Origin of the sequence: Streptomyces sp. NPDC046859, assembly GCF_040645135.1 — a bacterium.
In the GTDB taxonomy this organism is placed as follows: Bacteria; Actinomycetota; Actinomycetes; order Streptomycetales; family Streptomycetaceae; genus Streptomyces.
The window spans coordinates 54,294-109,151 of record NZ_JBEYXR010000018.1; the positions used below are offsets into that span (position 1 = coordinate 54,294).

Genomic DNA, 54,858 nt, shown 5'->3' on the forward strand with positions numbered 1-54,858 from the left:
GGACGACCTGCTGAGCTGACGACGGGGCGGACGTCGTAGGGACGGGAGCGCGAGAGCGCGAATAAATTTTCGAGACACGTTCCGCGCTCCCGCCTACCGTGGCCCCATGAGCCGTTCCGCATCCCCCGTCGACATCGACATCCGTCCCCTGACCGCCGGCGAGGTCCCGGAGTGGAGCCGGGCCCTGAAGACCGGGTTCCTGCGGTCGCCCGGCGTCACCGAGGCGGAGGTCGCGGACCGGGAGTCGTACATCGACCCGGCCCGCACGCTCGGTGCCTTCGACGACGGCCGCTGTGTGGCCACCTTCCGGTCGTTCGCGCAGGAGGTCACCGCGGTCGGCGGTGCCGCGGTCCCCGCGGACGCCGTCACCAACGTCACCGTCAGTCCCACCCACCGCCGCCGCGGCCTGCTCACCGGCATGATGGCCCACGACCTGACGGCGGCCCGGGAGCGCGGCGACGTCGTCGCGACGCTGATCGCCGCCGAGTACCCGATCTACGGCCGCTACGGCTTCGGGCCCGCCGCGTGGACGGCCGAGTGGACCATCGACGTGCCGCGCGCCGGTATCGACCCCCGGTGGTCGGGGCCGGAGGACGGCGGCCGTATCGAGCTCGTGGACGGAGGCGACGTCCGCAAGGTGGGCCCCGAGCTGTTCGAGCGGGTGCGCCGCGCGCAGCCGGGTGCCGTCGACCGCGACGAGCGGTGGTGGCAGGTGAGCACCGGCGGGCTGCGTCCGGAGGGGTCCCCGTGGACCGAGCCCTTCTTCGCCGTGTACCGCTCGGCGGACGGCACGGTCGACGGACTGGTGTCGTACAAGGCGGACGACCACTGGGGCGACGGCAAGCAGCCCCTCAACACGGCGACCGTGAACTGGTTGATCGCGGCGACCCCGCGGGCCGAGCGCTCCCTGTGGCTCTACCTGTGCTCCATCGACTGGATCACCACGGTGAAGAGCGGCTGGCGGGCCCCGGACGACCTGCTGCCGCTGTACCTGCCCGATCCGCGAGCCGCCCGTGTCACGACGCTGGCGGACTGGCTGTGGGTGCGGATCCTGGACGTCGAGCGGGCCCTGGAGGCGCGCACCTACGCCGGGCGGGGCGCGCTGGTGCTGGAGGTCGTCGACGGCTCCGGGCTGTCGGGCGGGCGGTTCCGGCTGGAGGCGGCCGCGGACGGCGCGTCCTGCGCGCCGACCACGGCCACCGCGGACCTGACCCTCGACATCGCCGACCTGAGCCGGCTGTGGCTCGGCGACGAGTCCGTCGTACGGCTCGCCGCGCTGGGGCGGGTGCGGGAAGAGCGAGCGGGCGCCGCCCTGACGGCCGACGCCCTGCTGCGTACGTCCAGGCGTCCTTGGTGCCCGGACATGTTCTGAACCTCCTTGCGACGAGGTGACGGGTCCGCTCATCCGTAGCGAGCTGTTCAGTTGTGCCGGCGGGCGCTGTGCGCCCTTCTTCAGTTGTGGCTGTGCGTCCGTATGCGGTTGTGGCTGTGCTGTCGGTGTGCGGTTGTCGATGTGAAGTTGTGGCGGTGCGCCGGCCGTCCGGGCTCCCGGCTCCCCTCCGGAAGGGAGCCCGGTCGGCTGAACCTGCGGCGACTCGTGGCCAACTCCTTGAAGCTTGACCATGTCGTTGAAGTTGGCGACCAACTTCACTGTAGTTATGACCGTCTCGACGCGTCCTATAACCACCATCCGGTGAACTGCCCAAAGATGGCGGGAAGTTGTAATGTTCGGTCGTGGAGCCGAAACACGCCTCCGCCACTGGGCGGAAGAGGTCGCAGCGGCCACAGACATCACACCGAGAGGTGGCCGCCGCGCTGCGCGCCCGGATCACCTCGGGCGAACTGCGGCCCGGCCAGCGCATGCCCACCCAGGCCAAGCTGGCCGACGAGTTCGGCGTCGAGCGCGGAGCCGTACGGCAGGCCCTGCGCATCCTGCAGTCCGAGCACCTGCTCACCAACGCCTCCAAGGGCGCCCCGGCCACCGTCGCCCCCGAGCCGGGCAGGGCCGCCACCGGCCCCGGAGCCGTCCCGCAGCCCACGATGGTGACCCTCGGCCCGCGCGTCGCGGCCGCCTTCGCCGCCCCGCACGTCGAGATCGACGCGCTGTGCCTCACCTCGGTCTCCCTCACCCTCGCCATCGGCGAACCGCTCCGCCAGATCCACGCGGGCCGTATGAAACCGGCCAAGGTCGTCGTGCGGGTGCTGCTGCCCAGCCGGGACATCCCGCTCGCCTTCCCGACGCCGGTGGACGACGCGTCCGACGACCTCGACGTCCAGCTGCGCCGGCGCTGGCTCGACCAGCGCAACGCCCAGGGCCAGGTGCTCCGGCACAACCTGCTGGCGCTGCGCTCCACGCACGACGTCGACGTCCAGGTCACCTTCCGCGCGCTGCCGTTCACCCCGCCGGTGAAGCTGTACCTGCTCAACGGCACGGAGGCCCTGTTCGCCTACTACACGCTGACCCGCAGCGAGGTGGAGATCGGGCAGCGGCACCTGGAGATGTACGACGCCCCGGGCATCCAGTCGACGCTGTTCGCCTTCGAGCAGGGGGCCGGGCTGCGGGACACGACGTTCGTGGAGCAGTCGCACGTGTGGTTCAACGCACTGTGGGAGACGATCAGTTCGGAGCTGACGCTCACGACCTGACGGTCTCCCACGGCGTTCGATCTGCGCTTTCGCCGGTCCCTCGCGCGCTTGACTCACAGGGCGGGGCCCGAGAAGAGGACGGCGAGGACGGCGGCACCGATGGAGCTGACGGCCGGGTTCCTGGCCTTGATGCCTATGGTGAGGAGCAGCAGGCCGATGAGGCCCGTGGCGCCGTACTTCCACTGGAGGAGCTGCTCGACGCCGACGACGAAGACGGCGGAGAGGAGTGCGAGGACGGGCATCGGTGTTTCCCCCTTCGATCTTCCGGGGATGGAAGGATTACTTCCGCCAACTCAACCAACTTGGTGCCAACTCTGAATAGGTTGTCCCCACTTGGTCCCTACTTTGAAACGAGCTACATACAACTGCCGCCAGATGGGCACAAGTTGTAGCGTTTGGTCGTGACTCAGGAGAACGTGGCCGTGAACGGCAGCAGGAGACTCTCGCCGCAGGAGATCGCCGACATCCTGCGGGAACGCATCCGCGTCGGAGAACTCAAGGCCGGCGACCGCCTGCCCACCCAGGCCGAGCTCGCCGAGGAGTTCGGCGTCGAACGCGGCACCGTACGCCAGGCCCTGCGCGCCCTCCAGGAGGACGGTCTCCTCACCAACGTCAGCAAGGGCAGCCCGCCGCGGATCGCCCTGCCGTCACCCACGCGGGGCGCGCCGCAGCCGACGATGGTCGGCCTCGCCCCCCGGCTGACGGAGGCGTTCTCCGCGCCCCACGTGCGCGTGGACGTCGTCTGCCACACCTCCGAGACACTGATGCTCGCCCTCGGTGAACCGCTCCGCCTGATCCACGAGGGCTCGATACGCCCCGAGTCCGTCGACGTCCGCGTCCTCCTGCCGTCCCGCACCATCCACCTCGCCTTCCCGGTCTCCGTGGCCGGCGGAGAGGACGACGACCCCGTGCACAAGCGGTGGCTGGAGATGCGCAACGCCCAGGCGCGCGTGCTGCGGCACAACCTCCAGGCCCTGCGCTCCACCGTCGGCGTCGAGGCCCGGGTCACCTTCCGGGCGCTGCCGTTCACCCCGCCGGTGAAGCTGTATCTCCTCAACGGGCATGAGGCGCTGATCGGCTACTACGTCCTCACGGAACGGCAGGAGGAGTACGAGAGCCGGACCCTGGAGATGTACGACGCCCTCGGCTCGACGTCCCTGCTCTTCTCCTTCGTGGAGCAGGCGGGACAGCGGGACGCCGCGTTCGTGCAGGAATCGCAGAAGTGGTTCGACGCCCTCTGGGAAACCATCACGACTGACCTGACACTCTCCTAGTGACTCCTGATACGACGCACTCAGAAGCGGTGGCGGCACACCGGGACGGCGGGACCGACGGCCTGGCGGCCCTGGTCGCGCGCGCACGTGTGGTGGTGTGGGACTTCGACGGCCCGATCTGCCGGCTCTTCGCCGGGCACAAGGCGGAAGGAATCGCGCGGGACCTGGTGCGATGGCTGGAGGACCGCGGACTGCACAGCCTGCTGGACGAGGCCGAACGGGAGTCCCTCGACCCGCACGTCGTCCTGCGCGCCGTGAACCGCCGCCACCCGGGCAGCGACCTGGTCGCCGAGCTGGAGGAGCGCCTCACCCAGGAGGAACTGCGCGCCGCCGCCTCGGCGATGCCCACCGCTTACGCGGACATACTGATCCACACCTGGGCGGAGGTCGGCGCCCGCCTGGCCGTCGCGACGAACAACTCCCCCCGCGCCGTCCGCGCCTACCTCACCGGCCGCCGCCTCCTGCACCGCTTCCAGCCCCACATATACGGCCGCACCCAGGACCTCCAGTACCTCAAACCCCACCCGCACTACCTGAACCGCGCCCTGAGCGCGATGGGGGCGGCCCCCGGCAGTGCCCTGTTCATCGGCGACACGCCCACCGACTGGCAGGCCGCCGCGGAAGCGGGGGTGCCGTTCCTGGGCTACGCGCGCGACGAGGACAAGGAGAAGCGACTGCGCCGGGCGGGGGTCGACCACGTCGTCACGGACCTGCACGAGGTGCTGCGGGCGGTGCGGGCCGTCGGGTCGCCGGGGTAGCCGAGGGGGGGAACCGTCCCCCCTTCTGAGAGGTTCTCCCTGAACTCGCCCGTCACTTCTGGCACGATGCCCCCTCACAGGGGGGATGCCGTGCCATTCCCGCCACCGGTGCGGGGTCAGTCGAGAGAGCGTGTGCCATGTCAGCCCAGCGGGTGTCCCAGACACGGGAGCAGGCCGTCGAGTTGAGCGGCGGTGACGCGAGGGCGGTCGAGGGTCCGCTCAAGGGCTACCACCACGAGACGTATGTGATCTCCCTGCCCGGCGCCGCCGGTGACGGCGAGGACGACGAGGAGGCCGAACCAGGCCGGGTCAAGTGCCGGGCCCCGCGTGAGCGGCTGCTGTGGTTCGACCGGCGGTGCTTCCTCTCGGAGGAGCAGTTGCTGGAGACGCTGCAGGGACGTATCTCCCGGATTCCGGGCCTCGTCGACGTGGGGGGCATCCCGCTCCAGAGGTTCATCGAGGGGCGCACGCTCGGGTCCGTGCACGGTCCCGGCCGGCCGGTCCCGGACCGCGTACTCGACCAGATCCTCGACCTCTTCGGGGAGTTGACGGCCGTCGCCCCCGCCACGGTGCGGGCCGGACGCCGCTGCTCGGGCGAGGACCGGGCCGAGGACCGGGACTCCGCCGGGTTCCTGGACGGGCTGATCCGGTTCGCGGAGGAGCGGGTGTACCAGGCCAACCGGGACGCCTTCGAGGGCCTCTTCGCCGCGCTCGGGGTGGACGACGACTCGTTCCGGTCCCTGCGCAAGCACGTCCTCGTCCCCGGTCTGACGCGACGGCCCTTCACCCTCCTCCACGCCGACCTGCACCGGGAGAACTTCGTCCTCGACCCCGACGGCCGGCTGTGGACCATCGACTGGGAACTGGCCATGCTGGGCGACCCGCTGTACGACCTCGCCACGCATCTGCACCTCATGCGCTACCCGGCCGAGCAGGAGACCCGGGTGGTCGAGCGCTGGCGCGCGGTCGCGGAACGGTCCGCACCCGGCAGCACCGAGGGCTGGCGGGAGGACCTGCCACGGCTGCGGGACTTCAAGCGGGCGCAGAGCGTCTTCACCGACGTGATCCGGGCGACCCAGGTCCTCGGCGGGGGCGGATCGTTCCACTGGCGGCGCTGGCTCGGCGAGTCGGTGAAGGTCCGGCGCGTGCTGGAAAGGGCCGCCGTCCCGCTGGGCCTGGACGAGGTGCCGACCCTGCCGGCCGTGGCCCGCTCGCTGCGCGACTGGCACCGCCGGCACGGCGGCTGACGCCCGCTGGACGGCTGCGGCCCGCGCGCACCCGGCGCGTAGGCTCGCGTCCATGAGCGACGACGGCACCCCCGCCCCCGGCCTGCGGGAACGCAAGAAGCGGCGGATGTACGAGACCGTGTCCGAGACGGCCATCCGGCTCTTCCTGGAGAAGGGCTTCGACGCCGTGTCCGTCGCCGAGGTGGCCGCCGCCGCCGAGATCTCCAAGCCGACCCTCTTCCGGTACTTCCCGGCCAAGGAGGACCTCGTGCTGCACCGGATCGCCGATCACGAGGAGGAGGCGGCGCGCGTCGTGGCCGCGGCGGAGGGGCCGCCCGTCGAGGCGCTGCGGCGGGACTTCCTCGACGCGATCGAGCGTGGGGACCCCATCACCGGGCTCAGCGACCACCCGCAGGTGCTCGCCTTCCACTCGCTCGTCTACGGCACACCGGCCCTCGTCGCCCGGATGTACGCCTACCTGGAGCGCTCCGAGGCCGCGCTCGCCGAGGCGCTGGGCGGAGGGCTGGAGGCACGGCTCGCGGCCGGGCAGATCGTGGCCGTACGGCGGATCCTCGCGGAGGAGAACTGGCGTCGGATCAAGGCCGGGGAACCGCTGGCGGAGGTCAGGAGGGACGCCATCGCGGCGGCTGAGCGGGCGTTCGGACGGCTGGCGGCCGGATTGCCGGAGCTGACCGAGTCGAGGGTGACTGAGTCACGGTAAATAATGTGACCGAGTTGCTTTTTCCCGGTAGGGTGGCGGGCATGACGCCTGCCGACCCCTCCGCCGACCTGCGCACCGCGCTCCTGGACGAGCGCGCCCATCACGACCGCTGCCGCCGCGCGCTCGCCGCGATGGCCGACGGGGCGGACCACCAGGTGGTCATCGGCGAGCACGCCTCCGCGTCCGGCGCCGACGCCGAGGTGCTGGGCCGCCGGCTGCGCAGCCAGGCCAAGGCGCTGCGTGAACTGCCCGAGGGCCCCCTGTTCTTCGGCCGGCTGGACTTCACGGGCGGCGAGCGGCAGGCCGCCCTGCACATCGGGCGGTTGCGGATCAGCGAGCACCCCGCCGACCCGCCCCTCGTCGTCGACTGGCGTGCGCCCGTGGCCCGTGCCTTCTACCAGGCGTCCGCGCACGACCCGCAGGGCGTGGCCGTACGGCGCCGGTTCGGCTGGGCGCCGGGCAGCCGGGGCGACTCCGGCGACCTCACCGGGCTGGAGGACGAGCACCTCGACCGGGACGAGACCCGGGTCAGCGAGATCGTCGCCCGGGAGATCGAGCGGCCGCGCGTCGGGCCGATGCGGGACATCGCCGCCACCATCCAGCCCGAGCAGGACGACCTCGTACGGGGCGACCTCGCCGTCTCGCTGTGTGTGCAGGGCGCACCGGGCACCGGCAAGACCGCCGTCGGGCTGCACCGGGCCGCGTATCTGCTCTACACCCACCCGCAGCGCATCCGGCGCGGCGGCCTGCTGATCCTCGGGCCGAACCCGACCTTCCTCTCCTACATCTCCGAGGTGCTGCCCGCGCTGGGCGAGACCGGGGTGCGCCAGTCCACGCCGGCCGGGGAGATCGCCCGGCACCCGGTGCGGGGGACCGACGACGAGCGGGCCGCCCGGCTGAAGCACGACGTCCGGATGGCGGAGGTGCTGCGGCGGGCGCTGTACGCGCGCGTGGCACGCGCCGAGGACCTGGCGCCGCTCGTGGTGGCCGACGGCTCCTACCGGTGGCGGGTCCCGGTGGACGCGCTGCGGCGGATCGTCGAGGACGTCCGCGCCGAGGAGCCGCCGTACGCCGTGGGGCGGGAGCGGGTGCGGTCCCGGGCCGTACGTCTCCTGCGGGAGCAGGCCGAGCGGGGCGCCGGACCGCAGACCGCCGGCTGGGCGCAGCGGGTGTCGCGGGGGCGCGCGGTCGGCGCGTACGTGGAGGCGGTCTGGCCGAAGGCGCGGCCCGAGGAGGTCGTCGCCGCGCTGTTCACGGACCCGGAGGCGCTGGCGGACGCCTCCGAGGGGGTGCTCGACGACGAGGAGCGGAAGGCACTGCTCTGGGCGAGACCGCCGCGCTCGTGGAAGTCGGCGCGCTGGTCGGCCGCCGACCTGGTCCTCCTGGACGAGGTCGCCGGGCTGATCGAACGCCCGCAGGGGTACGGCCATGTCGTCGTCGACGAGGCGCAGGACCTGTCGCCGATGGAGTGCCGGGCGATCGCGCGCCGCTGCCCGTTCGGCTCGCTGACCGTCCTCGGGGACCTGGCGCAGGGCACGACCCCGTGGGCCGCGCGGGACTGGGCGTCGGCGATGGCGCACCTGGGCAAGCCGGACGCGGCGGTCGTCGCGCTGACCACCGGGTTCCGGGTACCGCGCGCGGTCCTGGAGCTGGCCGACGGGCTGCTGGCGCGGCTGGCGGTACCGGTGCCCGCGGCCCGCTCGCTGCGCGGCGACGGGGAGGTGCGGTTCCGGACGGCGGGGGACGACCTGCCGGGTGCCGTCGTCGAGGCCGTCCGGGACGCGCTGGGGCGCGAGGGGTCCGTGGGCGTGATCGCGGCCGACGCGGACGTCGCCCGGGTGCGGGAGGCGCTGGCGGCTGCCGGGATCGCGGCGGGGCGGGCCGAGGAGCCCGGGGAGCGGGTGGTCGTCGTACCGGCGCGTGTGGTGAAGGGGCTGGAGTACGACCATGTCGTAGCGGTGGAGCCGGCGGCGATCGCGGAGTCGGAGGAGCGCGGGCTGCACCGGCTGTACGTGGTGCTGACGCGGGCGGTGGCGGGGCTGGAGGTCGTGCACGGGAGGCCGCTGCCCTTCTGAGCGGCGGCCTCCCGATAAGCCGTCCGTCAGCCGGTGGCGTCCAGAAGGGGGATCAACTGCTCCTCCTCGTACGTCAGATGGGCCTCCAGCTCCGCCGTCAGCCGGGCCACCTCCTCGCGCGCGGCCTCCGGATCGCCCGTCGCCCCGTCCTCCCCGACGGCCCGGCGCAGCCGCTCGACGAGGCCCGCGATGCGCTCGTGCTCCTCGCGCAGACGGTCCAGCACGGGGGCGTGGGCGGGGTGGCGGTCGGCGAGGAACGGGAACAGCGCGGTGTCCTCGCCGGTGTGGTGGTTGTGCAGGCCCTGACAGAACGTGAGGCAGTTGACGCGCAGCTGGGCGCCCAGGGTGGAGCCGCCCTTCGCCATCTCGTCGCGGATGAGCGCCAGTTCGCGGCGGAAGGCGTCGTGCACGACCCTGATGGCCTCGCCCATGGAGGAGGCGTTGATGTGCGGCGGGCCCTGCGTGATCTCGTACAGGGCGATCACGGGGATCACCCGTTCCGTCCGCTCCTGGTAGGCGGCCCAGCCGGGATCGGCCTCCACGGCCCGCGCGAACGCCCGGTCCCGTTCCTCGCCCTCCAGGACGACCGCCCGCGCCGGGTAGGTGAACGCCCCGGCCTCCACGGTGACCTCGGGATGGGCGACGAGGTTGTGGAACCACGCCGGGTGTCGCGGGGAGCCGGCGGCCGAGGCGATGACCAGGACGCGGTCGCCGCCGTCCGGCAGATAGGCGACCGGGGTGGTGTGGGGACGCCCGGTGCGGGCGCCGGTGGTGGTGAGGAGGAGCAGCCGGCCGCCTTCAAAGGGGCCGCCGACGCGGCCCTTGTTGGCGCGGAACTCCTCGATGACCTGCTGATTGAAGTCATGGGGCATGCGGGGTGTCTGGTCTCTTTCTCTTCGTCTTCTCTTCGTCGGTCTCCGTCTGGGAGGGAAGCGAAGAGAAAAGGCGGGCCCCTGGCCCGCGCCCATGGCCTCACTCAGAGGCCGGGCAACACCCAACTCGCTCACGGCACAAGGCCGACCCGGCAGTCATGCGGTCGACGGTAGCGCAGGGCCCGCCCGAGGGCGATGCTGTTTTCGATGCTCCTGTTCCTCGACGTCGACGGCACGCTCATCCCCTTTGGGTCGCAGCGGCCGTACCCCCTGTTCGAAGCGCCCCTCACCCTGCCCGGACCTCCCGCCCACCCCCTCCTCTCCCGGGTGGACCCCACCCTCGGCGCCCGGCTGCGGCGGCTCGCGCGGCTCGGGTGCGAGCTCGTGTGGGCCACGACCTGGCTGGACGACGCGAACGTCGCCCTCGCGCCCTGGCTCGGCCTGCCCCCGCTGCGACTGGTCGACTGGCCGGACGAGGACGCCGAACCCTGGCTCGGGTCCCGGGCGCCGCACTGGAAGACGCGGCCGCTGGTGGCGTGGGCGGCGGGCCGGGCGTTCGTCTGGGTCGACGACGAGATCACCGATGTGGACCGCGCGTATGTGGCCGCGCACCATCCCTCCCCGGCCCTCCTGCACCGCGTCGACCACCGCCACGGCCTCACCGACCACGACTTCGCCGTCCTGGAGGAGTGGATCGGGTGCGGAGGCCGGGCGAGCGGGCAGGCCGTGCCGTGACGGCCGTCCTTCTCCGACGCCGGCCGTTCCGCGACGCCGTGCGGGTGGTGTGGCGCACTTTTGCAAGCGGGTGCTTGCAAGAGTTAGCGAGAGTGCGGCACAGTGGAGCCATGGCATCGCTCAACGTCGGCAATCTCGGCGAGTACCTGCGCGAGCAGCGGCGCACCGCGCAGCTGTCGCTGCGGCAGCTCGCCGACGCCGCCGGGGTGTCCAATCCGTACCTGAGCCAGATCGAGCGCGGGCTGCGCAAGCCGTCCGCGGAGGTGCTGCAGCAGGTCGCCAAGGCCCTGCGGATCTCCGCGGAGACGCTGTACGTCCGCGCCGGCATCCTCGACGCCGAGCGGGACCGGGACGAGGTGGAGACGCGCGCCGTCATCCTGGCCGACCCGACCCTGAACGAGCGCCAGAAGCAGGTGCTGCTCCAGATCTACGAGTCCTTCCGCAAGGAGAACGGCTTCGGGATATCCCGCGAGGCCACGGAGGCGGAAGCGGAGGCGGCGGCCCAGCGGCTCGCCGACGCCGTGGAGGATCTGGCCGGCGGTCCGCAGGACGGCGGAGACCCTGACGGCGAGACCGACGGTGACAGCGGCCGCGAGGAGACCGCGCGCCGCCCCCGAGCCACCCGCACGACCCGTTCGACCCGTACGTCCGACGGCAGCGACGCCGACCCGGAGAACCCGACCGGCCCGCAGCGGTCGGCCGGCTGACCTCGAACCGCCAGACGCACCCCGTGCGTCGGCCGCCCCTCGGGTGTCAGCCGTCCGACGGTCGCGGGTACCCAGAACCCTCATCTGATAGCGACCCGGGAGGACCATCACCATGGCCATCACCGACGACCTGCGCAAGACCCTCAGCGACCCGACCCCGCTCTACTTCGCCGCCGGCACCGCCGACCTCGCCATCCAGCAGGCGAAGAAGGTGCCCGGGCTGGTGGAGCAGCTGCGCACCGAGGCGCCTTCGCGGTTCGAGGCCGTGCGCAACACCGACCCCAAGGCCGTCCAGGAGAAGGCCGCCGCCCGCGCCAAGGAGGCCGGTGCCAAGGCGAAGGAGGCCCAGGAGGCCCTGCAGGCCAAGGTCACCGAGTTCGTCGCCAGCCTGGACACCGACCTCAAGAAGCTGGGCAGCAGCCTGGACGCCGACTTCAAGAAGTTCGGCAGCAACCTCGACGCCGACCTGAAGAAGTTCGGCGAAAGCGCGCAGGACCTCGCGCTGCGCACCATCGGCGTCGCCGCCGAGTACGCCGTGAAGGCCCGCGAGGCCTACGAGAAGGTCGCCGAGCACGGCGAGCAGACCGTGCGGACCTGGCGCGGCGAGGCGGCCGAGGAGATCGAGGAGTTCGCGATCGCCGTCGAGCCGAACGCCAAGCCGGCCGAGGACAAGGAGGAGAAGCCCGCGCCCGCCGCTGCCACGCCCGCGCCCACCGCTGCCAAGCCCGCGCCCGCCCCTGCCAAGCCCGCGCCCGTGAGGCCGGAGCCGGTGAAGACCGAGCCGGCCGCCGCCGCGCAGGCGAAGAAGGACCCGGCCAAGCCGGCCCCGGTGCGCAAGCCCACCGCCAAGAAGACGACCCCGCCGGCCAAGTAGCGCCGATCGGGCCCGCCGGGTTGCCCGGACGGGTGAAAGACGCGCACGGAGAGCGGGCCGGGCACTTACCGAGTGCGCGGCCCGTTCTCCGGGTAACGGTCCTGCGGATGCGGGTACGGTGACCGCGTAGACACAAGCTGATTCAGGTGGTGGACGTTGTGCTGATGCAGGGCTTCGCTGGATTCATGTGGCTGCTGAGCGTGGCCCTGATCCTCTTCAGCGGTTTCGCGCTGATCGACGCCGCCGTCCGCCGGGAGGACGCCTACCGGGCGGTCGACAAGCAGAGCAAGGCCTTCTGGCTGATCATCCTCGGGCTCGCCTTCGTGGTGAACCTGATCTTCAACATCCTGTCGTTCCTGCCGATCATCGGCCTCATCGCGACGATCGTCTACATGGTCGACGTCCGCCCCGCCCTACGGGGCCTGTCGGGCGGCGGACGCCCGCGCAGGGGCGGCTCCAGCAGCGACGGCCCCTACGGGCCGTACAACGGGGGGCGCTGACCGGTACTGACGAGCGGAGGGCGCCGGCCGGGACCGGTGGCCCTCACACCGACCGGTCGAGCAGCAGCACCGCCACGTCGTCCGTCAGCTCGCCGCCGTTGAGGTCCCGGACCTCGTTGACGGCCGCCCTCAGCAGTTCCTCGCCGCGCAGTCCCTCGCCGAGCTGCCGCCGGACCATCTCGACCATGCCGTCCTGCCCCAGCCGCTCGCGGCCCTCGCCGACGCGGCCCTCGATCAGGCCGTCGGTGTAGAGCATCAGACTCCACTCGGCCCCGAGCTCCACCTGCATCCGCGGCCAGCGGGCGCCGGGCACCAGCCCGAGCGCGGGTCCGTTGTTGTCGTAGGGGAGCAGCCGCGCCGCCCGCCCCGGGCGGGCCAGCAGCGGGGACGGATGCCCGGCCAGGCAGAGCCCGGCGCGGCGCCCGTCCGGGGCTATGTCGACCGTGCACAGCGTCGCGAAGATCTCGTCGTCGCTCCGCTCGTGCTCCAGCACCTGCTGGAGCGTGTTCAGCAACTGGTCGCCGCAGAGCCCGGCCAGCGTCAGCGCCCGCCACGCGATGCGCAGCTCCACGCCGAGCGCGGCCTCGTCGGGCCCGTGCCCGCACACATCGCCGATCATGGCGTGCACGGTGCCGTCCGCGGTACGCACGACATCGTAGAAGTCGCCGCCGAGCAGGGCGCGCGAGCGGCCCGGGCGGTAGCGGGCGGCGAACCGCAGCGAGGAGCCCTCCAGCAGGGGGGTCGGCAGCAGACCGCGTTCCAGGCGCCGGTTCTCCTGCGCCCGCAGCCGTCCCTCGGCCAGCCTTCGCTCGGCCGTGTCGGAACGTTTCCTCTCCACGGCGTATCGGATCGCCCGGCTCAGCAGCCGGCCGTCCAGCTCGTCCCGGAACAGATAGTCCTGCGCGCCGACGCGCACGGCCTCGGCGCCGCGCTCGGCGTCTCCGGAGGCGGTGAGGGCCAGCACGGCGTGCCGGGGCGCGAGCTCCAGGACGTGCTTGAGCACCCCGAGCTCGTCGTCATCGCTCGACCGGCCGGGCGCGGGCAGCGCCAGGTCCAGCAGGATGCAGTGGACGTCGTCGGTGAGCAGCCGCGCGGCCTCGGTGAGGTTGCGGGCGGTGCGCACCCGGATGGGCTTGCCGGCCGAGTCGAGCATCTCGGGCACGACCGTCGAGCCGCCGGGATCGTCCTCGATCAGCAGCAGCGTCAGATTGGTGTGCGAGGTGTTCTCGACCGTCTGTTCCTTACGTGGGGCCTCATCCCTGAAGATGCCGCCGCCTGGGGACGCGGCCTGCGCCTGACCTGTCTCCACGGCCGGGATCGCTCTCTGCCGCGGTACGGGTACGGGCATTGTCGTGAGTTCCTTCCCTCCCCCCGAGGGCAGGTGGAACGAGGGTCCTCTATCCACCGACGGGGACCATAGCGGTGTCGGCGCCGCAGCGGAATGGCGCGGGGCACGTCCGGTGGACCCGCGCCGCTGTCATATGCCCCGTTTACCAGCGCACTTGGACAGGCCGACGGTGGCCCGGGGATGACGAACGTCACGTCCGTGGCGGAGGCGTGGGAAAGGTGACGTGGAGTGGGTCACGTGGTGGCGGTCACGGAGAGAACGTCACAAGGCCCCCGCACCCTCACGCATCGGGCCGGACCACTCCGAGGATCCGCATCGAACCGGCGCCCGCCACGGTCACCGTACGGCCGGGCCGGGGGGCGTGGATGATGGCGCCGTCACCGACGTACATCGCCACATGGCTGGCGTCGGCGTTGTAGATGATGAGGTCGCCGGGGCGCATGTCCTCGACCGGGATGTGCTCGAGCCGCTTCCACTGCTCCTGGGACGTGCGGGGGATCGGGCGTCCCGCGCTCGCCCACGCCTGGGAGGTCAGCCCCGAGCAGTCGTACGTCTTCGGTCCCTCGGCGCCCCACTCGTACGGCTTGCCCAGCTGTGCGGTGGCGTAGGCGACGGCCTTGCGGCCCCGCTCGGACGCCTTCGTCTTCAGGTCCTCGAGGATGCCGGAGTCCAGCCAGGCGGTCTGCGCCTTGCGCGCGGCCGCCTCCTCCAGCTCGGCCAGCCGCTCCCGCTCCTCCTTCTCGAGCTGCGACTCGAGCTCCTCGGCCGCCTCGATCTGCTTCTCGATCTTCTTCTGGGCGGCCGCCTTGGCCTTGCGGCCCTCCTCCAGCCGCCGCCACTGCGTGGAGGCGTCCTTCGCGTACTGCTCCAAGTCCTGCTGGGTGCGCGTCAGTTCGGCCAGCAGGCCCTTGGTGGCGCGCTGTCCCTGGAGCACCCTGCGGGTGTTGTCGAGGAAGTGCTGCGGGTTGTCGCTGAGCATCAGGTGCGCCTCGTCCGGCAGCCCGCCGGAGCGGTACTGGGCGGCGGCCGCCGCACCGGCGCGCTTCTTCAGCTCCGCGAGCCGCTCCTTGCCCTTGACGATCTTCTTCGCCAGCTCGACGATCTCGGCCGACTGCTTCTCGGCGGCCTCCTCGGCGGCGTTGTACTCGTCGGTGGCGACGGACGCGGCGTGATAAAGCTTCTCCAGCTTCGCGCGGACGGCTTCGAGCTCCTCGTTGGTCACCGGAGCCGTGCCGGCGGAGGCCGAGGCGCTGGGGGAGGGGGACGGGGAGGGTGCCGCGAACGCGGTGCCCGGTGCCGCCAGGACGGTGACCGCGCAGACGACGGTCACGGCCGCCGTGATCAGGCCGCGCTTGCCCGTGCCCATACCTGTACCCCCAAACTGATGTCCCGTCAGTAACTTAAGGCGTCCGGGGGATCGTGCCATGTCGGCGCGCGAAGTGACAGAGGTCTGCTTTCCCCCGTCACCTCCCGGTCATGACGATCACCCGACCTGTGTGACGAACGACTCAGGGAGATCGTTCCCCGCAGGTCAGCGGGGCGGGGTGAGGAACGGGTCGCCTCCCGTGACCGGAGGGGTCAGCTCCGGGGCGCCAACGCCGCCCAGTCCACGCTGACTTCGCCCTGGCGCCAGCGGGCCGGGCCGTCCGTCACCGGCCAGTCCGCCGTCAGCTGACGCACAGTCCGGATCCAGCGCTGGCGAGCGCCGTAGGAGGCGTAGGGCGCGGCGGCGGCCCAGGCGCGGTCGAAGTCCCGCAGGAAGGCGTGCACGGGCTCGCCGGGGACATTGCGGTGGATCAGCGCCTTCGGGAGCCGTTCGGCGAGGTCCGACGGCCGCTCCAGCGAGCCCAGCCGGGTCGCGAAGGTGACCGTGCGCGGCCCCTCCGGGCCGAGCGCCACCCACACGTGCCGGCGCCCGATCTCGTCACAGGTCCCCTCGACCAGCAGCCCGCCCCGCGAGCCGGTCGCCGGATCGGCCGGGGCGAGCCGGGCGCACAGCCGCTCCCACACCTCGGCGACCTGGTCCTCGTCGTACTGGCGCAGCACGTTCGCGGCGCGGACGAGATGCGGGCGCTGGGGGAGGGGGATCTCGAAGCCGCCGTGCCGGAAGACGAGCCCGTCGCGTTCGTACGGCTTCGCGGCGGCCACCCGGGCCGGTTCGATCTCGACGCCGACGACCCGCACCCGGGGCGCGACGGCCCGCAGCCGGCCGAGCAGTTCCACGGCGGTCCAGGGGGCGGCGCCGTACCCGAGGTCGACCGCCACGGGGTCGGCGGCCCGGCGCAGCTCGGCCCCGTGGGCGTGGGCGATCCAGCGGTCCATGCGCCGCAGGCGGTTGGGGTTGGTGGTGCCGCGCGTCACCGATCCCACGGGGCGGTGGGCTGCGCGGGCTGTCATGGATACGAGGGTAAGGGCCGAACGGGACCCCTTTGCGGCCGCCGCATGGGGACCCACCCGCGGGGAACCCGGTGCGGGTGACGCACCCCGACGTCGAACGGTTGAGCGACAGCCGGTAACGCCTCGGCAAAAACTGCCCGGCCAGGAATGGGAACCCCGTCTTCCGGCGTTGCACCGCGTTGGAGGGGGCCACACCCCTCTGTCCGGCATGCCCGCAGGCCAAGGAGGAACGCCACGTGAGCCAGTACGTCAGCAGGCTCGGGCGTCGCTCCCCGGCGGCCCCCTCCCGGCTCAGGCTGCACCGCCGCCCCCGCCGGGTCGCCATGCTCTCCGTACACACCTCACCGCTGCACCAGCCCGGCACGGGTGACGCCGGCGGCATGAACGTCTACATCGTCGAACTCGCGCAGTGCCTGGCCGCGATCAACATCGAAGTCGAGATCTTCACGCGGACGACCGCCGCGGACCTCCCCCCGGTCGTGGAGCTCGCGCCCGGCGTCCTCGTCCGGCACATCGACGCGGGCCCCTACGAGGGCCTCAACAAGGAGGACCTGCCCGCCCAGCTGTGCGCCTTCACCCACGGCGTCATGCAGGCCTGGGCCGGCCACCGCCCCGGCCACTACGACCTGGTCCACTCGCACTACTGGCTCTCCGGCCACGTCGGCTGGCTCGCCGCCCAGCGCTGGGGCGTCCCCCTGGTGCACGCCATGCACACCATGGCCAAGGTCAAGAACGCCAACCTGGCCGACGGCGACACGCCCGAACCGGCCGCCCGCGTCATCGGCGAGACCCAGATCGTCGACGCCGCCGACCGCCTCATCGCCAACACCGAGGAGGAGGCCCACGAGCTCGTACGGCACTACGCCGCCGACCCGGCCAAGGTCGCCGTCGTCCACCCCGGGGTGAACCTCTCCCGCTTCTCGCCGGCCGACGGCCGGGCCGCCGCCCGCGCCCGTCTCGGGCTCCCGCAGGACGCCCTGATCCCGCTCTTCGCGGGCCGCATCCAGCCGCTGAAGGCGCCGGACATCCTGCTGCGCGCGGTCGCCGTCCTGCTGGACGAGCGCCCCGATCTGCGCTCCCGCATCCTGGTGCCGGTCGTCGGCGGCCCGAGCGGCAGCGGCATGGCCAAGCCGGAGGGGCTGCAGAAGCTCGCCGCCCGCCTCGGCATCGCGGACGTCGTACGGTTCCACCCGCCGGTCGGGCAGGAGCAGCTCGCCGACTGGTTCCGGGCGGCGTCGGTGCTGGTCATGCCGTCGTACAGCGAGTCCTTCGGGCTGGTGGCCGTCGAGGCGCAGGCGGCGGGCACCCCCGTGCTGGCGGCCGCGGTGGGCGGGCTTCCGGTGGCCGTGGCCGACGGCCGGACGGGCTTCCTGGTCCAGGGCCACGACCCGGCCGCCTACGCGCGCGTGCTGCGCGCCTTCGCCGACGACCCCCGGCTGAGCTTCCGGATGGGCGAGGCGGCGGCGCGGCACGCCCAGTCGTTCGGCTGGGACACGGCGGCGGCCGCCACGGCGGAGGTCTACGCGGCCGCGGCCCAGGCCCACCGCCGTCGCGTACGCTCCCACCATGGCTGACGCACAGAAGGCGGCGCAGGTCGTCGAGGGAGCACTGAAGGACGCCGAACTGGAGTGGGAGAGCCCCGAGCCGGGCACCTACGTCATCACGCTCCCCGGCACGCGGAAGCTGTCCACGACGGTCTCCCTGATCGCCGGCCGCCACTCCCTGTCCCTGAACGCCTTCGTCATCCGCCACCCCGACGAGAACGAGGCCGGGGTCCACCGCTGGCTCCTGGAGCGCAACCTCAAGCTGTACGGCGTCAGTTACGCCGTGGACCGGCTCGGCGACGTGTACGTCACCGCCCGGCTCCCGCTCGCCGCGATCACCCCCGACGAGATCGACCGTCTCCTCGGCCAGGTCCTGGAGGCGGCCGACGGCGCCTTCAACACCCTTCTGGAGCTCGGGTTCGCCTCCGCGATCCGCAAGGAGTACGAGTGGCGGGTCGCGCGCGGCGAGTCCACGCGCAACCTGGACGCGTTCAGCCACCTGACCCAGAAGTCCAAGGGCTGACGGCAGCTCCCTCCACCCGGCACGCCAACTCGCCGCTGCGCACCCTCTTCCGGTCGCGGGGGGTCTCGTGGCATGCTCACCGCCCGACGCACTTCTGAACATCGTTCACATCCATGAAAAAGCGGCATGGAGGGCGTACGGACATGGGCGACGCGCATCTCACCAGACGGGCCCTGCTCGGCGGGGCCACGGCCGTGGCGCTCGGCGCGACGGCCGGCACGACGGCCCGGGCGGACGCCCTTCCCGCCCCGGCACCCGGCACCCCGCACGTCCCCGCCCTCTGGCACGAGTTCACCCGCACACCCTTCACCCACCCGCAGATCCCCTACGTCGGCCGGGCCGGCCGGCGCGGCGGGGACCCCCGCCGGCCCCGCCCCCGCGTCGTGGCCGACGTCCGCGCCTTCGGCGCCGTGCCGGACGGCACGACCGACTGCGCCCCCGCGATCAACCGTGCCATCGCCGCCGCCGGACGGGCCGGCGGTGGCACGGTCACCATCCCGCCCGGCACCTTCCGCATCGACGACGTGATCCGCGTCGGCCACTCGAACGTCGTCCTGCGCGGCGCCGGCAGCGGCCGTACGACCCTCCTCGCCACGAAGAACCTCACCGAGCTCATCGGCGTCTACGGCTCCCGCTACGGCGGCGACAAGTCGTCCTGGTCCTGGGCCGGCGGCCTGATCTGGCTGGCCCCCGAGGCGCGCTGGCGGTCCCTGGTCGACGCCGTCCGCGCGAAGGACTGGCCGTTCGAGGGCTGGACCGGCAACCGGCGCGACGAATGGCGCACCCTCACCACCGTCGCCCCCGCCCGCCGCGGTTCCTGGACGGTACGGGTGGCCGACCCGTCGGCGCTGCGCCCCGGCGCCCTCGTGCTGCTGCGCCTCGCCGACGACGCCGGGCACACGCTCCTGGAGCACATGAGCGGCGACGGACCGGGCGCCGCGGCGTACACCTGGGACGACAAGACGAAGCTGACCTCGTACGTGCCCTACGAGTGGCCGGTGCGCCTCACCCGGGTCCGCGGCCGCGAGGTCACGCTCGAACGTCCGCTGCCGCTCGACGTGCGCCCCGAGTGGGACCCCCGGCTGACCACGCATGTGGACGAGCTGACCGGGGCGGGCGTGGAGGGCCTGACCCTGGAGGCTGTGGAGACCCCGCAGCAGCCGCACCTCCTCGACAAGGGCTACAACGGCGTCGTCCTCCAGTGCGCCTACGACTGCTGGGTGCACGACGTGACGGTGCGGCACGTCGACAACGGCTTCGGCCTGGTGGCCGCCTCCGCCTGCACACTCACGCACACGCGTGTGGCGGGCCGCGGAGTGCACCACCCGTACTTCTGCCGGGAAGGCTCGCACGACAACCTCGTGGAGGACTTCACGATCGAGGCCCGCACCACCCCCGCCCCCGCGAACACCCAGCTGCACGGCATCAACGTCGAGGGCCTGTCCTCCCACAACGTCTGGTCGCGCGGCGACATGCGCACGGGCACCTTCGACAGCCATCGCGGACTGCCCTTCGCCAACGTCCGCACCGACATCACCGTCGTCAACGACGGCCGCCACGGAGGCGACGCGAGCGCGGGCCCGCTGTTCGGGGCGCGCTTCACCCACTGGAACGTCCGGGTGGCCAACGGCCGCGCCGGCATGGTCCGCCTCGACGGCCTCGCGCCGTACTCCGCCACCGTCGGCCTCAACGAGGTCGGCGAGTTCGGCCAGATCGACGTGCCCGACTTCACCGGCGACCTGCACACCCGCCTGGAGCTGTACGGCACCACGGACGTCGTACGGCCCCGCAATCTCTACGACGCCCAGCGCGCGCTGCCGCGGTAGCGGCCCGGGGTGACGCCCACCATCCGGCGGAAGTGCCGGGTGAGGTGCGACTGGTCGTAGAAGCCGGTCGCGGTGGCCACCTCGGCCGGCGCCCGGCCCTCCAGCAGCAGCCGGCGGGCGCGGTCGACCCGGCGGGACATCAGGTACTGGTGCGGGGCGATGCCGTACGCGGCGCCGAACGCCCGGACCAGATGGGCGGGATGGGCCCGCACCAGCGCCGCGGCCTCGTCCAGGGCGATGCCCCGTACCACCCGCTCGTCGAGGAGCTCGCGCAATCGGCGGGCGAGCACGGGGTCGCGGCGGTCGGCCCCGGTCGCCGTACCCGGCCGCAGGCACGCGCGCAGCCGGTCGCCGATGAGGGTCAGCCGGCTGTCGGCCTCCAGCTCGTCGCCGGGGTGGGCGAGCGCCGCGTGCAGCTGCCCGACGCGCCGCCGCAGCACCGGGTCACGCAGGTCGGGCGAGTCCACGGCCGGGCCGATCAGGTCGTCGCCGAGCCGGGTGCCGTCCAGGTACAGGACGCGTTTGCGGAAGCCGTGCGGGGTCGCGGGGGAGCCGTTGTGCGGGACGTGCGGCGGCAGCAGGGACACGGTGTCGTGCGGGGTGCCGTGCTCGTGCCGGTCCAGGTCGTAGCGCACGGCGCCGTCGTCCACGATGAGCAGCGTCCACGCCTCGTGGACGTGCATCGGGTACGCGTAGTCGGTGAAACGGGCGTGGAAGACCTCGGTGACGCCGGGGACGCGGGGACGCCACGCGGTGACCTCTGCGGCGGTGCCCATGCAAAGAACGTACAAGACCGGACCGCACGGCGTCGGCGAGTCTCGCCGTATGAACGCCGAAGCACCCGCCCCCGTCCGTTTCGACACCAAGATCGCCGTGCTGCTGCGCGAGGACCTGGAGACCTGGCAGCGGCTGAACGTCACCGCATTCCTGGTCAGCGGCCTGGGCACGCAGATCCCCGAGGTGATCGGGGAGCCGTACGAGGACGCGGACGGCGTCCCCTACCTGCCGATGTTCCGCCAGCCGGTGCTGGTCTTCGAGGGCACCAAGGAGACCCTGACGGCCGCCCACGCCCGCACGCTCTCCCGCGCCCTGCCGCGCGCCCTGTTCACCTCCGACCTCTTCGGCACCGGCCACGACGGCGCCAACCGGGCGGCGGTACGGGCCGTGGGCACGGACGAGCTGGACCTGGTGGGGCTCGCGGTGTACGGGCCGAGGAACGCCGTGGACAAGGTGCTCAAGGGGGCGCGGATGCACCCCTGAGTCCTAGAGCGGGTCCGTCCGGGACGGTCAGAGTCCCTGAGCGGGTCCGTCCGGGACGGTCAGGCCGCGCTGGTCTCCGGCCTGGACTCGGTCACGGGCACGGTGGCGCCGGGCGCGTCGGCGGGCAGCCGGCGCATCAGCACGCCGTACCCGGCCGCCGCGACCGTGCCGACGGCCGCGCACAGCGCCCACAGCCACGCGGCGCCGAGGTGGTCGATGACGAGGCCCGACATCAGCGGGGCGACGAGGGCCGCCACCGACCAGGACAGCGTGTACACGCCCTGGTAGCGGCCGCGTCCGTGGGCCGGGGACAGGCGCACGACCAGGCCTGTCTGGGTGGGCGCGTTGAGCATCTCGCCGAGCGTCCACACGCACACCGTCAGCGCGAAGACACCGACCGACCCGGCGAACGCGGTGAGCCCGAAGCCGTAACCCGCCACCAGGGACGACACGACCAGGATGCGGCCGGCGTCCCGGCGTTCGATGAACCGGGTGACCGGGATCTGGAGCGCGACGATCAGGACGCCGTTGACGGCGATGGCCAGGCCGTAGTCGGCGGGCGAGAACCCGGCCGCGCCCATGGCCACCGGCAGCCCGACCGCGCCCTGCTGGAAGACGAGGGCGACGAGGAAGCACAGCCCGACGACCCCCATGAAGCGCCGGTCGCGCAGCACGGTCCCCAGCCCGATCTCCTCGCCGGGTTTCCCGGTGTCCGCCTTCCCGGGCCGCGACTCGGGAAGCTTCATGAAGACGACGACCGCGCAGACGGCCGTCATCCCGGCCTCCAGCAGGAATCCGGCGCGGTAGCTGACCTCGGCGATGAAACCGGCGGCCATGGAGGAGATCGCGAAACCGAGGTTGATGGCCCAGTAGTTCAGGGAGAAGGCGCGGACCCGGTCCTCGGGCCGGACGATGTCCGCCATCATCGCCTGCACGGCCGGCCGGGAGGCGTTGGAGGCGGCGCCCACCGCGAAGGCGACGGCGGCGATGGCCGCGGGGTGCTGCACGAAGCCCAGCACCGCCACCGACACGGCGGTCGCGGACTGCGCGATCAGCAGGGTGGGCCGGCGGCCGAGCCGGTCGGCCATCACCCCGCCGCCGAGCGAGGAGACGACCCCGCCGAGGCCGTGGAGCGCGGCGACCAGACCGGCGTAGGAGGCGGAGTGACCGCGCTCGAGGGTCAGGTACAGGGCCATGAAGGTGGCGACGAAGGCGCCGAGCCGGTTCACCAGGGTGCTCGTCCACAGCCACCAGAACTCACGGGGGAGCCCGGAGACGGTCTCCCTGGTGGCGCGTCTGACGGCGGCGAGTGACATCAGGGGTCCCCCCATGGACGAGCCGGACACCGGCAGCGGATGTAAGAAGCCAGAACGGCATCCGCAACTTACAAAACCGGGGCGAGGGCGAGCCACTCGATTAACAGATCCCGTCAACCGTCCGCCTGCCGGGCGGGGCCGCCGAGGGCCCGAATGCGTGGATTACGCTCTGAGGCATGGCCGACGCACCGTACAAGCTGATCCTCCTCCGCCACGGCGAGAGCGAGTGGAACGCGAAGAACCTGTTCACCGGCTGGGTGGACGTCAACCTCAACGAGAAGGGCGAGAAGGAGGCGGTCCGCGGTGGCGAGCTCCTGAAGGACGCCGGACTCCTGCCCGACGTGGTCCACACGTCGCTCCAGAAGCGCGCGATCCGGACGGCCCAGCTGGCGCTGGAGGCGGCCGACCGCCTCTGGATCCCGGTCCACCGCTCGTGGCGCCTGAACGAGCGCCACTACGGCGCCCTGCAGGGCAAGGACAAGGCCCAGACCCTCGCCGAGTTCGGCGAGGAGCAGTTCATGCTGTGGCGCCGCTCCTACGACACCCCGCCCCCGCCGCTCGACATCGACTCCGAGTACTCCCAGTTCCACGACCCGCGCTACGCGACCCTCCCGCCGGAGCTGCGCCCGCGCACGGAGTGCCTCAAGGACGTCGTCGTCCGCATGCTGCCGTACTGGTTCGACGCGATCGTCCCCGACCTGCTGACCGGCCGCACGGTCCTGGTCGCGGCCCACGGCAACTCGCTGCGCGCCCTGGTCAAGCACCTGGACGGCATCTCGGACGCCGACATCGCGGGCCTGAACATCCCGACCGGCATCCCGCTCGCCTACGACCTGGACACCGACTTCAAGCCGCTCACCCCGGGCGGCCGCTACCTCGACCCCGAGGCCGCGGCGGCGGCGATCGAGGCGGTCAAGAACCAGGGCAAGAAGAAGTAAGCACACGCGATCAAGCCCCCTACCTGCGGTTTCCCCGTGGGTGGGGGGCTTTTCACTGCCTCCGGGCCGTTTCCGGGCCGTCAGAGCAGAGGGGCCGTGCGCTCTCCGGGCTCCGGCTCCTGTCTCCACTCCGCCCTGGCTCCGGCGCTCTTGAGCACAGCGACAGCGGACTGGGCCCTGTACGCGGACAGACCTCCCAGGAGGGTGACGGGCGCTTGTCGCGCCAGGTCCCGGCTGTGCCACACACTCTGCCCGGTCACCTTGCGCACTGCCAGGATCACATCCATCTCGCGGGGCCCGCAGTCGACGAGCAGCACCTCGTGGGACGGGTCGTCGCAGAGCAACGTGTCGTAGTCGATGGACCCTTCGTCGGAGATCTCGCCCTCCTGGCTCAGCGAACGGGAGCGTACGCGCCTCCGAAGACGGCAGCCACGGCTTTTCGGGTGCGCTCGCGGTGCTCGGCCCGCAGAGTTCCGTGACGCTGGGCCGATCCGCCGGATGAGCCCTTTGAAGCGGGTGTGCCCCCACAAGGTTGAACATGTGACGGCACGGCGGGTTCGGTCCTCGGCCTCTACTGCGTCGGGCTCGGGCTGGGCGGTGCGCTGGTAGTGGCGCGGCCCTTCGAGGGCTTTGCTGACGGGGACGCCGTGGCAGTGGTCGGCGTCGCCGCTGGGGTCGTCGGGCTGGAGCCGGCGTCCCCGGTCGCGGTCGGCGCGGATCCTGGCGGCAGTGACGCCGATCCGGACGGCCCGGAGCTCGCGGGCGGTGCGGAGGCGCTGCGGCTCGCGTTCGGGGCAGACGCCGGATCAGAAGCGTCGAGTGTCCTGGAGACGGGCTGGGCATGAGATCCGGTTGCCGCAGCCGCAGGGTGGGACGCACCCAATGCCCCGGAGGAGGGCTGAGCGCCGTTCGATCGGGTGGGTGGGAGGGCACCGGGCCCGCTCTTGGCAGACGCCGTACCGGAGGGCGGGTGTGCGGGATTTTCGGCGGGCGTCGCCGCTTCCCGGTCGTCGCTTCCGCTAGTGCTCGATGTGACGCCGAGAGTCGCGCCCAGGGCCACGGAGAGGGCCAGGGCCGTGCCCGCTGCCAGGCGACGGCGGTGGCGAGTGCGGCCGGGCAGGTCGCGCCGGGTGGCTGCCGCCCCCTGAGAGCGTGTGTGCTCCTTCGTTCCGGGGTGAGCGGTCGGCGGCGTCGGAAGGGAGGGCGCCGAGAGCGGCAGGGGGTAGGGATCACCGGCGTGCCAGGAGGCGAGGGCTTGCGCGCACTGCTCGGCGTCCGGGCGGGCCTCGGGGTCCTGGGCGGTCATGGCCCGCAGCAGGGCGGCGAGTTCCGAGGGGAGCCAGGTGGGGACTTCGGGCGGGCGGTGCAGGCGGGCGACGGTCGCTTCCAACGGGGTGCCCTGGTACTCCAGTTCCCCTTTCAAGCACTCCAGCAGCACCAGGCCGAGCGCGTAGACGTCGGCGGCCGGCCCGATCCGCCTGCCCTCGACCTGCTCCGGTGCCAGATAGGCGGCGGTGCCTATCAGTACGTCCGGTGCCGTATGACGGGTGGCATTGGCCAGGCGCGCGATGCCGAAATCAGCAAGGTGAGGATCGCCGGCCGCGTCGAGGAGGATGTTCGACGGTTTGATGTCCCGGTGCACGACGCCGGCCTGGTGGACATAGGCCAGCACCCGCGCGAGGGCGGCGCCCACATCGACCACCCGGCGCTCAGGCAGCGCTCCACACGCCAAAAGGCTGCGCAGCGTGGGGCCCTTGATCAGTTGCATGACCAGGTAGGTGCGGTCGTCGTGGCGGCCGGCGTCGTAGACAGTGACCAGTCCCGGGTGCTGTAGGCGGGCCAGAAGGACGGCCTCCGCGGTGAGACGGTCCTCCGTCTGCGGGTCCGGGCCGGGCCGGAACACCTTGACGGCCACGGACCGCCGAAGGCGCGTGTCAACGCCCTCGTACACGTCGGCCATGCCTCCCGACCCGATTCTCGCGCCCAACCGATAGCGGCCGGAGAGGACTTCGGCGGGCTGCTCACCCGCTGGAGCCGGCGTCGGCGTGGCTGCTGATTGGCGGGCCTTCATCTGGTTCTCCGTTGCTGTCGCCGCGTACCGGACTCGGCCATGGGCCATGCTGCGGGGCGGGTACCCCCAGCCTGGGCCAGATATCCCGGACCACGTCATCGCAGGGACGAGAACGGCCCCACTCCGCATCGGCATACGTCGCCACCGGCCCGGCAGCCACGGCGGTCGACGGCACCGCGAGGTTGCCCCGGGACGGCCGCATCGTGTACGTCGACGTACGGAACCGGCCGTCGCTCAGGACGCCGTCGCGGCCCGCCCCACCGGGAACGAGACCCCCGTCAGTTCCTCCGAGACCGTCCACAGGCGGTGCATGACCGTCTCGTCGTGTGAGGCGGCGCTGGACTCGACCTGCTTCGGGTAGCCCCGGATCTCGCCGCGGCCGCCGGGGCCGTAGTACTGGCCGCCGGTGACGGCCGGGTCGGTGGCCGCGCGCAGGGTGGGCAGGGCGCCCATCGCGGGGCTCTGCGTCAGCAGCGGGGCGAGGCGGCTGACCGGCACCCGGAGCGCCGCCGGGGTGTTGCGCAGCAGCTCGGTGTTGGACAGGCCGGGATGGGCGGCCACCGCCATCGTGGTGCCGTGCGGGGCGAGCCGGCGCTGGAGCTCGTACGTGAACAGCAGGTTGGCCAGCTTGGACTGCCCGTAGGCGCCGGTGCGGCTGTACGACCGCTCCCATTGCAGGTCGTCGAAGTGGATCGCGGCCCGGATGCGGTGCCCGGTGCTGCTCACCGTGACGACACGGGAGCCGGGGACGGGCAGGAGCCGGTCGAGCAGCAGGCCGGTGAGGGCGAAGTGGCCCAGGTGGTTGGTGCCGAACTGCAGCTCGAAGCCGTCGGCGGTGGTCTTCTTCGGCGTGTACATCACACCGGCGTTGTTGATCAGCAGGTCGATGTGCGGGTGCGCGGCGCGCAGGTCGGCGGCCGCGGCCCGGACCGAGTCCAGGGACGTCAGGTCGAGGGCCTGGACGGTGACATCACCCCTGATCCGGGCGGCCGCCCGCTTCCCCTTCTCCACGTCGCGCACGGCCAGGACCACCGTCGCCCCGTGCTCCGCGAGCATCCGGGCGGTCTCGAAGCCGAGCCCGGTGTTGGCGCCGGTCACGATCGCCACCCGGCCGCCCTGGTCGGGGATGTGCTGTTCGGTCCACTTCACGTCCGTCATCGTCTTCTCCTCGTTCTCGTCGTGCGCCTGGGTCGCCTGGGTCGCCGAGGTCGCCCGTGAGTCGTAACGGACCAGCGGTCTGTTATGGCTCCGAGCGTAAGGGACCGATGGTCTGATAGCAAGAGACCGCCGGTCCGTAAGTTAGGCTGAGGCGTGACTTTTCAGCGGGCGCGAAGCGAGGAGCAGCGACAGGCCCGCCGTCGGGCGATCCTGGACACGGCGGCGGCGATGCTCGAGGAGATGCCGGTGGCCGAGCTGAGCCTGAACGAGCTCAGCCGGCGCGTGGGCCTGGCCAAGTCGAACGTCCTGCGCTATTTCGAGTCACGTGAGGCCGTTCTGCTCGAACTCCTCGACGATTTCCTGGGCCGCTGGATCGCCGAGCTGGAGCGCGATCTGGCCGAGGGGATCGAGGCGCACGCCCCCGCGGAGAAGCGGGCGGCCCAGCTCGCGGACATCCTCAGCCGGTCGCTGGCGGACCGTACGGTGCTGTGTGATCTCTTCGGCGCCCAGGGCGGCGTCCTCGAGCGCAACGTCTCCGTCGAGGTGGTCAAACGGCACAAGCGCGCCTCCCTCGCCAGGCTCGAGGCCGTGACCGGACTGCTGTGCCGCCATGTGCCCGAACTCGGTGAAGGAGCGCGGCTGTTCTGCCTCACGGGCCTCGCCTCGGCGGGCGCGCTGTCGTCGTACGTCCCCCCGCCGCCCAGCGTCCTCGCCGCCTACGCCGACGAGCCCGCCCTCGGCGTCCTGCACATGGAGCTGCGCGAGGCCCTGCGGACGGCCTTCACCTCGATGCTGCTGGGTGTCCTCCCGCGCGGATGAGGGTACGCGGCTGGCAGCGGCGAAAAGACCCCGGTCGGGAGAGGCCCCGGTCGAGAGAAGGTCCGGGTCGAGAAAAAGGCCCGGCCGCCTCCGTTCTTCCTGCTCAGTCGCCGCTCAGCCGTCGCGCGCGACAGCAGGACGGTCGTCCCCATCGTGGACACACCGTAGCCAGCAGAAAATGCCGATGGTACAAATAGCGACATGTCGGACAGATTCGACCAGTGGACGCGGGGGCGATGGCGCTCGCTGGTCGGCAGGAGCCCTCGGAGTGTCGCCGGTCAGGTGTTCGTGCTCCAGGTGGCGCTCGTCCTGCTGCTCGGGATCTGCGCCGTCGTCGCCCTGATCCTCCAGTCGAGCCGCGACACCCAGACCGAGGCGAAGCGCCGTTCCGTCGCCGTGGCCCAGACGTTCGCGCACGCGCCCGGCGTTCTCGCGGCCCTGCGGTCGGAGAACCCCTCCAAGGTGCTCCAGCCGCTCACCGAGGCCGGGCGAGGCGCCGCCGGCGTCGACTTCATCGTCGTCATGGACACGAACGGCATCCGCTACACCCACCCCCTGCCCGACCGCATCGGCAAGCGTTTCGTCGGCACGATCGAGCCGTCCCTCGCGGGCCATGTGTACACGGAGAGCGTGCAGGGGCCGCTCGGCAAGGAGGTCCAGGCGACCGTCCCGATCGAGGACCAGAACGGCAAGGTCACCGCCCTGGTGTCCGCCGGGCTGAAGGTCAAGAGCGTGACCGGCGAGGCGTACCGCCAGCTCCCGATCATCCTGGGCGCCGGCGCCGTGGCGCTCGCCGTGACGGCGGGCGGCACCGCCCTGGTGAGCCGGCGGCTGCGGCGCCAGACCCACGCCCTGGCCGCGGACGAGATGAACCGCATCTACGAGCACCACGACGCGGTCCTGCACTCGGTGCGGGAGGGCGTGCTGATCGTCGACGACGGCCGGCTGCTGCTCGCCAACGACGAGGCGAGGCGCCTGCTGGAGCTGTCCCCGGACGCCGAGGGCCGGGATGTGGCGGAGCTGTCCGGGCTCGACCCGGAGACGGTGGATCTGCTCGTCTCCGGCCGGGAGGCCACCGACGAGGTGCATTTCGCGGGCGACCGCCTGCTGGCGATCAACCAGCGGCACACCGACCGGGCCGGCCCCCGCGGCACCGTGGTCACCCTCCGCGACACCACCGAACTGCAGGCGGTCTCCGGCCGGGCGGAGATCGCCCGGGAACGCCTCAAGCTGCTGTACGACGCGGGCCTCGGCGTCGGCACCACCCTCGATGTGGTCGGCACCGCCGGGGAACTGGCCCGGATCGCCGTCCCCCGCTTCGCCGACTTCGTCACCGTGGACCTTGCCGACGGCGTGGTGCAGGGGGAGGAGCCGACGCTCACGGCGACGGACATGCGGCGGGTCGCCGCGCACGGCATCCGCGACGACCACCCCCTCTACGAGGTGGACCGGCTCATCGACTTCCTGCCCACCACCCCGCAGGCCCGCGGCTACGGCACCGGCCGTTCCGTCCTGGTCGCCGACCTCGCGGCCGCCGACGACTGGCGGGCCCAGGACCCCGACCGCACCCAGGAGATCCTCGACTACGGCATCCACTCCCTCATCTCCGCGCCCATCCGGGCCCGCGGCGCCGTCCTGGGCCTGGTCCACTTCTACCGCGGCAAGGAGCACGAGGCGTTCGACGCGGAGGAGCTGTCGCTGGCCGAGGAGCTGGTGGCGCGGGCCGCGGTCAGCATTGACAACGCCCGCCGCTTCACCCGCGAGCACACCATGGCGGTCACCCTCCAGCGCAGCCTGCTGCCGAGGGCCCTGCCCGAGCAGAGCGCCCTGGACGTCGGCTCCCGTTACATTCCGGCCCAGTCGGGGGTGAGCGGCGACTGGTTCGATGTGATCCCGTTGCCGGGGAGCCGGGTCGCGATGGTCGTCGGCGACGTGGTCGGGCACGGCCTGCACGCCGCCGCCACCATGGGCCGGCTGCGCACCGCCGTGCACAACTTCTCGACGCTCGACCTGCCCCCCGACGAGCTGCTCAGCCACCTCGACGACCTGGTCGGCCGTATCGACCAGGACGAGACCTGCGACGACCGGGCCGCCGTCGTCGGCGCCACCTGCCTGTACGTGATCTACGACCCCGTCACCGGCCGCTGCGCCATGGCGCGGGCCGGCCATCCGGCGCCCGCCCTGGTCCGCCCCGACGGCGAGGTCACCTACCCCGACCTGCCGGGCGGGCCGCCGCTCGGGCTGGGCGGGATGCCCTTCCGCACGGCGGAGTTCGACCTGGCCGACGGCACCCAGCTCGTCCTGTACACCGACGGTCTCATCGAGGACCGCACCCGCGACCTCGACGTCGGCCAGGAACTGCTGCGCCAGGCCCTGACCGGCCACCCCGGACGGTCACCGGAGGACAGCTGCCGCGCGGTGGTGGACGCACTGCTGCCGGCCGGCCCGAAGGACGACGTGGCCCTGCTGATCGCCCGTACCAAGGCGCTGCCGGCCGACCACGTGGCCACCTGGGACGTGCCGCCCGACCCGTCCGCCGTGGCGGGGGTGCGCGAGGCCGTCTCCGGCAAGCTGGCGGAGTGGGGTCTGGCCGAGCTGGACTTCGTCACCGAACTCGTCCTGAGCGAGCTCGTCACCAACGCCATCCGCTACGGCGGTGAGCCCATCCAGGTACGGCTGATCCGCGACCGGGTGCTGACCTGCGAGGTCTCCGACTCCAGCAGCACCTCACCGCATCTGCGGTACGCCGCGACGACCGACGAGGGCGGCCGCGGGCTCTTCCTGGTCGCCCAGATGACCGAGCGCTGGGGCACCCGGTACACCTCGCAGGGCAAGGTCATCTGGGCCGAGCAGGCGTTGCCGGGTGCCGTGCACACGGCACCCTGAGCGCGGTCCCGCCCCTCACCTCACCCGCACTGGCACGGGTTCCCGGACTGGCACCCGCACCCGCAGCCCGAGCCGCAGCCGCAGGCCCCGAACAGGGGGAGGCTCCGGACGTCGGCGGGCTGCTCGGTCGGGCGTTCCCGCGTGGGGTCGGGCGTCGTGGCGGGGGTGCTGGGGGATTCGGCCATGGTCCCTCCTATAAGGCTGGTGCCTGTGCCCATTGGATGCCCGCCCCGCTGGGCGCATCAACGGCGCACGGAGGCTCGTACGCGCCCGGACCGGACCTCGCGAGCCCGCCCGGACCCCCGCAGCGCCCGCGCGGTCTACGCGCCGTCCGCCCCCGGGGCCGACTGGATCTCGGGCTGGACGTCGGCCTGGAGATCGTCGGCGTGCTCACCGGTGACCAGGTAGACGACCCGCTTCGCGACCGCCACCGCGTGGTCGGCGTACCGCTCGTAGTAGCGGCCGAGCAGCGTCACGTCGACCGCCGTCTCGATGCCGTGCTTCCAGCGCTCGTCCATCAGGTGCTGGAAGAGCGTGCGGTGCAGCAGGTCCATCTCGTCGTCGTCCTGCTCCAGCTGCAGCGCGAGGTCGACGTCCTTGGTGACGATCACCTCGGCCGCCTTCGCCATCAGGCGCTGCGCCAGCTGCCCCATCTCCAGGATGGTGGCGTGCAGGTCCTGCGGGATCGCCCGCTCCGGGTAGCGCAGCCGCGTCAGCTTGGCCACGTGCTGGGCGAGGTCGCCGGACCGCTCCAGGTCCGCCGACATGCGCAGGGAGGTCACCACGATCCGCAGGTCCGTCGCCACCGGCTGCTGGCGGGCGAGCAGGGCGATGGCCCGGGCCTCCAGGTCGTGCTGGAGGTCGTCGACCTTCTGGTCCGCCTCGATGACGCTCTCGGCCAGCTTCAGGTCGGAGTCGAGGATGGCCGTCGTGGCGCGCCCGATCGCCGACCCGGCCAGCCGGGCCATCTCGACCAGTCCGTCGCCGATCGAGTCCAGTTCCTCGTGGTACGCGTCCCGCATCAGGGTCCCTCTCTCACATCTGCCTCAGGGGTGGCCCGGCAGCCTGTCGTCTCACCGGAAAAGCCGCTTTGCCGGGTGTCCGACTGTCCTACGGTCGTTCCCTATGACAGTAGAACCGTCGACAGTCGTACGGTCGGGAGAACGACGGTCCGACAGCACTACAGGCCTACAGCACGACAGCACTACCGTCCGACGGCACTACGGTCCGACAGCACGACAGAGCTACGGTCCGACGGCACTACAGTCCGACGGTCGGAAAACCATCAGTGCGGATCGTCGTTCCGATCCGCCCCGGCCTCCCGCCGAGCCGCCGTACCGCTCCCGACGGTCCCACGATGCGGGCGCCACGCGTCCGTTTGCGCCACCCCGAGTGAACCGGCTCCGTCGCCCAGGTGAACTCTGGGCGACGAGTGTCGGAGGTCGCACTCCGGCGGCTGTGGGCATGACCTGGGCCATGCCTAACCTGGACGCATGGACGTGAACGCGGCGGTCGCCGCAGCGGCTGCGATCGCCGGGGTGCTCACCGGTGTCATCGCCATGCTGGCGTTCCGCTGGAGCGAACGCGACCTGAAGCGCCCCACCCGCACCTCCCTGCACACCGACCCGGTCCTGCCGCCCGGCGTGGACACCGTGCTGTCGGTGCTGCGCTCCTCCGCCGTCGTCCTCGACGAGGGCGACGCCGTGGTCAAGGCCAGCTCGGCGGCGTACGCCCTCGGCCTGGTCCGCGGCGGCCGGCTCTCGGTGGAGCCCATGCTGCAGATGGCCCGCGACACCAGACGCGACGGCGAGATACGGCAGGTCGAGCTGGACCTGCCGCGGCGCGGCACCGGGCGCGGCGAGGCCCTCGCCGTGTCCGCGCGTGTCGCGCCCCTCGGCTCCCGGCTGGTCCTGCTGCTGGTCGAGGACCTCACCGAGGCCCGGCGTATCGAGGCGGTCCGCCGGGACTTCGTCGCCAATGTGAGCCATGAGCTGAAGACGCCGGTCGGCGCGCTCTCGCTGCTGTCCGAGGCCGTCATGGACGCCGCCGACGACCCGGAGGCCGTCGAGCGCTTCGCCGGGCGCATGCAGATCGAGGCGACCCGGCTCACCAACCTGGTGCAGGAGCTCATCGACCTCTCCCGGGTGCAGAACGACGACCCGCTGGAGGACGCCGAGCCGGTCCGGGTGGACGAACTCGTCGCCGAGGCCGTGGACCGCTGCCGGCACGCCGCCGGGACGAAGCAGATCACCATGGCCGTCGGCGGCACCGCCGACCTCAGGATCTGGGGCAACCGCGGCCAGCTCGCCGCCGCGCTCGGCAACCTCGTGGAGAACGCCGTCAACTATTCGCCCGCCCGCACCCGCGTCGGCATCGCCGCCCGCCGGATCACCGCGCCGGGCGGCGACCACATCGAGATCGCCGTGACCGACCAGGGCATCGGCATCTCGGACAAGGACAAGGAGCGCATCTTCGAGCGCTTCTACCGCGTCGACCCGGCCCGCTCCCGTGCCACCGGCGGCACCGGCCTCGGTCTGGCGATCGTCAAGCACGTGGCCGCCTCGCACAGCGGGGAGGTCACGGTGTGGAGCTCCGAGGGACAGGGCTCCACCTTCACTCTGCGGCTGCCGGAGGCGGGCGAGTCCCGTGACCGCGCGCAGCAGCCGCCCGGTCCCGGCGACGAGACCGGGTTCGAAGCCCCCACGCATTCCCGCACCACCCCCGAGTCAGCCGCGTACGAAACGCTTTCCGCCCCGGAGGTCCATCCGTGACCCGAGTGCTCGTCGTCGAGGACGAGGAGTCCTTCTCCGACGCCCTGTCGTACATGCTCCGCAAGGAGGGCTTCGAGGTCGCGGTCGCGACCACCGGGCCCGACGGACTCGACGAGTTCGAGCGCAACGGCGCCGACCTCGTCCTCCTGGACCTGATGCTGCCGGGGCTGCCCGGCACGGAGGTCTGCCGCCAGCTGCGCGGCCGCTCCAACGTCCCGGTGATCATGGTCACCGCCAAGGACAGCGAGATCGACAAGGTCGTCGGCCTGGAGATAGGCGCGGACGACTACGTCACCAAGCCGTTCTCCTCGCGCGAGCTGGTCGCCCGTATCCGGGCCGTCCTGCGCCGCCGCGGCGAGCCCGAGGAGGTGACCCCGGCCGCCCTGGAGGCGGGCCCCGTCCGGATGGACGTGGACCGGCACGTGGTCACGGTCTCCGGCGCCAAGATCGACCTCCCGCTGAAGGAGTTCGACCTGCTGGAGATGCTCCTGCGCAACGCCGGCCGGGTCCTCACCCGGATGCAGCTGATCGACCGCGTCTGGGGCGCCGACTACGTCGGGGACACCAAGACGCTCGACGTCCACGTCAAGCGCCTGCGCGCCAAGATCGAGCCGGACCCGGGCGCGCCCCGATACCTGGTGACCGTGCGCGGCCTCGGCTACAAGTTCGAGCCGTAGATCGGCCCGGACCATGCCGTCACGCCGAAGGGCGGGACCCCGCGTGTGCGGGTCCCGCCCTTCGGCGTGTCCACGGCGCTCAGTGCCCGGCGCCGGCCGACTGGGAGGCGCTGTCGGAGGGGAGCACGGCGGTACCCGTCTCCTCGGCGCCGGCCGCGGCACTGGCGCTCGCGGTGGAGTCCGCGGAGGCCTCGCCGCTCGGCGTGGCGCTGGCGGTCGGGGTGCCGGTGGCCGAGCCGGACGGCGTGGCGCCCGTCTCCCGGGCGGACGGGACGTCGCTCGGGCCCCAGCTCTTGTAGTAGCTCTCGGCCGGGACGACCAGGGCGCGCAGGCTCACGTCACCGGTCTTGCTGAAGGTGAAGGTGATCGGCTGGGCGTTGCCGTCCTGGATGCTCTTGCGGCCCTTGGGCAGCACGGCGGAGGCGTTGTCCTTGCCGCCGAGGATGAGCGAGCCGCCGGCCGGGATGGTCAGGCTGCCGCCCTTGGCGGGCGTGAGCACGGCCTTCTCGCCGGTGCCCTTCACCTTCACCGCGTCCAGCGTCTGGGCGGTGTCGCCGCTGTTGAACAGGGTCGCGGAGACCGCGGCGGAGCTGGTGGACTCCAGCTCGGACGGGGTGATGACGAGGGCGTTCTGGATCTTGATGACTCCGACGCTGGTGGCCGCGTTGTCCGGCTTGATCTGCAGTGTCTGCGCGTTGTTGCCGGCGGCGCACGCGGCGAGCGTGGTCATCGAGAACGCGAGGGCGGCGGCGGCGAGGACGCCGCGTCGAAGGCTGCTGCTCACGGCGGCGGCAACTCCTTGACTCGAACGGGGCGGGCGCGTGAAGCCGCCCTAAGTGTCTGTCAGCGGCCTCAGGTTACCGATCCGTTCCCGCGCGGCCGCACCCGACCCTCCCCTGAGCGGCCAACTGCCGCCGAAGTCCCTCTTCCACCACCCGTCCGTTCACCCACTTGTGCTCCGCCCGCCGCATTGCCCGTGAGGTGGTCCGTCATTCACATAAGGAGCGCCGCACGGCCGCGCGCGGCATTTTTGTGAAGGAATGCGTGACGCCCCGGAATTGATCACCGGACGTACCGCCGACCGGGTAGTGATCAATTCCGGAATCGGCCGGGACCCGACTCGGGACGCCGAACGGAGTAGCGGAAGTCGCACACATGGAACCGGACATTTGTGTACGTTAGGGCACGCGCGGGCAGGCTCGGAGGCGCGTAACGTGTGGGTTTCGGTCCACCCGCAGAGCCCCTCCGACCTGCGAATACCTGCTTCCGTTCCGCTCGCGCAGCACGTTCCTGTCGGAGTTGTCAAGCCCTGAGATATGCCCTGACCTGCGAAAACGCCATTCAGAACCCGCCGTTTCCGTGTTACCCTGGATAGCCACGGAAGGGGTACCTGTCACATGACGTTCAAGGTTGGCGACACCGTGGTCTATCCCCATCACGGGGCCGCGCTGATCGAGGCCATCGAAACTCGCCAGATCAAAGGCGTGGACAAGACCTACTTGGTGCTGAAGGTCGCCCAGGGTGACCTGACGGTACGTGTGCCAGCGGACAATGCGGAGTTCGTCGGCGTACGTGATGTGGTCGGTCAGGACGGGCTGGACCGGGTCTTCGAGGTGCTGCGCGCGCCGTACGCCGAGGAGCCCACGAACTGGTCGCGTCGTTACAAGGCAAATCTGGAGAAGCTCGCCTCCGGCGATGTCATCAAGGTCGCGGAAGTCGTGCGTGACCTGTGGCGTCGTGAGCGCGAGCGCGGACTGTCCGCCGGTGAGAAGCGCATGCTCGCCAAGGCCCGGCAGATCCTGGTGAGCGAGCTCGCCCTCGCGGAGAACACGAACGAGGACAAGGCCGAGGCCCTGCTCGACGAGGTCCTCGCGTCCTGACGCGGTCCATCCGCCTCAGCTCAGCACCCGCCAGTGCTGTGTGATCGAAAAAAGTGCCGCGGTGCCCGATGACCCTCCAGTCGCCGGGCGCTGCGGCATGTTCACTGCGCTGACGTCTGATCTCGGGGGCGCCCCCGATACTGGACGTGCCGGGCCCGGGCAGCTGGCTCGACCGACTGTCACGGAAGGGTCCGGTCAAGGTGTCGCGCCCGGCACTCCCCCCAGCTCAGGCTTCCGCTCGAGCAGGGGGCACGCCCAGGCCATACCCACCTGGGCCGAGCACACAAACCTGACAGGAACCGATGTCCGACGAATCGCGTCCCTCGCCCCCGCAAGCGCGCGCCGGCACCCGCACGGCCGTCGTGATCCCGGCCGCCGGACGGGGTGTGCGCCTCGGTCCGGGCGCCCCCAAGGCGCTCCGCGCGCTGAACGGCACGCCCATGCTCATCCACGCCGTCCGCGCCATGGCGGCCTCGCGTTCCGTCTCCCTGGTGGTGGTCGTGGCCCCGCCCGAGGGAGCCGCCGAGGTCAAGAGCCTGCTCGACGCGCACGCGCTGCCCGAGCGCACCGACTTCCTGGTCGTGCCGGGGGGCGAGTCCCGGCAGGAGTCCGTCCGGCTCGGCCTGGACGCGCTGCCGCCGGACCACGACATCGTCCTGGTGCACGACGCCGCCCGCCCGCTGGTCCCCGTCGACACGGTGGACGCCGTCATCGAGGCCGTCCGCGACGGCGCGCCGGCCGTCGTGCCCGCCCTGCCGCTCGCCGACACGGTCAAGGAGGTGGAGCCCGCCGACGTGCCCGGCACCCCCGAACCGGTGGTGGCCACCCCGTCGCGCGCCCGGCTGCGTGCCGTGCAGACCCCGCAGGGTTTCGACCGCGCCACGCTGGTCCGCGCGCACGAGACCGTCACCGAGGACGTCACCGACGACGCGAGCATGGTCGAGCGGCTGGGCCTGACCGTCGTGGTCGTGCCCGGCCACGAGGAGGCCTTCAAGGTCACCCGGCCCCTGGACCTGGTGCTCGCCGAGGCGGTCCTCGCCCGCAGGAGGCTGAACGATGGCTTCTGAGACGCCCCCGCTGCCCCAGGTCGGCATCGGCACCGACATCCACGCCTTCGAGGACGGCCGCGAACTGTGGTGCGCCGGCCTCAAGTGGGAGGGCGAGGGCCCCGGACTCGCCGGTCACTCGGACGCGGACGTCGTCGCGCACGCCGCCTGCAACGCGCTGTTCTCGGCGGCCGGGCTCGGCGACCTCGGACAGCACTTCGGCACCGGGCGCCCCGAGTGGTCGGGGGCGCCCGGGACCGTGCTGCTGACGGAGGCCGCCCGCATCGTGCGCGAGGCCGGCTTCCGGATCGGCAACATCGCCGTGCAGGTCGTCGGCCCCCGCCCGAAGATCGGCAAACGGCGCGACGAGGCCCAGAAGATCCTCTCCGAGGCGGCGGGGGCACCGGTGGCGGTGTCGGGCGCGACCACGGACGGCCTCGGCTTCCCCGGCCGGGACGAGGGTCTGATGGCCGTGGCGACGGCGCTGGTCGTGCGGGTCGCCGGGGACGGGTGACGGCGGCCGCGGCGACGGGACGGCGGCGAATCGCCGCCAAGGCACCGGGCAGTGGGATCGGCCCACTACCCTAGGTGTCGTGACTATTCGGCTGTACGACACCAGCGCCCGGCAGATCCGTGACTTCACCCCGCTCAAGCCGGGCCATGTCTCGATCTACCTCTGTGGCGCCACCGTGCAGGCCGCGCCCCACATCGGGCACATCCGCTCCGGTCTCAACTTCGACATCATGCGCCGCTGGTTCGCGTACCGCGGCTACGACGTGACGTTCATCAGGAACGTCACGGACATCGACGACAAGATCATCACCAAGTCCATCGAACAGGGCCGCCCCTGGTGGGCCATCGGCTACGAGAACGAGCGCGCCTTCGCCGACGGCTACACCGCCCTCGGCTGCCTCCCGCCGACGTACGAGCCGCGCGCCACCGGCCATGTCACCGAGATGGTCGAGATGATGCGCGGCCTCATCGAGCGCGGTCACGCCTACGAGGCGGACGGCAGCGTCTACTTCGACGTCCGCTCCTGGCCCTCCTACCTGGAGCTGTCCCGGCAGGACCTCGACGAGATGCGCCAGCCCACCGAGGAGGGCATCACGGGCAAGCGGGACCCGCGCGACTTCGCGATGTGGAAGGCCGCCAAGCCCGGTGAGCCCTCCTGGGAGACGCCGTGGGGCCGGGGCCGTCCCGGCTGGCACCTGGAGTGCTCGGCGATGGCCCACAAGTACCTGGGCCCCGCCTTCGACATCCACGGCGGCGGACTCGACCTGATCTTCCCGCACCACGAGAACGAGATCGCCCAGGCCAAGGCCTACGGCGACGAGTTCGCCCAGTACTGGGTGCACAACGCCTGGGTCACCATGAGCGGCGAGAAGATGTCGAAGTCCCTCGGCAACAGCGTGCTGGTGTCCGAGATGGTCAAGCAGTGGCGCCCGATCGTCCTGCGCTACTACCTGGGCACCCCGCACTACCGCTCGACCATCGAGTACAGCGAGGAGGCCCTGCGCGAGGCCGAGTCGGCGTTCGCCCGGATCGAGGGCTTCGTGCAGCGCGTCGTGGAGAAGGCCGGCGTCGTCGAGCCCTCCGCCGACGTGCCGCCGGCGTTCGCCGAGGCGATGGACGACGACCTCGGCGTCCCGCAGGCGCTCGCGGTCGTGCACACGACGGTCCGGCAGGGCAACAGCGCGCTGGCCGCCGACGACAAGGAGGCCGCCGTGGCGCGCCTCGCCGAGGTGCGGGCCATGCTCGGCGTGCTGGGCCTGGACCCGCTCGACGCGCACTGGGCCGGTGAGACCGACCGGGGCGAGGACCTGCACGGCGTGGTGGACACCCTCGTCCGGATGGTCCTCGACCAGCGCGAGGCGGCCCGCTCTCGCAAGGACTGGGCGACCGCGGACGCCATCCGCGACCAGCTCAACCAGTCCGGACTCGTCATCGAGGACAGCCCGCAGGGTCCGCGCTGGAGCCTCGGCCCGCGCTGACCGGACCGGCTCCCGGGGAAGATCGATTGTGCCGCCCGGCCCTCCGGGCGGCACACTGCACGGTACGTACTTTCGAACGCTCACGACAGACAGGTAGGTCATGGCCGCGAACAACCGCCGCATGTCCGGCAAGAAGGGCGCGCAGGTCGGCAGTGGCGGCCAGCGACGCAAGGGTCTCGAAGGCCGGGGTCCGACGCCGCCCGCCGAGATGCGCAAGGGGCACAAGAAGAACCGCATCTCCAACGCCAAGGCGAAGCAGGCCGTACGCCGTCCCACGCCGCGCGGCCGCGGCGGCAAGGGCACCTCGGAGCTGGTCGTCGGCCGTAACCCGGTCGTCGAGGCGCTGCGTGAGGGCGTGCCCGCCAGCACCCTCTACGTGCAGCAGTTCATCGACAACGACGAGCGCGTCCGCGAGGCCCTCCAGCTCGCCGCCGAGCGCGGCGGCATCAACCTCATGGAGGCCCCGCGCCCCGAGCTGGACCGCATGACGAACGGCCTGAACCACCAGGGCCTCGTCCTGCAGGTCCCGCCGTACGAGTACGCGCACCCCGAGGACCTGGCGGGCGCGGCGGCGGACGCGGGCGAGGACCCGCTCATCGTCGCCCTCGACGGGGTGACCGACCCGCGCAACCTGGGGGCGGTCGTGCGCTCGGTCTCCGCGTTCGGCGGTCACGGCGTCGTCGTGCCCGAGCGGCGCGCGGCGGGCATGACGGCCGGTGCCTGGAAGACGTCCGCGGGCGCGGCGGCCCGGACGCCGGTCGCCCGGGCGACGAATCTCACCCGCGCGCTGGAGGCGTACAAGAAGGCGGGCCTCGTGGTCGTCGGTCTCGCCGCCGACGGGGAGGCCGATCTCGGTGACCTGCAGGCCCTGGACGGCCCGGTCGTCATCGTCGTCGGCAGCGAGGGCAAGGGTCTGTCGCGCCTGGTCGGCGAGACGTGCGACGTCCGGGTCCGCATCCCCATGCCCGGTGGCGCGGAGTCGCTCAACGCCGGTGTGGCGGCGGGGATCGTGCTGTACGAGGCGGCCCGCCGGCGCCGCTGAACACCTGTCCGTGGGGTCACCCGTGCGGGCTAATTGCGGTGACAGTGGTGCGACCTGCGCATCCTTGACGGGGTCCGGACAGATCGGACCGGTCAAAGCAGTGTCCTAACCTCACGTCACTCGGTTAGTTGAGCGTGGACACCAGAACACCCCGCACTCCCACGGGGGACCGCTCGTCGGGATACGACGACGCTCCCGCGCTGAGCATGGTGAAGGTGCCGAGCGATCCGGCGCAGATCATCGTCAATCACGCGAGCTTCCGCGTGCTGCTGGGCGCGTCGACCGGGCGCCCCACGTCCCAGCGGATCGCACGGCACCTGAGCGCCACCGAGAACCGCGCCCGCGTGCCCGTCGCCAACGCCGCGGGCGCGGCGTCCGGCGCCCGGCGCCGGGTGTCCGTCTGGAACGGCATGTCGGCGCCCGACGACACCGGCGCCCACCGCCTCCTCCAGGCCGCACGGGACGGCAGCGTCCGGCACGGTGACGAACCGGCGCCCTACGGGGGCGGCACCCAGGTCATCCCGCGCGTCGACGTCGGCGCCGGCTATGCCGGCGGCTACGACGACGGCGGCTACGACGACGACCTGACCCGGACCGTCGAGACCCCGATCGTGGGCGCGCAGCGCACGCACGACGAGTCCCTGCAGACCCGTCTGCTGCCCCACATGCGCACGGTCGAGAGCGCGTACGACGAGGAGTTCGCGTACACCGCCGACGACTTCGGGCCGCACGACGACGCCGACGAGGCGGACGACGGGACCGAGACGGCGCCCAGGCGCTCCGGCGACGATCCCGCCCGGCACGCGTACTTCCCCGGGCGCCGGATGAACCTCGGCGTCGTCCTGCTCCCGCTGCGCGTCTTCCTCGGCTTCATCTCGATCTACGCCGGCATGGGCAAGCTGTGCGACCCCGTCTACTTCGACGGCGGCAAGCGCGGCTCCATGGTGACCTGGCTCAACACCCTGCACCCGTGGGAAGTCGCCGAGCCGCTGCGCCAGTTCGCGCTGGCGCACCCGGTCGGCTCCGGCCTCGTGATCGCCTTCTTCCAGGTCATCGTGGGCGTCCTCACGGTCCTGGGGTGCTGGCAGCGGGTCGCCGCGGTCGTCGGCGCGCTGCTGTCCGCCGCGCTGCTGGTCACCGTCAGCTGGAAGAGCGTCCCGGTCTACGACGCGCCCGACATCATCTACCTCGCCGCCTGGTCCCCGCTGATCATCGCCGGCGCGCCCGTCTACTCCGTCGACGGACGCCTCGCGGGCATGGCCTGGCGCCGGCTCGGCCCCCGCTCCGACATCTGGGAGCTGCGCCAGTACGTGCTGCGCCGCGGCGCCCTGATCACGGCGCTCGCCACCGGGCTGACCCTGCTCGTCGGCTCCCTGCTCGGCGGTGCCGTCCGGGACGCCGACCGTGTGGTGGTGCCCGGCCCGGGTGAGGCCCCGCGCAACGAACTGCCGGGTTCGCCCCTGCCGCAGGAGCCCCACAAGCGGCACCGGAAGACGCCGTCGGCCTCCAATTCTCCGACGCAGGGCGCGACCTCGGGCGCCGCGTCGCCGTCCGGCGCGGCGAGCGCCCCGGGTGCCAGCCGTGACACCGGCTCGACCGGTGTCGGGACGCCCAGCCAGACGCAGGGGACGGCCGGGCAGGCGCCGCCCCAGCAGTCCTCGCCGACCGACCAGGAGCCCAGCACCACCGATCCGACGTCCGGCGGCCCGGCCTCCGGCGGAGGCGGCTCCGCGGGCGGCGGCTCCGAGCCGGACCGGCCCGGCCTGGTGGGCGGTCTGCTGGGGTAGCCGGCACCGCAGGACGGCGAAGGGGCCCCGGACATCTCGTGTCCGGGGCCCCTTCCGCTGTGCGGCGCCGTCGTACGGCCGCCGGGCGGCGCTCAGCGGCCCAGCCCCGCCAGTTCCTTCGCGGCCTCCGTGAGGTCCTTCGCGGTGTCGATGGCCCTCCAGTACGCGCCCTGCGGGATCGGGAAGCCGTACAGGCGCCGTTCGCGGGCGAGATGGGGGAACGTGGTGCGCTCGTGGTCGCCGCGTTCGGGCAGCAGGCCGGCGAAGACGGGGGAGAAGACGTAGACGCCCGCGTTGATCTCGAAGGTCGACGGCGGGGCCTCGATGAAGTCCGTGATGTGCCCGAAGCCGTCCGTCTTCACGGCGCCCCAGGGGATACGCGGCCGCGCGAGGGCGAGGGTGGCGACGGCGTCACGCTCGGCGTGGAAGTCGGCCATGTCGCGCAGCGAGAAACGCGTCCAGATGTCGCCGTTGGTGGCGTACCAGGGCTGGTCGGGGTGCGGGAGATGGGCGGCGGCGTACTTCAGACCGCCGCCGCGGCCGAGGGGCTCGGTCTCGACGACGGTCGTGACGCGCACCGGCAGGTCGGCTGTCTTCAGCCACTCCTGGAGCACCTCGGCGAGATGCCCGCAGCTGATCACGACGTCCGTCACGCCTTCCTCGGCGAGCCAGACGAGCTGATGGCCGATGATCGGCGTCCCCGTGCCGGGGATCTCGACCATCGGCTTGGGCCGGTCGTCGGTGTACGGGCGCAGCCGGGAGCCCTGGCCACCGGCCAGGACGACGGCTTGAACGGGGCGGGACGCGGCGTTCGGATCAGTCATGACCGCACTGTACGCGGCGCCCCGCTCCGGGCATGCGCGGGAAACCGTTCCGCCATCGGACGTAACCGTCCGGAAGCGCGAGGGTGCCTCCGCGGAGGCACCCGGTCAGCTGTGGGCGGCCGCCACCCCCGACGCGAACGCGGTGTCGCAGACGGGCCGGGCGAAGGACTGCGCGCGGTTCGGGCCGTACGCGCGGACCGCGGCGCGGCCGAGGGCGCGGGCGATGGACGCGCAGTGCCGGCCCAGCGAGGGGCGTTCGTCGACCGCCTGCTGGAGATGGGTCAGGGCGACCCCCGGGTTCTTCTCCTGCAGTTCGGTCAGCAGCCGGTCGCGCAGCACGTCCTGCGGAGCGCGCGGGGCGGCGTTCTTCGCACCGCCGACGCTCGTGACGTCGGTCGCCGTGAGCACCGAGTCCGAGGAGTTCCCCGACCAGTTGACCCGGGTGACCGCGAGTGTCCCGGAGAGCACCAGGACGACGGGCAGGACGAGGGCGAGAGTGCGGCCGAGCTGGCGGGCGGGGCCCCGGTGGCCGCGTCGTGTCTGTTGGGTGGTGGAGTGCTTCACGCGAGTGAGGGTAGCGTTCAGTGCGGATATGGCGACATTTAGTCACCGGTTCGAGGGACGACCACTCCCCTTTCGTGTGTTGCGTGTTGACGCACATCATTCGAAATGCCCGGTATGCCGGGGTATTTGTCGACATGGAAAAGGGCCCCGCAGGGATCTGCGGGGCCCTCCTCGTTCACCGCGGGTGCCTCACCCGGTGGTCTCCGGCTCAGTCGGACAGGCGCTCGCCCGTCGACGTCGAGAAGACGTGGGTCTCACCGGAACGCGGGACGATGTGCAGCGTGCTGCCCTTCTCCGGGACGTCACGGCCGCTGACGCGGACCACGAGGTCCTTGGAGTCGTCGCCGCCGACCTTGGCGGTGCCGTAGACGTAGGCGTCGGCGCCGAGCTCCTCGACCACGTTCACCGTGACGGCGAGACCCTGGTCCGAGTCGGGGCCGGCCACGTCGAAGTGCTCGGGGCGGACACCGACGGTGACCGTCTTGTCGGTGGTCGCGGAGAGCGCGTCACGGTCGACCGGGACGACGGAGTTGCCGAACTTCACGCCGCCGTCGGCGATCGGGACCTCGACCAGGTTCATGGCCGGGGAGCCGATGAAGCCGGCGACGAAGAGGTTCGCGGGGCGGTCGTACATGTTGCGCGGGGTGTCGACCTGCTGGAGCAGACCGTCCTTGAGGACCGCCACACGGTCGCCCATCGTCATGGCCTCGACCTGGTCGTGGGTGACGTAGACGGTGGTGATGCCGAGGCGGCGCTGCAGCGACGCGATCTGGGTACGGGTGGAGACACGGAGCTTGGCGTCCAGGTTGGACAGCGGCTCGTCCATGAGGAAGACCTGCGGCTCACGCACGATGGCACGGCCCATCGCCACACGCTGGCGCTGACCGCCGGAGAGGGCCTTGGGCTTGCGGCCCAGGTACTCGGTGAGGTCGAGGATCTTCGCGGCGTCCTCGACCTTCTGGCGGATCTCCGCCTTCGGCACACCGGCGATCTTGAGCGCGAAGCCCATGTTGTCGGCGACCGTCATGTGCGGGTACAGCGCGTAGTTCTGGAACACCATGGCGATGTCCCGGTCCTTGGGCGGCAGGTGCGTGACGTCGCGGTCACCGATACGGATGGCTCCGGCGTTGACGTCCTCGAGCCCCGCGAGCATCCGGAGCGAGGTGGACTTGCCGCAGCCGGACGGGCCGACCAGGACGAGGAACTCGCCGTCCGCGATCTCGATGTCGAGTGCGTCGACGGCGGGCTTGTCGGAACCCGGGTAGATCCGGGTCGCCTTGTCGAACGAGACAGTGGCCATGGTGAATGGGCCCCCTTCTACCGGCAGGAACGTGCCGGACGATCCGTTGTAGGAAGGTGGTTGGTGTAGTCCACTTGCGCGGACTGGCACTGGACGCTACCTGGCGTTCGCCTGGTCTGTCAGTACATGGAGCATGTGAACTTCGCGGAAATTCTCGGCGGAGCCCGCTGCCGAGGTGGGTACACTGCACGGGCGCGTGCGTGACACCGCGCGCATGCCTCCTTAGCTCAGTTGGTCCAGAGCGGCTGTCTTGTAAACAGCAGGTCGTCGGTTCGAATCCGACAGGGGGCTCTTCGCAACTGCGGGGCGGCGACTCGAAAGAGGCCGCCCCGCACGTCTTTTCCCGTCCCCTTTCACACCTCCATGTCCCGCCGGGGACACGGGACATGTGCCGTCATGGAATAGGGTGGCTACTGCTAGTGTTCACGCAGTCACAGTGGGCAATCAGCCTCATGTACATGTAATGAAATCCGAGGGTTCCATGCGCAAGCTTCACCAGGTCATGATCGCCGCTGCCGCCGCCGGCGGGCTCACCGCCATCGGCGCCGGCACGAGCGTCGCCCACGACGCCAAGCCGTCCGTGACCGACATGTACCGCCCGTACCAGGAGTGCAGCCCGCAGACCGTGGCCGCCACCGACGTCCCGGTCGCCGTCCTCGGCCTCTCCGAGACCTTCGACACCACCTGCGGTCAGTTCAACAACGCCTTCACCCGCTGACAGTCGGCGGCGTAGTCGTGCGCGACGCCTTCCCCGGGCCCCTTCGGAGTCACCCCCGAGGGGGCCCGTTCCTGGGCGGCCCCCGGGAAGGCGTGTCCGGGCCCACCCCCACGAAGGAGACGCAACACATGTTCAACGGCAAGAAGATCCTGGCTGTCTCGGGGCTGCTCGGCGGCCTCGCCCTGGCCGGCCTCGGCGCCGGGCAGGCCCACGCCGCGAACCCCGCCTGCGCCGTGGACGCGCAGGGCAACATCATCTGCACCCAGACGGTCACCGGGCAGACGCCCGAGGGCGAGGACTTCGTCCTGCGGCGCAGCGTGAACTGCCAGCCGTCGCAGCCCCTCACCCTGCCCGCCCCCGGTGTCCTGTCCAACGGGAAGACCCGGATCGGCCCCCAGATCACGTGCGCCGACATGAACGAGCCGGCGCCCGCGGCCCCCGCCGACAGCGGCGAGCGGAGCGAGGTGAGCCCGCTCATCGCCCGCCTCCTGGGCTGAGCGGACGACCGCGGTACGGACGAAGCAGCGGACGGCCGGAATCAGGGAGACCTGATCCGGCCGTCGCTTTTTTGTGTGCCTGGCCCGGTAATTCGGCAATTGGGTGACCCTCCCTTCCGGCCCGTGACCAGGACCCGGGGTGACGTCGTTTTCCCTTGAAGGAAAACGGCGCCGACACGCCTCCCACGACAGCGAAAGATCCCAAATTGCTACGGATTGACTGTATATGCTCACATTAAGTAGTCAACCAGGGCTTCGTGCCCGGGAAGAAAGGGTCAATCCATGCGCAGGTTTCAGCGCGTCGCGGTGGTAGCCGCGGCTCTCGCGGGGCTGTCCGCCTTCGGTATCGGTGCCGGTACCGCTTTCGCCGACGAGGGTGAGACGGAGGGGCAGGTCGTCACCGCGGTGGCCAACTCCTCGGCCAACGCCGTCGCCACGGCGGGTGCCCCGCAGGCCGAGAAGGCCGTCGGTCCGGAGGCCGCTCCTGTGGCCGCCGAGCCGCAGGCCGCGCCGGAGGCCGCTCCCGTCGCCGCTCCCGAGGCTGCCCCGGTCGCCGCCCCCGAGGCCGCTCCCGAGGCCGCTCCCGAGGCCGCTCCCGAGGCTGCTCCGGTCGCCGCCCCCGAGGCCGCTCAGCCGGTCGCCTCGGAGGCCGCTCCCGAGGCTGCCGCCCCGGAGTACGGCTACGGCGAGTACGCCGCCAAGTAAGCATCTCCCCGCGGGAAACCGGTGCACGAGATTCAGGGCCTCGCACCGGATTCCCCCGGTACGCCGCACGCGGTGTGCCGGTGAAACCCTCAGCGACTCGCAGCCCGGCCGCGCGGCAGACCCTTCGGGGTGCGCGGCCGGGCTGCGGCGGTGCCGTCGCCGGGCGCGTACGAGTTCGCGCCGGGCGACGGGTTTTTCGAAACTCGACCAACTCCAGGACAAGAGGAACGCAGCACATGACCGGTCGACAGAAGATCGCAACCGTCTCGGGGCTCATCGGAGCGCTCGCCGTCCTGTACGGCGGTGCCGCACCCGCGTTCGCGGACGACTCCAAGGGGGTCTGCACCATCACGTCGCAGGGCGACATCGTCTGCGTCAAGAAGACCGAGGTCGTCCGCAAGGACAAGCGCAACGGCTACGTGGTCCAGCAGAAGCAGGACTGCTCGACGACCGAGCGGCCGCGTTTCGTCGGCGTCGACGGCAGGGCGGTGGACGAGGGCGCCACGGACTCGGGTCCCGTCATCGAGTGCAACAACCGGGCGGAGCTGCCGAAGGGGTTCAAGCTCCCCAAGTTCGACTTCTGACGCCTGCCCCACACGAAGAAGCCGGGCCCGGAGTGATCCGGGTCCGGCTTCTTCGTGTCCCGGACGGAGGCCGCCCGGCCGAACGACGGGTGCCCCCGGCCGGCGGCCGGGGGCACCTCGGGAGAGAACTCCCTTACGTCACTTGCCGAAGGCGCTGTTGTTGCAGCCCATGGAGGAGCCGAGGCTCGTCTCCTGCGCGCCGGGGTTGCCTTCGCCGTTCAGCAGGTTGCCGCCCAGGCCGTTGGCGATGCCGACCTGGCCCAGGATGTCGACGTTGGCGTCGTGCGAACGGCAGGTGCTGCTCTGCAGAACGCTGACGCTGCTGCCCGTCTTCTGGCCCCAGCCGCCCTGGTCGGCCTGGGCGGTTCCCGCGCCCAGGAGTCCGACGGTGCCGAGCGCGGCGACCACGACGGCGGCCTTGTGGAGCTTGTGCATGTTCATCTCCGGTGGAGTGGAGGGTGTTGCGGTCCGTCATGGACCGCGTCCGTACAGTTACGGAGACTAATAAGAAGTATTTCAAAGCAATGGGCGGCGCGCCCGAATTCGGAAAAGTCTCACCGCGTTGGCCGATGGCATGTGAATTCGCGTGTGCGCCCACGAATTGGCGGCAAAAAGCAGTCCCGGCGCCGGACTCGCGGTCCGGCGCCGGGACATGGCCCTGCTCGGGCCGGCGGTGCGGCCCGGGGTGGCTCAGAAGGCGCTGTTGTTGCAGCCCATCGTCGAGCCGAGGTGGGTCTCCTGCGCGCCCGGGTCGCCCTCGCCGTTGAGCGCGCTGCCCAGCAGGCCGTTGAGGATGCCGACCTCGCCGAGGATGTCCAGGTTCAGGTCGTGCGACTTGCAGTTGGAGCTCTGCAGGACGCTGTACTTGTCGCCGCCGCTCTTGCCGTGGCCCTCGTCGCCGTGCGCGGTGGCCGTGCCGGCGCCCAGGAACCCGACGGTGCCGAGGGCGGCGACCACGACGGCGGCCTTGCGAAGCTTGTGCATGTCATCTCCGGTGGAGTGAGGTGGGATGCGATCCGTGAGAGATCGACTTCTTACAGTCACCGGAGATTAATAGGGACAATCCGATATGTCCGGAACGGCACGCCGCGTCGGGCGATGTCGCTCCGGAAGCACCCGAAAAGTCGCATCGCGGAAGACGGCGCCCCGGCGCCCGGTTCACACCGGATGCCGGGGCGCCGTCCGAACCGCCCTGCCGTTCGAGCCGGTTGGCGGCGGCGTTGCCGCGGGTCAGCGTGAGGCGTGGGCGTGGGCGAGGGAGTTGGCCTGGCTGTTGGCCTGGTCGCAGTCGATGCCCCGGGTCTCGGCGGCGGCGAGCACCGCGACCGGGACGGCCGCGTTGAGCAGGCTCTGCGGGCTGCACTCCTGGTACGGACGGAAGAGGTTGGCCTGCTGGACCGGGCCGGACGGCGCGGCGGCGGGCTGCGGGTTGACCTGGGGGCTGATCTTCGGGCTCAGCTGGGGGCTGACCTGCGGACTGACCTCCGCGCCGCGCTGCGGTGCCGCGGCCGGGGCGGCCGCCTGGCGCTGGGCGGCCGGCAGGTTGGAGGACTGCACGCTGGCCTGGGAGTTGGTCCACGAACCGGCCTGGGCGTCCTGCTGCGGCGCGGCGGGGGCGCCGCCGCCGTAACCGGCGGGCGTCCCCCCGGCGAGGCTGGGGCCCGCGCCGATCGCCGACAGACCACTGGCTGCTGCTACGACGAGCGCGACCTGGTGAAGCTTGCGCATGGAACTCGGCCCTTCATTGACCTGTGCATGGACGTACGGAAATGCGACTGCGACGGACCACGTCGCTCCGATCCCTGTGCGGGGAACGACACGGCGGCTTGTGCGGTCACGTTCCGGAATGCGCGGTCACCCGTTTGCCGCTGAGTGCTTTGATATGACCGGTGGCATTTGAGTGACGGAATTCGGAGTGCCGTGACCTGGTCGCTCTCGTAGTCGTTCCCCAGCAGGAAGGCGTGAAGTCCACATGACAGCTCAGGCATTACCCCTGTAAGGGCGCAGTACGAATATCAGACTGAGCGCACGCGACATCCCACTGAATTAATACGGATTTCCCTGCACAGGTAATGAAGGGCCGAGGGTTTCCATGCGCAAGCTTCACAAGGCCGCGCTCGTCGTAGCGGCGGCAGGCGGTCTCACCGCCATCGGTGCCGGCGTGAGCGAGGCCGCCGACTATCCCGTCGGGTACAGCGGTGCCGCCCCGGCTCCCGCTCCCGGATACCCGGCGCCGCAGTACGCGGCCCCGGCACCGGCTCCCGCACCGCAGTACCAGGCGCCGCCGCAGTACGCGGCTCCGGCTCCGCAGTACCAGGCGCCGCCGCAGTACGCGGCTCCGGCTCCGCAGTACCAGGCGCCGCCGCAGTACGTCCCGGCCCCCGCTCCGCAGTACCAGGCGCCGCCGCAGAGCGCACCGGTGGCCGCTCCGCAGTACCAGGCGCCGCCGCAGAGCGCACCGGTGGCCGCGGCGGCGACGTCCCGTTCGGAGGGCACGGCGGCCGTCAGCCGTCCGCAGCCGGCGCCGCAGTACGTGGCACCGGCGCCAGCGCCGGCACCGGCCCCGGCTCCCGCTCCGGTGGCCGCCCCGCAGGAGCCCGCCGGCTACGCCAGCGCCACCGCCACCTCGGGCGGCTTCGCGCAGGCCGCGACCCCCGCTGCCGCTCCGCAGCTCGCCGCTCCGCAGCAGGCGGCGCCGCAGGTCGTGCCGCAGGTGACGCCGCAGGCCGCTCCGCAGGTCATGCCGCAGGTCGCCCCGCACGTCTCCGCTCCGCAGGTCTTCAGCCCGGAGCCGGCGCCGCGTGTCGCCCCGCAGGTGAACCCGCAGGTCAACCCTGAGGTGAACCCGCTGATCAACCCGCTGATCTCGCCGGCCAGCGCGCCGCAGGTGCCCGGCCTCGGCCTGGGCCAGGTCGCCGCGCCCCCGGTGGGCCAGCTGGGTCTGCCCCGCCTCGGCTGATCACCGCACCGATCCGCCGCACACCCCCTCAATCGCAAGACCAACGGAGAGAACATGCGCAAGCTCCACAAGGTGGCCCTCGTGGGCGCCGTCCTCGGCAGCGTCGGCTCGTTCGGCGCCGGCACCGCCCTGGCCCACGGTGAGGGCAGGGCCCACGACGTGGACATCACGCAGGGCATCGAGTGCCGCTCGCACGACATGAACATCGACGTCCTGGGCAACCTCGGCGCCCTGAACGGCGCGCTGGCCAACGCCCTCAACGGCGAGGGCTCCCCGGGCGCCCAGCCCAGCCACCTCGGCTCCGACATGGGCTGCAACAGCGCCGCCCTCAAGTAGTCGCGGGAAGCGCCCGGTTCACGCCCGCTCCGTCACGGGGCGGGCGTTGGACTGCCGCCACCGGCAACGCTGTGTGAACGTGTGTGACTCTACGTGTATGGTTGATCGCGTCGGCTCACGAGGCCCGACGGAACGGACGGCGAGGAGTGGTCCCTTGGGCAAGTCGACCTTGCTGAAGATCCCCCGCACGCGACTGTCCTACGCCGACGAGATGCTGCTGATCAACGGCTGCCCCGGAGTCATCGGCCTGGCCGCCGTCTTCTCCGGTGAGCCGCCCGCACCGGACCGGGTGCGGGCCCGCGTCGCCGAGCGGTGGTCCGGCCTGGAGCGGATGCACCAGGTGCTGGACCGACCCGCGGGCGGAGCGGGCGGCACGCGCTGGACCGTACCGGGACCCTTCGACCCCGGTGCCCATGTGGCCGTCGCACCGGCCGGGTTGGACGGCCTGTGGTCCACGAGCGTGGACCGGCCGCTGCCCGGCGGCCTCCCGCCCTGGCGGCTGTATGTCGTCCCCGGCGCGGCGTACGGCGGTGACTTCGCGCTCGCTCTGGTCGCCCAGCACACCCTGCTCGACGGGCGGTCCCTCGCGACGCTGATGCGGGCCCTGGTGGACGAGCCCGCCGCGGCGCGCGGTGCGGCCCGGCCGGCGCCGGTCCGGCCCGGGCTGCGTGCGGCGGGCCGGGAACTCAGGACCATGACGGTCGCCGGACAGTCCGTCCCGCTGCGGCCGCCGGGTGAGGCCCGCCCGTCGGTCGCGGTGCGTGAACTGGCCGCGCAGACCGTGCGGTCGGCCCGCCGCCAGCCCGCCGACGGCCGGGGCGCCACACTCAACGAACTGCTGGTGGCCGCCGTCGCCGGAGCGCTGCGCGCACGCTACGGCCCTGTCCGGGACTGGCGCGCACGGGACGAACCCGTGTACACGGCGGTGCCCTGCGATCTGCGCACCCGGACGAACACCACGGAACTCGGCAACACCGTCACGGTGGTCCGGGTGCCGTTGCCCGTCGACGTGGACGGCCCCGTGGCCCGGCTGCGCGCCTGCCAGGCCGCGCTGGCCACGGTCCCCGACCGGGCGGCCGTCCACGCCGGCGTGCTCTTCCCCGCTGCAGAAGCGGTTCGCCGCACGGGGCCCTGGGTGACCCGGCTGCTGACCGGCCGGGGCCGCCACACCTGTTTCGCCGCGACCGCCACCACGGCCCTGAAATGGCCCGGCGCGGCCGGCACGTTCGAAGGGCGCCGCCTCGTGCGCACGGTGGGGCTCCCGCCCCTGCAGCGTCCGGGCACCGCCAGCTTCGCCGTGGCCCAGGTGGGGGACGCGTTCACGCTCACCGTCGTGTCCCACCTGCGCCCGGACGACGCCGGACGGCTCGCCGACGCGGTCGTCACGGAGTTCGGGACCTGGGCGCGGACGACGACGCCGTCAGTGCCCTGACGGCACCACAAGAGGGAGGCAGTTGGATGGAAGCGGAACACGGCCACGTATGGGAAGCGCTGCGCCCGCTGTGCGCGCGGGTGATGTCCGTGCCGGCGGAGGCGGTGGTGCCGCACGCCCGGCTGGTCGCCGACCTGGGCGCCGACAGCCTGGACATCACCGAACTCGAGGTGGCGTCCGAGGAGATGTTCGGGGTGTCCCTGCGGGGCACCGACAAGACCGGGGTGTCCACCGTGGGTGATGTCGCCGATCTGATCGTGCGGCTGCGCGCCGGGGTCCCCGGCCTCCACAGCTCCGTGGGCCGATGACCGGCCGCCCCGCCGTCGCCGTCACCGGCCTCGGGGTCCGCTGCGCGGCCGGCTCGAGTCCGGACGAGCTGTGGGACAACCTGCTGCACGGCCGTTCGGCGGTCTCGCTGCACTCCTTCGACGCCGACGGCACCGTCGTGCACCCGGCGTCGGCGATGCACGGCTTCGACACGGCCGGGTACCTCGCTCCCAAGGAGGTGCGGCGCACGGACCGTTCGGTGCAGCTGGCGGTGTGCGCGGCCCTGGACGCCGTCACCGACGCCGGGGGGCTGCACGTGCCGCCCGCGCGGCGCGCGGTGGTCACCGGCACCGGCTACGGCGGGGTGGTCAGCCAGGAGAACGGCCTCGGGCAGCCCGACGTGCTCTACGCGCCCCGGCTGATGAACAACGCGGGCGCGTACTGGATCACCGCCAAGCTCGACGTCACCGGGCCCAGCCTGACGGTGTCCACCGCCTGCTCCTCCGGTACGCACGCCGTGGGCGAGGCACTGCAGATGATCCGGTCGGGATGCGCGGACGTCGTGGTCGCCGGGGGGCACGACAGCCCTCTGACGCCGACGACCGCGCTGGCCTTCGGGCGGGCCGGCGCGATGGTCACCTCCTGTGCCGAACCAGCCTCCGCGTCACGGCCGTTCGACGCCGCACGGCAGGGTTTCGTGCTGGCCGAGGGCGCCGCCTTCCTGGTGCTGGAGCGGCTCGACCTGGCCCGGGCGCGCGGTGCGCGCGTGTACGCGACGCTCACCGGGTACGGACGCACCTCCGACGCCTACCACCTCACGGCGCCCCACCCGGACGGGACGGGCGCGCGGGCCTGCATGGAGCAGGCGCTCGCCGACGCGGGGACCACCGCCGACGCCGTCACCCATGTCAACGCGCACGGCACCGGAACCGAGTTGAACGACCTGGCGGAGGCGCGGGCCATCAGCGCCCTGTTCGGGCCGCGGCGGGTGCCCGTGACCGCTCCGAAGGCGGTGACCGGGCACGGTCTGGGGCTGGCGGGGGCGCTGGAGGCCGTGGTCACGGCGCTGTCCGTGCGCGAGGGGATCGCTCCGCCCACAGCCCATCTGACCAGGCTGGACCCGCGCTGCGAGCTGGACGTGGTCGTCGGTGAACCGCGCAAGATCCCGGACGGCCCGGTGATCAGCAACAGCTTCGCCTTCGGGGGCCACAACGCCTGTGTCGTCCTCGACTCGCCTGCTCCCTGAGCACCGGCGGCGGGCATGACCGGGGGAATCGCGGAAGGGAGGTGGCGGGGCATGAGGCTGACGGCCATCGAGGAAGGGCACCTGCGCAACGGGATGCCCGGGACCATCGGGATCGTGGGGCTGTTCCCCGCGGACGGGCCGCCGTTCGACCTGGCGTGGCTGCGGGCCCGGGTCCGGGAGCGATGGGGCGGCCTGGAGCGGATGAGCCTCGCCCTGCGGCCGCCCGCCGGTCCGGCCGCGTTCTCCGTGCACCGCTGGGCGGCCCGGCCGTTCGACCCCGCCGCGCACATCGCCACGGACGACCGGGACCTGCGCACGCTGCTGACCGACGCGGTGAGCCGGCCGCTGCCCGAGGACCGGCCGCTGTGGCGGCTGCTGGTGACGGAGCGGGCCACCGAACGCGGTGAGCGCGCCGTCGTCCTGCTCGCGCACCACGCCCTGCTCGACGGGCGGTCGCTGGAGACGCTGTTCCGGCTGCTGATGGACGACGCCGTGCCGCCCCGCCCGCCCGCGCCGGGTGCCGAGCCCCGCCGGCGGCCCGTCCGCCCCGCCACCGTGGGCCGGGAACTGCGGGTCATCGGCGCCCGGGGCCGCGCCCTGCCCGCCTCCCCGGCGGGGGAGTACGCGCCGTCGGTGGCCGTGGTACGGCTCGACGCGCCCGTGATGCGCGCGGCCCGCCGCCAGCCCGAGGCCGGCCGGGGCGCCACCCTCAACGAACTGCTGCTCAGCAGCTTCGCCGGCGCCCTGCGCGCCCGTTACGGCCCGCTGCGTGCCTGGCCCGCGGGACCGGCCCCGTTCTTCGGCACCGTCCCCGTCGACCTGCGGGGCCGGCACGACGCCCAGCGGCTCGGCAACGGCGTCACCGCGCTGCGCATCCCGCTGCCCGTGGACGTCGACTCGCCGGTGGCGCGGCTGCGCGCCTGCCAGGAGGAGGTCGCGGCGTTCGACCACCGCTGCGACGCGCACCGGGCGATCCTGCCGCCGCTGCTCGCCACCGCGCGCGCCATGCCGTGGCTGGCCGAGATGATGGCCCGGCGCCTGGCCCGCCCCGAGCTGACGACCAGCCTGTGCACGGCGTTCAAGTGGAGGGACAACCCGAGCCGGCTGCACGGGCGCACCCTGGCCCGGGTCGTGCCCCTGCCGCAGCTCGCGACGCCGGGCACCGCGAACCTGTGCCTGGTGCACTGCGCGGACAGCTACACCCTCACCGTCGTCAGCCATCTGCGGGACGGGGACGCCGGGCTGATCGGCGGCGCCGTGGCCCGGGAACTCGCGGCGGTCGCGGCGTGCGAGGCGCCGGCCGCGCGTCCGGCGCGGGAAGTGCGGGCGCGGTGAGTCAGGACGGCCTGGCACTGCCCAGCGCGGCCAGCGCGTCGTCCGTCAGCCGGTACACCGTCCACCCGTCCTGCGGGCGGGCGCCCAGGGACTCGTAGAAGGCAATCGACGGGGCGTTCCAGTCGAGGACCGACCACTCCAGGCGCTGGTAGCCGCGCTCCACGCACAGCCGGGCCAGCTCGGTGAGCAGCGCCTTGCCGTGGCCGGCGCCCCGGGCGGCGGGGCGGACGTAGAGATCCTCCAGGTGGATGCCGTGCACCCCGCGCCAGGTGGAGAAGTTCAGGAACCACAGCGCGCAGCCGACGGTCTCGCCGGTGTCGTCGTCGGCCGCGATGTGCGCGTACACGGCGGGCCGGTCGCCGAAGAGGGCCTCGTGCAGTTGCTCCGGTGTCGCCCTGGCCTCGTGCGGCGCCTTCTCGTACG

General features: G+C 72.2%; 56 protein-coding genes and 1 tRNA gene (2 of these 57 running past the window's edge). 38 read left to right on the forward strand and 19 right to left on the reverse strand.

What is annotated here, in order from left to right; translation table 11 throughout:
- From ABZ899_RS25115 to ABZ899_RS25125, 3 genes are all read left to right on the forward strand, one after another.
- Positions 1–19, forward strand: the end of a protein-coding gene (locus ABZ899_RS25115; protein WP_361350152.1) for an aerial mycelium formation protein. 605 nt of this gene lie to the left of the window's left edge; 19 of the gene's 624 nt are visible here — the last part of the coding sequence; its start codon lies off the left edge, out of view; it ends in the stop codon at positions 17–19.
- Between the two features lie 87 nt (positions 20–106).
- Positions 107–1,372, forward strand: a complete 1,266-nt coding sequence (locus ABZ899_RS25120) for a GNAT family N-acetyltransferase (protein ID WP_361350154.1) — start codon at positions 107–109, stop codon at positions 1,370–1,372.
- A 431-nt stretch (positions 1,373–1,803) separates the two neighbouring features.
- On the forward strand, positions 1,804–2,646 hold the full coding sequence (locus ABZ899_RS25125; RefSeq protein WP_361350156.1) for a GntR family transcriptional regulator: 843 nt from the start codon (positions 1,804–1,806) through the stop codon (positions 2,644–2,646).
- A gap of 53 nt (positions 2,647–2,699) precedes the next feature.
- Here the strand turns inward: ABZ899_RS25125 and ABZ899_RS25130 are convergent, their stop codons facing one another.
- Positions 2,700–2,888, reverse strand: coding sequence for a hypothetical protein (locus tag ABZ899_RS25130; RefSeq protein WP_055624770.1), 189 nt, complete (start codon positions 2,886–2,888; stop codon positions 2,700–2,702).
- 153 nt (positions 2,889–3,041) lie between these two features.
- On the opposite strand from ABZ899_RS25130, the gene ABZ899_RS25135 reads away from it, so the two are divergent.
- The 5 genes from ABZ899_RS25135 (at position 3,042) to ABZ899_RS25155 (ending at position 8,700) form a co-directional block, all read left to right on the forward strand.
- Entirely contained in the window at positions 3,042–3,920 is an 879-nt protein-coding gene (locus tag ABZ899_RS25135) for a winged helix-turn-helix domain-containing protein (protein ID WP_361350158.1), read from the forward strand.
- A gap of 29 nt (positions 3,921–3,949) precedes the next feature.
- Positions 3,950–4,678: an HAD family hydrolase gene (locus tag ABZ899_RS25140; RefSeq protein WP_361350160.1), complete on the forward strand. Its 729-nt coding sequence runs from the start codon at positions 3,950–3,952 to the stop codon at positions 4,676–4,678.
- A 137-nt stretch (positions 4,679–4,815) separates the two neighbouring features.
- Positions 4,816–5,925 (forward strand): phosphotransferase, encoded by a 1,110-nt coding sequence (locus ABZ899_RS25145; RefSeq protein ID WP_361350162.1) that lies wholly within the window; start codon positions 4,816–4,818, stop codon positions 5,923–5,925.
- Between the two features lie 52 nt (positions 5,926–5,977).
- Entirely contained in the window at positions 5,978–6,625 is a 648-nt protein-coding gene (locus ABZ899_RS25150) for a TetR family transcriptional regulator (protein ID WP_361350163.1), read from the forward strand.
- A gap of 41 nt (positions 6,626–6,666) precedes the next feature.
- Positions 6,667–8,700 carry an AAA family ATPase gene (locus ABZ899_RS25155; protein WP_361350165.1) on the forward strand — a complete coding sequence of 678 codons (2,034 nt, stop codon included), beginning with the start codon at positions 6,667–6,669 and terminating at the stop codon, positions 8,698–8,700.
- A gap of 26 nt (positions 8,701–8,726) precedes the next feature.
- Here ABZ899_RS25155 and ABZ899_RS25160 read toward each other — a convergent pair whose 3' ends face one another.
- Positions 8,727–9,572, reverse strand: coding sequence for a nitroreductase/quinone reductase family protein (locus ABZ899_RS25160; protein WP_361350167.1), 846 nt, complete (start codon positions 9,570–9,572; stop codon positions 8,727–8,729).
- 207 nt (positions 9,573–9,779) lie between these two features.
- On the opposite strand from ABZ899_RS25160, the gene ABZ899_RS25165 reads away from it, so the two are divergent.
- From ABZ899_RS25165 to ABZ899_RS25180, 4 genes are all read left to right on the forward strand, one after another.
- Positions 9,780–10,307 carry an HAD domain-containing protein gene (locus tag ABZ899_RS25165; protein WP_361350169.1) on the forward strand — a complete coding sequence of 176 codons (528 nt, stop codon included), beginning with the start codon at positions 9,780–9,782 and terminating at the stop codon, positions 10,305–10,307.
- Between the two features lie 110 nt (positions 10,308–10,417).
- Entirely contained in the window at positions 10,418–11,014 is a 597-nt protein-coding gene (locus ABZ899_RS25170; protein WP_361350171.1) for a helix-turn-helix transcriptional regulator, read from the forward strand.
- A gap of 112 nt (positions 11,015–11,126) precedes the next feature.
- On the forward strand, positions 11,127–11,888 hold the full coding sequence (locus ABZ899_RS25175; RefSeq protein ID WP_361350173.1) for a hypothetical protein: 762 nt from the start codon (positions 11,127–11,129) through the stop codon (positions 11,886–11,888).
- Between the two features lie 164 nt (positions 11,889–12,052).
- Positions 12,053–12,388 (forward strand): DUF2516 family protein, encoded by a 336-nt coding sequence (locus ABZ899_RS25180; protein WP_361350315.1) that lies wholly within the window; start codon positions 12,053–12,055, stop codon positions 12,386–12,388.
- Positions 12,389–12,431: 43 nt separating this feature from the next.
- Here ABZ899_RS25180 and ABZ899_RS25185 read toward each other — a convergent pair whose 3' ends face one another.
- From ABZ899_RS25185 to ABZ899_RS25195, 3 genes are all read right to left on the reverse strand, one after another.
- The gene (locus ABZ899_RS25185; RefSeq protein WP_361350175.1) at positions 12,432–13,736 is read right to left on the reverse strand and encodes a SpoIIE family protein phosphatase; all 1,305 of its coding nucleotides are present in this window, start codon (positions 13,734–13,736) and stop codon (positions 12,432–12,434) included.
- 280 nt (positions 13,737–14,016) lie between these two features.
- On the reverse strand, positions 14,017–15,102 hold the full coding sequence (locus tag ABZ899_RS25190; protein WP_361350177.1) for a C40 family peptidase: 1,086 nt from the start codon (positions 15,100–15,102) through the stop codon (positions 14,017–14,019).
- A gap of 212 nt (positions 15,103–15,314) precedes the next feature.
- Positions 15,315–16,133, reverse strand: coding sequence for a class I SAM-dependent methyltransferase (locus tag ABZ899_RS25195; RefSeq protein WP_361350179.1), 819 nt, complete (start codon positions 16,131–16,133; stop codon positions 15,315–15,317).
- 236 nt (positions 16,134–16,369) lie between these two features.
- Here ABZ899_RS25195 and mshA point away from each other — a divergent pair, with 236 nt between their 5' ends.
- The 3 genes from mshA to ABZ899_RS25210 all read left to right on the forward strand — a co-directional run bounded on the left by mshA (position 16,370) and on the right by ABZ899_RS25210 (position 20,026).
- Positions 16,370–17,707 (forward strand): D-inositol-3-phosphate glycosyltransferase, encoded by a 1,338-nt coding sequence (gene mshA, locus ABZ899_RS25200; protein WP_361350181.1) that lies wholly within the window; start codon positions 16,370–16,372, stop codon positions 17,705–17,707.
- Positions 17,700–18,200, forward strand: coding sequence for a YbjN domain-containing protein (locus ABZ899_RS25205; protein WP_361350183.1), 501 nt, complete (start codon positions 17,700–17,702; stop codon positions 18,198–18,200). The genes mshA and ABZ899_RS25205 overlap by 8 nt, the downstream gene beginning before the upstream one ends.
- Before the next feature lie 143 nt (positions 18,201–18,343).
- Positions 18,344–20,026, forward strand: a complete 1,683-nt coding sequence (locus ABZ899_RS25210; protein WP_361350185.1) for a glycosyl hydrolase family 28-related protein — start codon at positions 18,344–18,346, stop codon at positions 20,024–20,026.
- On the opposite strand, the gene ABZ899_RS25215 is transcribed toward ABZ899_RS25210, so the two are convergent.
- Entirely contained in the window at positions 19,996–20,802 is an 807-nt protein-coding gene (locus tag ABZ899_RS25215) for an AraC family transcriptional regulator (RefSeq protein WP_361350187.1), read from the reverse strand. The two genes, ABZ899_RS25210 and ABZ899_RS25215, sit on opposite strands and share 31 nt — an antisense overlap.
- A 49-nt stretch (positions 20,803–20,851) precedes the next feature.
- On the opposite strand from ABZ899_RS25215, the gene ABZ899_RS25220 reads away from it, so the two are divergent.
- A complete protein-coding gene (locus tag ABZ899_RS25220; protein ID WP_361350189.1) occupies positions 20,852–21,286 on the forward strand; it encodes a DUF2000 domain-containing protein in 435 nt (144 codons plus the stop codon).
- A 59-nt stretch (positions 21,287–21,345) separates the two neighbouring features.
- Here the strand turns inward: ABZ899_RS25220 and ABZ899_RS25225 are convergent, their stop codons facing one another.
- On the reverse strand, positions 21,346–22,602 hold the full coding sequence (locus ABZ899_RS25225; RefSeq protein ID WP_361350191.1) for an MFS transporter: 1,257 nt from the start codon (positions 22,600–22,602) through the stop codon (positions 21,346–21,348).
- A 176-nt stretch (positions 22,603–22,778) separates the two neighbouring features.
- Between ABZ899_RS25225 and ABZ899_RS25230 the strand changes: the two genes are divergently transcribed.
- Positions 22,779–23,540, forward strand: a complete 762-nt coding sequence (locus ABZ899_RS25230) for a phosphoglyceromutase (protein ID WP_361350192.1) — start codon at positions 22,779–22,781, stop codon at positions 23,538–23,540.
- Between the two features lie 80 nt (positions 23,541–23,620).
- Here ABZ899_RS25230 and ABZ899_RS25235 read toward each other — a convergent pair whose 3' ends face one another.
- The 3 genes from ABZ899_RS25235 to ABZ899_RS25245 form a co-directional block, all read right to left on the reverse strand.
- Positions 23,621–23,857: a ribosomal protein L7/L12 gene (locus ABZ899_RS25235; RefSeq protein ID WP_361350316.1), complete on the reverse strand. Its 237-nt coding sequence runs from the start codon at positions 23,855–23,857 to the stop codon at positions 23,621–23,623.
- 254 nt (positions 23,858–24,111) lie between these two features.
- On the reverse strand, positions 24,112–25,611 hold the full coding sequence (locus ABZ899_RS25240; RefSeq protein ID WP_361350194.1) for a serine/threonine-protein kinase: 1,500 nt from the start codon (positions 25,609–25,611) through the stop codon (positions 24,112–24,114).
- Positions 25,612–25,845: 234 nt separating this feature from the next.
- Positions 25,846–26,769 (reverse strand): SDR family NAD(P)-dependent oxidoreductase, encoded by a 924-nt coding sequence (locus tag ABZ899_RS25245; RefSeq protein WP_361350196.1) that lies wholly within the window; start codon positions 26,767–26,769, stop codon positions 25,846–25,848.
- A 153-nt stretch (positions 26,770–26,922) separates the two neighbouring features.
- On the opposite strand from ABZ899_RS25245, the gene ABZ899_RS25250 reads away from it, so the two are divergent.
- Both ABZ899_RS25250 and ABZ899_RS25255 read left to right on the forward strand, forming a co-directional pair.
- Positions 26,923–27,588: a TetR/AcrR family transcriptional regulator gene (locus ABZ899_RS25250; protein ID WP_361350198.1), complete on the forward strand. Its 666-nt coding sequence runs from the start codon at positions 26,923–26,925 to the stop codon at positions 27,586–27,588.
- A 201-nt stretch (positions 27,589–27,789) separates the two neighbouring features.
- Positions 27,790–30,474, forward strand: coding sequence for a SpoIIE family protein phosphatase (locus ABZ899_RS25255; protein ID WP_361350200.1), 2,685 nt, complete (start codon positions 27,790–27,792; stop codon positions 30,472–30,474).
- 320 nt (positions 30,475–30,794) lie between these two features.
- On the opposite strand, the gene phoU is transcribed toward ABZ899_RS25255, so the two are convergent.
- The gene (gene phoU / locus ABZ899_RS25260; protein ID WP_361350202.1) at positions 30,795–31,496 is read right to left on the reverse strand and encodes a phosphate signaling complex protein PhoU; all 702 of its coding nucleotides are present in this window, start codon (positions 31,494–31,496) and stop codon (positions 30,795–30,797) included.
- Between the two features lie 471 nt (positions 31,497–31,967).
- On the opposite strand from phoU, the gene ABZ899_RS25265 reads away from it, so the two are divergent.
- Positions 31,968–33,245 carry an ATP-binding protein gene (locus ABZ899_RS25265; RefSeq protein WP_361350203.1) on the forward strand — a complete coding sequence of 426 codons (1,278 nt, stop codon included), beginning with the start codon at positions 31,968–31,970 and terminating at the stop codon, positions 33,243–33,245.
- Positions 33,242–33,922, forward strand: coding sequence for a response regulator transcription factor (locus tag ABZ899_RS25270; protein ID WP_062669081.1), 681 nt, complete (start codon positions 33,242–33,244; stop codon positions 33,920–33,922). Before ABZ899_RS25265 ends, ABZ899_RS25270 begins: the two co-directional genes overlap by 4 nt.
- Before the next feature lie 79 nt (positions 33,923–34,001).
- On the opposite strand, the gene ABZ899_RS25275 is transcribed toward ABZ899_RS25270, so the two are convergent.
- Entirely contained in the window at positions 34,002–34,706 is a 705-nt protein-coding gene (locus tag ABZ899_RS25275) for a DUF461 domain-containing protein (RefSeq protein ID WP_361350205.1), read from the reverse strand.
- 613 nt (positions 34,707–35,319) lie between these two features.
- On the opposite strand from ABZ899_RS25275, the gene ABZ899_RS25280 reads away from it, so the two are divergent.
- The 6 genes from ABZ899_RS25280 (at position 35,320) to ABZ899_RS25305 (ending at position 41,668) form a co-directional block, all read left to right on the forward strand.
- Positions 35,320–35,802, forward strand: coding sequence for a CarD family transcriptional regulator (locus tag ABZ899_RS25280; RefSeq protein ID WP_003953493.1), 483 nt, complete (start codon positions 35,320–35,322; stop codon positions 35,800–35,802).
- Between the two features lie 302 nt (positions 35,803–36,104).
- Complete coding sequence (gene ispD / locus ABZ899_RS25285) at positions 36,105–36,869, forward strand: 2-C-methyl-D-erythritol 4-phosphate cytidylyltransferase (RefSeq protein WP_361350207.1); 765 nt, start codon at positions 36,105–36,107, stop codon at positions 36,867–36,869.
- A complete protein-coding gene (gene ispF / locus ABZ899_RS25290) occupies positions 36,859–37,362 on the forward strand; it encodes a 2-C-methyl-D-erythritol 2,4-cyclodiphosphate synthase (protein WP_361350209.1) in 504 nt (167 codons plus the stop codon). The genes ispD and ispF overlap by 11 nt, the downstream gene beginning before the upstream one ends.
- Before the next feature lie 79 nt (positions 37,363–37,441).
- The gene (gene cysS / locus ABZ899_RS25295) at positions 37,442–38,839 is read left to right on the forward strand and encodes a cysteine--tRNA ligase (protein ID WP_361350211.1); all 1,398 of its coding nucleotides are present in this window, start codon (positions 37,442–37,444) and stop codon (positions 38,837–38,839) included.
- Between the two features lie 100 nt (positions 38,840–38,939).
- Positions 38,940–39,881 carry a 23S rRNA (guanosine(2251)-2'-O)-methyltransferase RlmB gene (gene rlmB / locus ABZ899_RS25300; protein WP_361350213.1) on the forward strand — a complete coding sequence of 314 codons (942 nt, stop codon included), beginning with the start codon at positions 38,940–38,942 and terminating at the stop codon, positions 39,879–39,881.
- Between the two features lie 134 nt (positions 39,882–40,015).
- On the forward strand, positions 40,016–41,668 hold the full coding sequence (locus ABZ899_RS25305; protein WP_361350215.1) for a DoxX family protein: 1,653 nt from the start codon (positions 40,016–40,018) through the stop codon (positions 41,666–41,668).
- A gap of 92 nt (positions 41,669–41,760) precedes the next feature.
- Here ABZ899_RS25305 and ABZ899_RS25310 read toward each other — a convergent pair whose 3' ends face one another.
- From ABZ899_RS25310 to ugpC, 3 genes are all read right to left on the reverse strand, one after another.
- Positions 41,761–42,492 (reverse strand): nucleotidyltransferase family protein, encoded by a 732-nt coding sequence (locus ABZ899_RS25310; protein ID WP_361350217.1) that lies wholly within the window; start codon positions 42,490–42,492, stop codon positions 41,761–41,763.
- Positions 42,493–42,597: 105 nt separating this feature from the next.
- Entirely contained in the window at positions 42,598–43,056 is a 459-nt protein-coding gene (locus ABZ899_RS25315) for a hypothetical protein (protein WP_361350219.1), read from the reverse strand.
- Between the two features lie 208 nt (positions 43,057–43,264).
- Complete coding sequence (gene ugpC, locus ABZ899_RS25320; RefSeq protein ID WP_361350220.1) at positions 43,265–44,356, reverse strand: sn-glycerol-3-phosphate ABC transporter ATP-binding protein UgpC; 1,092 nt, start codon at positions 44,354–44,356, stop codon at positions 43,265–43,267.
- A 216-nt stretch (positions 44,357–44,572) separates the two neighbouring features.
- Between ugpC and ABZ899_RS25325 the strand changes: the two genes are divergently transcribed.
- The 5 genes from ABZ899_RS25325 to ABZ899_RS25345 all read left to right on the forward strand — a co-directional run bounded on the left by ABZ899_RS25325 (position 44,573) and on the right by ABZ899_RS25345 (position 46,860).
- Positions 44,573–44,647: transfer RNA gene (locus ABZ899_RS25325), tRNA-Thr, on the forward strand.
- Between the two features lie 190 nt (positions 44,648–44,837).
- Entirely contained in the window at positions 44,838–45,074 is a 237-nt protein-coding gene (locus ABZ899_RS25330) for a hypothetical protein (RefSeq protein ID WP_361350221.1), read from the forward strand.
- A gap of 128 nt (positions 45,075–45,202) precedes the next feature.
- On the forward strand, positions 45,203–45,571 hold the full coding sequence (locus tag ABZ899_RS25335; protein WP_361350223.1) for a hypothetical protein: 369 nt from the start codon (positions 45,203–45,205) through the stop codon (positions 45,569–45,571).
- 282 nt (positions 45,572–45,853) lie between these two features.
- A complete protein-coding gene (locus ABZ899_RS25340) occupies positions 45,854–46,276 on the forward strand; it encodes a hypothetical protein (protein ID WP_361350224.1) in 423 nt (140 codons plus the stop codon).
- Between the two features lie 236 nt (positions 46,277–46,512).
- A complete protein-coding gene (locus tag ABZ899_RS25345; RefSeq protein ID WP_361350226.1) occupies positions 46,513–46,860 on the forward strand; it encodes a hypothetical protein in 348 nt (115 codons plus the stop codon).
- Positions 46,861–46,998: 138 nt separating this feature from the next.
- On the opposite strand, the gene ABZ899_RS25350 is transcribed toward ABZ899_RS25345, so the two are convergent.
- The 3 genes from ABZ899_RS25350 to ABZ899_RS25360 form a co-directional block, all read right to left on the reverse strand.
- Positions 46,999–47,295: a hypothetical protein gene (locus tag ABZ899_RS25350; protein ID WP_361350228.1), complete on the reverse strand. Its 297-nt coding sequence runs from the start codon at positions 47,293–47,295 to the stop codon at positions 46,999–47,001.
- Between the two features lie 255 nt (positions 47,296–47,550).
- Complete coding sequence (locus tag ABZ899_RS25355; protein ID WP_361350230.1) at positions 47,551–47,844, reverse strand: hypothetical protein; 294 nt, start codon at positions 47,842–47,844, stop codon at positions 47,551–47,553.
- A 246-nt stretch (positions 47,845–48,090) separates the two neighbouring features.
- Positions 48,091–48,588: a hypothetical protein gene (locus ABZ899_RS25360; protein WP_361350232.1), complete on the reverse strand. Its 498-nt coding sequence runs from the start codon at positions 48,586–48,588 to the stop codon at positions 48,091–48,093.
- Between the two features lie 364 nt (positions 48,589–48,952).
- Between ABZ899_RS25360 and ABZ899_RS25365 the strand changes: the two genes are divergently transcribed.
- The 6 genes from ABZ899_RS25365 to ABZ899_RS25390 all read left to right on the forward strand — a co-directional run bounded on the left by ABZ899_RS25365 (position 48,953) and on the right by ABZ899_RS25390 (position 54,435).
- Positions 48,953–49,819 (forward strand): hypothetical protein, encoded by an 867-nt coding sequence (locus ABZ899_RS25365; protein WP_361350234.1) that lies wholly within the window; start codon positions 48,953–48,955, stop codon positions 49,817–49,819.
- A 54-nt stretch (positions 49,820–49,873) separates the two neighbouring features.
- The gene (locus ABZ899_RS25370) at positions 49,874–50,155 is read left to right on the forward strand and encodes a hypothetical protein (RefSeq protein ID WP_062669066.1); all 282 of its coding nucleotides are present in this window, start codon (positions 49,874–49,876) and stop codon (positions 50,153–50,155) included.
- A gap of 154 nt (positions 50,156–50,309) precedes the next feature.
- Positions 50,310–51,587 carry a wax ester/triacylglycerol synthase domain-containing protein gene (locus ABZ899_RS25375; protein WP_361350236.1) on the forward strand — a complete coding sequence of 426 codons (1,278 nt, stop codon included), beginning with the start codon at positions 50,310–50,312 and terminating at the stop codon, positions 51,585–51,587.
- A 26-nt stretch (positions 51,588–51,613) separates the two neighbouring features.
- Complete coding sequence (locus tag ABZ899_RS25380; RefSeq protein ID WP_361350238.1) at positions 51,614–51,895, forward strand: acyl carrier protein; 282 nt, start codon at positions 51,614–51,616, stop codon at positions 51,893–51,895.
- Positions 51,892–53,100 (forward strand): beta-ketoacyl-[acyl-carrier-protein] synthase family protein, encoded by a 1,209-nt coding sequence (locus ABZ899_RS25385; RefSeq protein WP_361350240.1) that lies wholly within the window; start codon positions 51,892–51,894, stop codon positions 53,098–53,100. The genes ABZ899_RS25380 and ABZ899_RS25385 overlap by 4 nt, the downstream gene beginning before the upstream one ends.
- A 51-nt stretch (positions 53,101–53,151) precedes the next feature.
- Positions 53,152–54,435, forward strand: a complete 1,284-nt coding sequence (locus ABZ899_RS25390; RefSeq protein ID WP_361350242.1) for a wax ester/triacylglycerol synthase domain-containing protein — start codon at positions 53,152–53,154, stop codon at positions 54,433–54,435.
- Position 54,436: 1 nt separating this feature from the next.
- Here ABZ899_RS25390 and ABZ899_RS25395 read toward each other — a convergent pair whose 3' ends face one another.
- Positions 54,437–54,858, reverse strand: partial view of a GNAT family N-acetyltransferase gene (locus ABZ899_RS25395; protein WP_361350244.1) — the 3' portion only. Its footprint extends 64 nt past the window's final position; the window shows 422 of its 486 coding nt (coding positions 65–486); the start codon falls outside the window, past its right edge — the gene reads right to left on this strand; the stop codon is at positions 54,437–54,439.

Bases quoted from the DNA above. Each gene is read 5' to 3' on its own strand.
- ABZ899_RS25385 (WP_361350240.1), top strand. From the start codon at position 51,892: ATGACCGGCCGCCCCGCCGTCGCCGTCACCGGCCTCGGGGTCCGCTGC.
- ABZ899_RS25365 (WP_361350234.1), top strand. From the start codon at position 48,953: ATGCGCAAGCTTCACAAGGCCGCGCTCGTCGTAGCGGCGGCAGGCGGT.
- rlmB (WP_361350213.1), top strand. From the start codon at position 38,940: ATGGCCGCGAACAACCGCCGCATGTCCGGCAAGAAGGGCGCGCAGGTC.
- ABZ899_RS25195 (WP_361350179.1), bottom strand. From the start codon at position 16,133: ATGACAGCCCGCGCAGCCCACCGCCCCGTGGGATCGGTGACGCGCGGC.
- ABZ899_RS25130 (WP_055624770.1), bottom strand. From the start codon at position 2,888: ATGCCCGTCCTCGCACTCCTCTCCGCCGTCTTCGTCGTCGGCGTCGAG.
- ABZ899_RS25155 (WP_361350165.1), top strand. From the start codon at position 6,667: ATGACGCCTGCCGACCCCTCCGCCGACCTGCGCACCGCGCTCCTGGAC.
- ispD (WP_361350207.1), top strand. From the start codon at position 36,105: ATGTCCGACGAATCGCGTCCCTCGCCCCCGCAAGCGCGCGCCGGCACC.
- ispF (WP_361350209.1), top strand. From the start codon at position 36,859: ATGGCTTCTGAGACGCCCCCGCTGCCCCAGGTCGGCATCGGCACCGAC.
- ABZ899_RS25180 (WP_361350315.1), top strand. From the start codon at position 12,053: ATGCAGGGCTTCGCTGGATTCATGTGGCTGCTGAGCGTGGCCCTGATC.
- ABZ899_RS25220 (WP_361350189.1), top strand. From the start codon at position 20,852: ATGAACGCCGAAGCACCCGCCCCCGTCCGTTTCGACACCAAGATCGCC.
- phoU (WP_361350202.1), bottom strand. From the start codon at position 31,496: ATGCGGGACGCGTACCACGAGGAACTGGACTCGATCGGCGACGGACTG.
- ABZ899_RS25175 (WP_361350173.1), top strand. From the start codon at position 11,127: ATGGCCATCACCGACGACCTGCGCAAGACCCTCAGCGACCCGACCCCG.
- ABZ899_RS25355 (WP_361350230.1), bottom strand. From the start codon at position 47,844: ATGCACAAGCTTCGCAAGGCCGCCGTCGTGGTCGCCGCCCTCGGCACC.
- ABZ899_RS25185 (WP_361350175.1), bottom strand. From the start codon at position 13,736: ATGCCCGTACCCGTACCGCGGCAGAGAGCGATCCCGGCCGTGGAGACA.
- ABZ899_RS25335 (WP_361350223.1), top strand. From the start codon at position 45,203: ATGTTCAACGGCAAGAAGATCCTGGCTGTCTCGGGGCTGCTCGGCGGC.
- ABZ899_RS25165 (WP_361350169.1), top strand. From the start codon at position 9,780: ATGCTCCTGTTCCTCGACGTCGACGGCACGCTCATCCCCTTTGGGTCG.
- ABZ899_RS25350 (WP_361350228.1), bottom strand. From the start codon at position 47,295: ATGCACAAGCTCCACAAGGCCGCCGTCGTGGTCGCCGCGCTCGGCACC.
- ABZ899_RS25240 (WP_361350194.1), bottom strand. From the start codon at position 25,611: ATGAAGGCCCGCCAATCAGCAGCCACGCCGACGCCGGCTCCAGCGGGT.
- ABZ899_RS25380 (WP_361350238.1), top strand. From the start codon at position 51,614: ATGGAAGCGGAACACGGCCACGTATGGGAAGCGCTGCGCCCGCTGTGC.
- ABZ899_RS25390 (WP_361350242.1), top strand. From the start codon at position 53,152: ATGAGGCTGACGGCCATCGAGGAAGGGCACCTGCGCAACGGGATGCCC.
- ugpC (WP_361350220.1), bottom strand. From the start codon at position 44,356: ATGGCCACTGTCTCGTTCGACAAGGCGACCCGGATCTACCCGGGTTCC.
- ABZ899_RS25310 (WP_361350217.1), bottom strand. From the start codon at position 42,492: ATGACTGATCCGAACGCCGCGTCCCGCCCCGTTCAAGCCGTCGTCCTG.
- ABZ899_RS25330 (WP_361350221.1), top strand. From the start codon at position 44,838: ATGCGCAAGCTTCACCAGGTCATGATCGCCGCTGCCGCCGCCGGCGGG.
- ABZ899_RS25345 (WP_361350226.1), top strand. From the start codon at position 46,513: ATGACCGGTCGACAGAAGATCGCAACCGTCTCGGGGCTCATCGGAGCG.
- ABZ899_RS25215 (WP_361350187.1), bottom strand. From the start codon at position 20,802: ATGGGCACCGCCGCAGAGGTCACCGCGTGGCGTCCCCGCGTCCCCGGC.
- ABZ899_RS25245 (WP_361350196.1), bottom strand. From the start codon at position 26,769: ATGACGGACGTGAAGTGGACCGAACAGCACATCCCCGACCAGGGCGGC.
- ABZ899_RS25170 (WP_361350171.1), top strand. From the start codon at position 10,418: ATGGCATCGCTCAACGTCGGCAATCTCGGCGAGTACCTGCGCGAGCAG.
- ABZ899_RS25360 (WP_361350232.1), bottom strand. From the start codon at position 48,588: ATGCGCAAGCTTCACCAGGTCGCGCTCGTCGTAGCAGCAGCCAGTGGT.
- ABZ899_RS25230 (WP_361350192.1), top strand. From the start codon at position 22,779: ATGGCCGACGCACCGTACAAGCTGATCCTCCTCCGCCACGGCGAGAGC.
- ABZ899_RS25160 (WP_361350167.1), bottom strand. From the start codon at position 9,572: ATGCCCCATGACTTCAATCAGCAGGTCATCGAGGAGTTCCGCGCCAAC.
- ABZ899_RS25340 (WP_361350224.1), top strand. From the start codon at position 45,854: ATGCGCAGGTTTCAGCGCGTCGCGGTGGTAGCCGCGGCTCTCGCGGGG.
- ABZ899_RS25205 (WP_361350183.1), top strand. From the start codon at position 17,700: ATGGCTGACGCACAGAAGGCGGCGCAGGTCGTCGAGGGAGCACTGAAG.
- ABZ899_RS25265 (WP_361350203.1), top strand. From the start codon at position 31,968: ATGGACGTGAACGCGGCGGTCGCCGCAGCGGCTGCGATCGCCGGGGTG.
- ABZ899_RS25280 (WP_003953493.1), top strand. From the start codon at position 35,320: ATGACGTTCAAGGTTGGCGACACCGTGGTCTATCCCCATCACGGGGCC.
- ABZ899_RS25190 (WP_361350177.1), bottom strand. From the start codon at position 15,102: ATGGGCACGGGCAAGCGCGGCCTGATCACGGCGGCCGTGACCGTCGTC.
- ABZ899_RS25255 (WP_361350200.1), top strand. From the start codon at position 27,790: ATGTCGGACAGATTCGACCAGTGGACGCGGGGGCGATGGCGCTCGCTG.
- ABZ899_RS25120 (WP_361350154.1), top strand. From the start codon at position 107: ATGAGCCGTTCCGCATCCCCCGTCGACATCGACATCCGTCCCCTGACC.
- ABZ899_RS25225 (WP_361350191.1), bottom strand. From the start codon at position 22,602: ATGTCACTCGCCGCCGTCAGACGCGCCACCAGGGAGACCGTCTCCGGG.
- ABZ899_RS25150 (WP_361350163.1), top strand. From the start codon at position 5,978: ATGAGCGACGACGGCACCCCCGCCCCCGGCCTGCGGGAACGCAAGAAG.
- ABZ899_RS25370 (WP_062669066.1), top strand. From the start codon at position 49,874: ATGCGCAAGCTCCACAAGGTGGCCCTCGTGGGCGCCGTCCTCGGCAGC.
- ABZ899_RS25210 (WP_361350185.1), top strand. From the start codon at position 18,344: ATGGGCGACGCGCATCTCACCAGACGGGCCCTGCTCGGCGGGGCCACG.
- ABZ899_RS25145 (WP_361350162.1), top strand. From the start codon at position 4,816: ATGTCAGCCCAGCGGGTGTCCCAGACACGGGAGCAGGCCGTCGAGTTG.